The sequence below is a fragment of the Legionella sp. genome (assembly GCF_047605385.1).
GTDB lineage: Bacteria > Pseudomonadota > Gammaproteobacteria > Legionellales > Legionellaceae > Legionella.
The window spans coordinates 1-57,671 of the sequence record NZ_JASGFU010000009.1 but is presented as its reverse complement, the minus strand read 5'-3'; the positions used below and the strand labels follow the sequence as shown (position 1 = coordinate 57,671).

Sequence of the window (57,671 nt, the reverse complement as noted above, 5' to 3'; positions counted from 1 at the left end):
ACATGTATTCCATAAACAAAATGGAAAGCGTATCGGAGAATGGTGTGATTAATGATAATAAACAATTAAAACCAATTGATACTCCTGTATATGGCTATTGGTCTGCAATCTGGCGTTCTTTTTTTTCGCGTAGTCTTTACGTGGATGTTGGTAAACGCTGGAAAGGTTTAGGCGTTCTCTATCTTTTACTGGTTATTGCTTTATTTTCCATTCCGTTCTTTTTTAGGATGACAGCGAGTTTAAATCAATCCTTTAGAGAGCAAATTATTGATCCTTTATCTAAAATTCCTGTATTTTATATTCAAAATGGGGAAGTTGTGTTTGATAAACCTATGCCCTACGTTATCAGTAATGATAAAAATCAAAAGGTAGTCATTATTGATACCACTGGAAAAGTGAATAATTTTTCTGATGAAAATCCTTATTTGAGTATCTTAATTAATAAAGATAAAATTTCTTTTAAGGTGCCTAATCCTCAACTTTTTAACATTGGTTTGCAAACACCATCGGCAACTAAAGGAAAAGTAATAGTTCAACCTTTTGATAAAAATACTAACTATGTATTTAATGGTAAACAACTGGTGGAACAAAATTCTATTACTGGGTTGAGATATGCTTCGCAAGTAATGCTTTACCCAATTATTGTGGGAATTTTCTTCTCAATCTTTATAGTTTGCTTTTTTGTACTTGCGCTGATGGGGCAAACGTTTTCAACGATTTTCTTTTCTTTTAAAATAAATTTTGCCACCTCGGCCCGTTTACTTATCGTTGCCGGCACTCCTATGCTTTTATTATTAATCATCATACTCACTTTGAATCGTGTATTCCAAGGCTCAGGAGTGATTTTATTCTTTTTACTCATTGCCTATTACAGCTATGCTCTTTATGGGCTTAGAGCTGAAAGCCTCTCTGTTGCGCGTATATGAACGAACTAATTCATTTCGCTCATGGGAATGGTTTTCCAGCATTATGCTACACGCAAATGTTAGATGGTCTACGGCAAAAAAATTTCGATTGCTGCTATATTGATAGAATTGGTCATGATCCTGCATTTCCAGTGAGTGAAAATTGGTATAATTTAGTGCTGGAAGTTATTGCTAGTGTTAAACGCCAGGCCAGAAGTCCGGTGATTGCGCTCGGACATTCTTTAGGTGGAGCACTTAGTTTATTAGCAGCCATTGAACAACCCGAACTTTTTAAGGCAGTGATTATGCTGGATTCTCCTTTATTAGGGCCATTTAAATCCAGTATGGTGCGATTAGCAAAAGCTTTAGGAATTATTGACAGAGTAACTCCTGCATTCAGAACTCGCGGTCGACGCGAATTTTGGAAAAATCATGAACAAGTTATGGCTTATTTAAAAAGTCGAAGTTTATTTAAAACCTTCTGTGAACAGTCCCTCAATGACTATATTAATTATGGTTTAGAACATCTGGATGATGGCTATTATCTTCGTTTTGATCGACATATTGAATACCAAATTTATCGTACAATCCCTCATATCATTCCTAAATATGAAGGTAAATTATTAATCCCAGCGGCATTAATTTATGGTGACAAAAGTAATGTGGTTGGTAAAATGGATGTACGCTATATGAAGAAAAATTTTAATATAGCCTATTTTAAAATCAGTGGCACTCATTTATTTCCAATGGAGCATCCACAGGCTGTGGTAAAACAGATTATAGACGTGTTGGCAACACTAAATACGAAATAGTAAGAGGGATGATTCTGTTAGATTTACACATTTTTATGTGTACTATAACGATACAGAAAGCCTACAAGAACCGAGTTTGTATATAATTAAGGAGAATAATGTGCTACACCTTATTTTAGTAATCCTTGCTTTGGGAGCTGCAGGGATACTGTTGACACGACAAGCAGCAATTTCTGTTTGGGCTATTAGTTTTGCGCTCTTTAGCGCGTTAATTTTTTATTTTGATTCTCCAAGTTTTATTACTAAAACTCTATTAAGCTTTATCGAACTCATGTTCATTATTGGCGCAATTACGCCTTTACGACGTGAGCTTTTATCAATACATTTATTCAAAACAGTAAGTAAAGCTATGCCTACAATGTCCTCTACTGAGCGTGAAGCTTTAGAAGCAGGTACTGTCAGTTGGGAAGGTGATTTATTTACTGGCACTCCAGATTTTTTCTTATTACGTAATACGCCTACGGTTAAATTGACTGCTGAAGAGCAAGCTTTTATGGATGGCCCTGTAAATACTTTATGTGCCATGCTCGATGATTGGGATATCACCCATAATCGTACTGATTTGCCACCTGAGGTTTGGCAATTTATTAAAGACAATCGTTTCTTAGGGATGATTATTCCTAAGCAATATGGTGGTTTGGAATTTTCTGCAACTGCGCAAATGTCTATTTTAGTAAAAATCTATGGACGTTCAATTACTGCAGCGACCACTGTGTCTGTACCTAATTCTCTAGGACCAGCTGAATTACTTTTGAAGTATGGTACTGAAGAACAAAAAAACTATTATTTACCTCGTTTGGCAGATGGTCGTGAAATTCCTTGCTTCGCATTAACTGGACCTAATGCTGGTTCTGATGCTGCATCCATTCCTGACTGTGGCGTTGTATATCGTAGTCAATTTAATGGTAAAGAGGTTATTGGTATTCGTTTAAATTGGAACAAACGTTATATTACTTTATGTCCAGTTGCGACCGTAGTAGGGTTGGCATTCAGAATGTTTGACCCTGAGAATTTATTAGGGAAAGGAGAATATATTGGGATTACCTGTGCTTTAATTCCTACGGATACTAAAGGTGTGATCAAAGGACGTCGCCATTTTCCATTAAACACCGGATTCTTAAATGGTCCTACGCAAGGTAAAGACGTATTTATTCCTCTAGATTATATTATCGGGGGCGCGGCAATGGCCGGTTACGGTTGGCGTATGTTGATGGAGTGCTTGAGTGCCGGGCGTGCGATTTCTTTACCTTCCAGTGCCAATGGAGGAGCGCAAACTGCAGCATTGGTTTCTGGTGCTTATGCGCGTATTCGTAAACAATTTAATCAATCCATTAGCAAGTTTGAGGGAATTGAAGAGCCTTTAGCACGTATTGCTGCAAATACTTATATTATCGATTCTGCTTTAACAATGGCGGCGGCGGCAATTGACTATGGCGCTAGACCTTCAGTAGCGGGGGCAATATTAAAATATCATACTACTGAACGTGCAAGGCAGGTGTCATTAGATGCCATGGATATTCATGGGGGTAAAGGTATTTGTCTTGGCCCTAATAATTATCTGGGTAGAGGTTTTGAGTCGATTCCAATCGCAATTACTGTAGAGGGTGCAAATATTTTAACGCGTAGTTTGATTATTTTTGGTCAGGGCGCTATTCGTTGTCATCCTTATGTATTTAAGGAATTGGAAAGTATTAGAAAAAATGACCTAATTGAATTTGATAAGGCATTTTTTGCTCATGCTGGGTTGATCCTTGCGAATTTTACGAAGTCTTTAATTTTTGCTTGGACTGATGGCTATCTTTCTAAAGCTCCAGACAGTAGTGTGAGACATTATTATCAATTATTGCATAAATACAGTAGTAATTTTGCCTTCCTTGCTGATTTTTCAATGACCTTGATCGGCGGTGATTTAAAACGTAAAGAAAAATTATCAGCACGTTTAGGAGATATGCTGAGTACTCTATATCTTGCTTCGGCTGTATTGAAGCGTTTTTATGATGATGGAGAGCTTAAAGCCGATTTACCTATAGTGAAATGGAGCTGTCAATCTTTATTACATGAATGTGAAATGGCAATGCAAGGAGTGATTCACAATTTTCCACAACGTTGGGCGCGCGTTTTCTTATATTTAGTGCTTAAGCCTTTTGGAAGTCGTCGTGATAAACCAAGTGATCAATTGGGTCATAAAGTAGCAAGAATTTTGACTGCGCCCAATGAGACACGCTCTCGCCTGACACATCTTGTTTATAAGATTGCGGGTGATACTTGCCCTGTGGGTCGACTTGAAGAAGCGTTTTATAAGATTTGTGCGGTAGAAGATTTAGAGAAAAAAGTAACTCGTGCAGTCAAAGATGATGTATTAAAGTCACTTACTTTACTAGAACAAATTGAAGAAGCATTCGTTTGTGGTTTATTGACTAGAGATGAAGCGCAACAGTTAAAAGAAGCTGAGTTAGCACGTCAAGATGTTATTCGCGTTGATGATTTTAACGATGATGAATTGCGACGCCCTATTATGGTAAAGGAAACAAAAGAAAAGAAACCTTGTGCAACAGATCTGGAGCATGAAACGATGATTGAAAAATCTGAGTCTGAAGTACCTTATCACTAGCAGAATAAATTTTGAAGTAAATTTAATAGCCTTGCCCTTGAATTAGTTGAGCATTTTTTTCAAGGGCGGGGGAAAAGTACCTCGGTAGTTACTTAAAGCACTGTATCATCAAACCTGATGGCCCCTTATTCATATATTTGAATACATTTTTCAATTTTAGCTTTAGCCCAAGAGGATAAGCAGAGTATCCGGTTGTACGCTATGTCGGCAACAATTATGCGAGATGATTAATGTTCATGAGTAGTTCAGGTTTGTTAGTGCTTCGATTAGTGTATAAACTAAATTTGATAGGAGGGTAGGCGCGGCTCTCTACGAAATGGAGTAAATAGATTTAGTCCGCTAATCCTATGAATAAAGACGATTTTATGGAATAATTATTAGCTAATTACGATAATATTTGTCTAATTGTATGAAAATAAAAGCAATTTACTTAACAATCTCTATTTTTTTTCCTTCTACTTTATTTGCTAGTACTGCAACTTGTTCCTTATTAGACGGAATTAATGTATACACTGCAAAGCGAATTTTAAATATTTGTAAACACGGCACGGTTATTAAAACTTTTAAAGTAGCTCTTGGCTACAAAGGAGTCGGTAAAAAACAAGAGGGTGATAATAAAACTCCAATTGGTTTGTATAGGTTAGCTCATCCAAGAAAATCCACTCAATTTAAAGTCTTTATTCCAATTCTCTATCCAACTTCAAAGCAATTAGCTGCAGGATATACAGGTAGAGATATAGGAATCCATGGGCCAACTCAGTTATCAAGTTGGTTTAGTTGGTTAAACAACTTGCCGAACTCTACGCGAGGATGCATTGCTGTTGGCAAAAATAATCATATCGAGTATGTGGCTAATTGGGTAAAAGACAATCCTGGAGCTAAGGTTTTAATTATTTAAATATTATTATACACTAGCCGGAGTATAAGAAATTCCTACTGCCAAAACCATATTTCTATTATTTAACCCCGCTGAATCATTGCCTTCATACTCAACTATTCTTAAATCATGATCAATAATAGTTGTTGCTGTTTTCTTATTAGGAAAGTAGTTAAATGCTCCTTCAGCAAAGAGTTTAATTTGCGGTCTGAGATAATAACCTGCATTTATGGTCATATTATAAAATTGGAAGTCATCCGCACCTTCTTTGAACGTTAAAGCTCTTGTGTAATGTTGATCAACATCACGTGCATCTACCCAATTACTGAATTTGAAGACCCCATTAAATTCAAATGAATTGACAAAATATTTACTTGCGATACCAATATAGGGTGAACTAAAGGTTTGTTTATAACCAATTCCTTTTTCAGTGCTGGGGAAACAACCAATGGATTCACCATTGTTATACATATAACAACCACCAATTGCTACATAGCTGAAACGTGTACGCTGATATCCGAAAATTCCTGCTAATGCTGTATTGTCATGTTGAAGAAACCATGCTTTAAGGTTTAAGTCAAATTCATTAGCTTGATTTAAGTCAGTGTCTTCATGATGTGACCAATCACTCCAATGATATTGTCCGGGAACAAGCCAATCATAATCATCCATCACTACATTGCCTGTGCTCACAATAGTCCAACCTTGCACGTTTGCGTCCAGCCAGGAAAAAATTTTATAATTTAGCTCGCCTTTAATCACTGGCTCACCATTTATCTTCCAATTAAGCTGGCTTATTTTGTCTCCGGTGAAGCTGTCATAGACAAATTCTTTTGACTTACCTGATAAATAGCCAATGGAGCCATTGTATGAAAAGCGACCAGAAGTAAATAGATCTGTTGCTGCTTGGTTTGTTGAAGAGAGAAATGATAAGATCATCAGACTTACGGTAATTTTGCTTATTTGTACCATTATTTAGCCCCTATATATTATTTTTTATCGGGAGTAGAGCGTCAGTTTATTAAACCGGCGAAATGATAACAATTAGTGCATGTTTATTCAATGAATGCGGTGAATAGAGGTCTTCGATGAAATAAATATTACTGAGGTGTTACTCATTGCAATCTGAAACAACGATATAACAATCACGATCCTTACATTGTGTCTTAGCTCTATGTTCTGCTAGAGCCTTGGTTTCACCTATACCTATACCCTTATGTTCCTTAGATAGTGCATAAGCTGCACATTGTTGATAGATGATAACGACATTACATTTTTCTCCACCTGCATCAACACAAAATTTCTCAGCATATTTTTCTGCTTGTTCTTTATTTGCACCACCACCTACGCCATAAGCACAATCTGTATTATGGCTTGCAGTATCTACAGCTATTGCTCCCCAATTTTCTCCAGCTTCTTGTTCTTTTTTAGCAGGAGCTTCTGAAACAAGTTGTTTTGTATCAGCAATTGATTTAATCCTTTTCAAGGAATCTTCTGCATATAGTGTGCTATTAATGCCGAGCAAAAAAAATAATAGGATAACTAATAAAGAATTTTTTATTGTTTTAAAGTTCATTCAAGTTCCTTTTGATGAGAATTAATTGAATTCTTTGCAAGTAAATGTAGCATTAAAATGAAATTATAATATGGCAGGAGAAAATACAAAAAGCCTAATAGAAAGAAGAGTGAGGAATAAACTGCAAACAGTTTTCTCAACGAGTATCAGGCTTCTTCGGCAATGTCATCAGGCATGGTGATGTTCAATTCTAATACAGAATTATCACCCATCCGCTCCAGGTTCACGCTGACCTGATCACGAGTTACATGAACATATTTGGCAATAACTGCCAAAATTTCTTCTTGCAATTGTGGCAAGTAATCCGGAGTGTTACGCTGAGAACGCTCATGAGAAATAATAATCTGTAAGCGTTCTTTAGCAACTGAAGCTGACGCAGTTCTTCTACGTAAGTAATTAAATATACTCATACCGTTACTTCCTCCTTGTTCTTACCGAATAGGCGACGTAACAATCCTTTACGATCGTTCGTAATAAAGCGCATCGGTCTTTCTTCTCCAAGAAAACGGGCAATTGCGTCTTGATAGGCAATACCTGCATCGCTGGTTTCATCAAGCACCACAGGAACTCCTGTGTTAGACGCTTTAAGTACTGATTTAGATTCCGGGATTACACCAATTAATGGAATCGCTAAAATTTCTTTCACATCATTAACTGACAACATATCACCGCGCTCTACACGCTCAGGATCATAACGAGTTAATAATAAATGTTCTTGTACTGGCGCAGATTTTTCAATAGCTCTTTTAGTTTTGCTAGAAAGAATACCAAGAATACGGTCTGAGTCGCGAACTGAAGACACTTCTGGATTGGTAACTACAATAGCATGATCGGCAAAATACATTGCCATTAATGCTCCTGTTTCGATGCCTGCAGGCGAATCGCAGATGATAAAGTCAAATTCTTTTGCCAGTTCATTCAGAATACGTTCAACACCTTCAAGAGTTAGGGCATCCTTATCACGTGTTTGCGATGCAGGAAGAATATATAGATTCTGCAGACGTTTATCTTTAATTAACGCTTGATTAAGACTGGCTTCATTATTGATTACGTTGACAAAGTCGTAAACTACACGACGTTCACAACCCATAATGATATCGAGGTTACGTAACCCAATATCAAAATCAATCACTACCGTCTTATGTCCCAGAAGAGCAAGACCTGAAGATATAGCTGCTGAAGAAGTAGTTTTTCCTACTCCGCCTTTACCAGATGTAATAACAATTATTTTAGCCAACGCTGAACCCTTCCCATTTGTTGATTCAACACAATATTTAACCAACAGTGTACACGTTATTGAATATTTAATTCAAGTATTATCCGTTTTATTCATTGAAAGGTGCTTTATAAAGAACAGCCTGTGTGGTGGATGAGCTTTTACCGGAAATGCCCATTGCAGAGCGAATCAAACTGTAAATTTTATTGGCATTATTTTGTGCTGCAACAATAATTCTTGTACCGGCAGCATCACCCGCACGATAAACATTTTTTAGTTGATAGCGCTCAATGGCACTTACTATAGGAATTTTATCTGTATTTTCAAAACCTAAAGCACAAATGATTAGATCTACCTCATCAATCTGAAGAAGTTCGATCTGATTTGGATCTACAGGTTTATGCTCGCGTGGCAATACATCAAAAAGTGAAGATAATGTGGAATCTTTAAGGATCTGCTCCGCGTATTTAAATCGCGATTGCTTCATCTGTAAAGTCAATTTGTCAGTATTACGATGAGTATTAATTTTTACTGGTTCTACTAAAAAATATTCAGTGCCATGCACCAATTCAATTTCTGTTTTTTTTAATAGATTCTCATCAGTAGGAGCGAGTGACGGCATAGGATAGGCATCCATAATGCCGCGTTGGCTGTGTTGATAGCCTCTTACTAATATATTAAGTTCATTTAAATGATTTTGTTCTTGGTTGAAATAACGAGTGAGCCAACGGATGACGTCTTGGGCTGTATCGCCACCACCAACTACCACAATTTTTTTATTACGCGGATCCATTATTCCCAGATGTTTTTGGATTAACGCCTCTTTATCGTTATTACTAATTGCGGGATTTTTATTCAAGAGTTTCGCAATCATATTTGCTGCACGAAGAAAATCAGTCGCTTGAATTAGTTTTTGTCGTCCTTGTTCATTCAATTCAGTAATAACTGACTCCGAGAAGAATTTAGGTTTTCCTGAACCAATACATAAGGCAATAAATTGATGTTCATTGTGACTATTGGCAATAATTTGTTTGCTAGCGTTTATGAGATAATCACCATTTTGCTCATTATAGATTACTTTGCTATTGAGATGTAATTCCAATCCCATAGCCTGTAAATATTGAAAATCTTCATTCAGATATTGTTTATCGAATTTATGTGCAGGTATTCCATCTGCCAATAATCCTCCTGGTTTATCGGATTGTTCATACATGCGCACCTGCACACCATCTAGCAATGCTTTATAAGCCATTTGCATGCCTGCGGGGCCTGAACCAATAATGATTAATTCTTTATTAATGCGTTGTTTTGGAGCAGGAATTGCAAAAGGAGGCTTAAATTGCTGCATCACTTGTTCATAAAGTTCTTTCTTATGAAGATCACCACCAAAAACATGAGCTATTTCAGCTTTATCCCAGTTTTTTTTACCATCAAACCATCTTAAAGCGCGTCCTATGAGATAAAGATCATATTCAATATCTTTTATGTGCACATGTTCACCAATAAGTTTATCTTCACGCTGGGCAACAGCGGCGTTGAGGTTGGGAATTGTTTCGGTACATGCATCTTGACAAGGAGCTGGGCAGGCGGCACCTGTGTAAGCAATAAAAGGTGACTCATGAATTTGCACCGCAAAAGCTTGACGTAAATAATTCCATTGGCTTGTACTTAGGATATCTGCCTCATTAATAGTTCCTATTTTTTTCAGAAGGTTATTAATTGTATTGATCCCTTTACCACTGGGGCAGCCACTATTTATTTTTTCATCACCAGCACACGACTGAGAGCGGCATCCTGAACATCCTTGGGCGTTTTGTGCTAGTTCGTGCACATAGGCTTGTATATTTCTTAAAGGATGTAAAATTTGGTGATCGGGCACACCACAAATATCTTTTAAGCGTTCCCTTATAGGATTAATCGGTTTAGGTTCAAGTGTTCGTTTTAAAGCAATTAAGGGAATTCTGTATTCAATACCAGAGGAATGAGAATGTACTTTCTGTAATAATTCTTTGGTTTCAGGAGAAAAAATGAGCGATGTTTCATCCTTTATTAATTCGTAAAATTCCTGCAGCTCAGTTTTGCTTGCAGATGGCGTATTCAGTATTTTTTGTGTTAACCACACTTCCATCCCTCGGGTTAAAAGCGCATTACGTAGGCGGTAGGTTTGTATGATGTCGAGTATCTGATGCCAGTGGGTAATTTTATCCATTTCAACAGGAATCAATACTTTAAAATCATTCAGGTTGAAGTGTTTGCTAATTTTTGCTGCTAAAGTTGAGTGGGTTTTTTCCTTATGTTCATTCAATAAAGCTTGAATGGCCTGTTGATAAGGAAGTCGTTCTTGTGAAGTGACAATGCGTACAAATGTTGAAGTGTTTAAACTGTTATCGCGATCGTAGGCAAAAATAATTCCCCCCAATGCTCCTGTCCCTAATCCTCTGCCGGCTTTACCTAAAAGCAGAGCAGTACCTGAAGTCATATACTCAAAGGCAAAGTCACCGACTTCTTCAACTACTACTTCTGCACCTTTTAATAAAATCGCAAACCGATGACCGACCCTGCCATTAATATAGGCTTTCCCTCCACTGGCACCGTATAGAATCGCATTGCCGGCAATGGTATGAGTATTGCTTTGCATTGAGGCAGAGCACAGGATCAATTCACCACTGGTCATGCTTTTGGCACAGCCATCTTGGACGGTACCCACATGTTTTAGGATTAGAGTATTAACAAAGCCATAACTTTGCCCTGCGTTTCCTGTGGTATTGATGGTGATTTTACAGTTAGGATTATTTTGCAAATAATCCAATGTTGCGCCGACAATACGTGCCCCGAAACAGCGATCTTGTGGGCATAAATGAATAGGAGCGCAATCAATGTCTTTTACTTGATGTTGAAGTTTGCTTTGGATTGATTTGAGTAACTCATCTTCTTTGTTACGTGTTAAAGTCTGCTGTCGAGCATGCCAAACTTGTGCTTTTTTTTGTTTTGTAAGTAGTGGGGGTAAATTGCCGCGATCAAGAATTGCCGAAAAATCATAAAAAGCACGTAATTTGGGAGTAATTAAGTGTAATAGATCAGTTCGACTTCGTAATTCATGAAGGTTTTGATAACCCAGTTCTATTAAACGCTCCTGAATTGCTGCGGCTAAATTCACAAAATAACGTTCGGTATTGATTTGATCGCCTTTAAATAAATGGCCATCAGTGGCTACACCAGGCTGGCAACTGAGATTGCAGGTACGTTGCATCTTACATCCTAGAGTGAGCATGGCCGTGCTACCTACTTCAAAAAGATCGGCACCCAAGATGGCTGCAATCAATATATCTTCGGCAGTTTTAAAGCCACCGCTTACTCGTAATTGCACAAAGTCTCTTAATTGTAGTTGCCGTAAGGCTCTATCAACTTCAGCCAATCCTAACTCTCCAGGAAATCCCGCGTGTTTGATGCTGGATTGTTGTGCTGCTCCAGTTCCACCGGAGTTTGCTGCAATATTAATGACATCAGCACCAGCTTTGGCAACACCTACTGCAATAGCACCTATTCCTTGGGAAGCTACTAATTTTACTGCGACTTTAACTTTGGGATTTACTGTTTTAATGTCATAGATTAGTTGCGCTAAATCTTCAATGGAATAAATATCATGGTGTGGTGGTGGGCTAATAAAACCAAGGTGAGGCATTCCACCCCGTTGTGCGGCAAAACGGATGGATACTTTGTTGCCAGGTAATTCACCCCCTTCACCTGGTTTTGCTCCTTGGGCAATTTTGATTTCAATTTCTTCTGCATGCAGCATTTGTTCTGCACTAACGCCAAAGCGACCGGAAGCAAATTGCTTGCTGCGTGTTGAACTGATGGATTGACGTAGATCTTGTAATGCTTCACCCCCTTCACCTGAAGCTGATTTAGCACCTACAGCATTGATCCCTCGGGTCAGTGTTTCGTGAGCTCCTAACCGATGTGGCGTTTTTGGATCTGCAACTGTTAATGCTCCTTGACTCATGCTTCCGGAATAGAGCAAATTGCGAATTTCTTCTGTACTTTGTAACTGAGAAAGGTCATTGAGTGTCTGGCGATCTGACTTAATTATAAAATAATCGCGTAATGTAGTAGGATTTTCGCGGCGATAATTTTCCGCAATTTGCGATAATTTTTTAAAGGCGGCTGAAGGTTTAAAACAAGCTAAATAATCAACAGGATAAAAGCCCTCCGCATTCTTAAAGCGTGGATCAAGAAAGCCTTGTTCTGCTGAATAAGCATGTGGGTCAGTAATAAAATCCGAATAGCCTTTGGCATGCAACAGAAGGTATATTTGATATAAGGTAGCGCGTACATTTTCTTCATTCATCCACACTGTAAACGCATTGATAATTGCCGGACCAAATCCATGTTTGATTCCTTCTTTTTCTGGCATGTAATAACCCGATCGAGGCAAGAGCGCAAATTCATGCTGGGTATTATGAGCTTGTTGGTATCGGATTAAAGCCGCTTCCATAATTTGTTCTAAACCAATTCCTTTTAAGGGGGAATAAATTTTGGCAAAAATGTTCGATAAAGAGAGATGATTATGTGGTTTTTGTTCCGTATGGCTTAAATCTAAACCTAAAGCGCCAACTAGTGAGCTATTAATGTAATTATTGACATCAGTAATACCCATTTTACCCATAGTTTTTAACAAGCATTTTTGTAAGGCTTCACGGTAATTTTCACAATAGAACTCAATATCTTTAGGAAAGAGTTCTTTGATCTTGGCATAAGCACCACGTGGGTATAAGGCTTTAGCACCAAGAGCTAATAAAGTAGAGGCCTGGTGGGGGCCATGAATTTGGTATGAATCAATGACAATAGAAACGTTAAAATCAAGATGATGCTTTTCAAGATATTTCCTTACAGCAGCCACAGCGATTAAGTCTGGGAGTGCTGCTCGTTTTGCCCCAGCATTTTTATCACTCAATATTAAAAGGGTGATTTGCTTTTGATGAACTGCTTTGGCAACTTGCTGTAATATTCCAGGTAGCGCTTGTGTTAATTGCGTGGCATCAAAACTAAGATCAATAACTTGCGAATGAATCGGACATTGTTCCAGATGCTTTAGTTGAGCAATTTTTAAAATTGGGGAATCAAGCTCTATAAATGGTGTATTAATTGTTGGATGTAAATTGCCGCCAATAAAGATTTTAAGGGAAAAACGTTCACGTTCTTTAATTGAATCCAAAGGTGGTGCAGAGACCTGAGCAAAAAGTTGATGGAAAAAATAGGAGCAATGTGGTGGCATGGAATAAGTATACAATACATTAGTATCATCTCCCATGGCTCCAGTGCGCTCATAACCATTTTCTGCCATAAAGCGCACGACCTGATCTTCTGCCTCAAAATCCCAACCAGAGGCATATAAAATCCGCTGTAATGTTGGGCCTGTAGGTGTTTGCAGGTAATCTTCCAGTGGCAAACGTAACTCCTCATTGGCAAAATGCAGCATCTTTTTTTGAAATTGTTCTTGGAAATAATTTGGAGTGTTTTGGTGGTATCTCTTTGCAATCCTTTGCAAAATTTCCCGGGTTTGTAACAATTCCCCTTGAGGTGTGAGCATTAACATCCCTCCGGGTTCAAGATGTCCTTTTTGTATGACTTGCTGTTGATCAATAAAATCATCAGAAGCGCAGTGTAAGTGCCTATTCCCTTGCTCATCTTCAACTAAAGCCCAACGAGATGGGCGAAGTCCCATATTGTCTAATTTGGCAATGAAATAGCCAGAAGCTCCTGCAACCATAAATGCTGGTCCATTATAAGGAGTACGCTCTAAAGACCAATAACGCAACATGGCTTTGATTTCGGCAGGATATTCCTCAATATCCGGAGCCATTAGGCGAATGATTGCTTCTTCTAAAGGAATTTGTTTAAGCATTATTTGATTTGCTACATCGATATCAAATTGCATGGAGTCTGAAAGTTTATTATTCGGATAAATACCGTTAGAACCATAGGCATGTAATTCATGAGCCATCTGGTGTGCATTACTTAAGGCTGAGTTCAATTCACCATTATGGGAAATAAAATAAGGACAAGGTTGGGCATTGGACCATTGACAACTGGTATTAGTAGCAAAACGGGTATGATGGTCACAAGCGTAGGCACAAAAATCATGATCTTGTAAGTCTTGATATACTTCACTAAATAAAGGGGCAGGAATCATTCCTTTATAAACAATTTTTTCACTGCTTAAGCTTACTATTTGTAGAGAAGTTTGTTCTTTATGCTCTTGATTATAGATGTTTTGACTTAATTCGATGAGTTTGGATTCTTGAAGCAGTTTGGGTTTAGTTGTTGCCGTCAAAATAATTGCTTGCCAAATGGCAGGTTTTTTTGCTTGAGCGCTTGCGGATAAAACAGAACAGTTCATTGCCTTTTCCAAGGAACGCCAGGCAATGATTTTTAATCCTAGTATTTGCGCACAAGACTCTATAAGTACTTTTGCTTGTTGTTCAGATTCTTTAGGCATGAAAAATTGCCCTAGAGCATAATGTTTTTCTTTAAGAATTAAATGGGAAGGTAATTCGTTACCAATAAACTCTCTACGCTTTAGTAATTTATTAAAAAATTGCGTGGGCAATCCATATAAACGAATTCCTGAACCGTCACTTTCTTGCGTTGCAAGGTTATATCCTGCGCGATAACTCAATCCAGCTAAAATTTTAAGCCCTTCTTCAACCAGGGAGTGTGAGGAGATAAAGCCGCCTTTTGGGGAAAAATGAACCAATAATCCCACACCGCAAGCTGAGTGGGAATCTCGTGGGGATAAATCGATGAATGATTCGTTTGTTTGAGCTATCACTAAACAAACTCCTGCCGCAGTGGAATAGCAAATCATTTTGAGTATAGTATATGCTTGCAATTTCGTTAGCAAGAGCTCTTTGTATTTGAACAGATCTTATAGAAATCATTAATGTTAAAGAAAATTTCAACTATGGGTGCTAGTAACATCCTGATTATTTTCTTACCTTCAGTGGTTGAAAAAGTCGAAATTTACCAAGCCCTCTTATTTTTTACAAATCCTCCATTTAAATAACTTATACTTACATAGCGTTTGTGGTATACTATTTGGTTAATTTAACTACTTTAATGAGATTAAAATGCCTCTAAATATTGTGCAGCAATCATTAACGTTTGATGATGTTCTTCTTGTTCCTGCACATTCTTTAATTCTTCCTAAAGATGTGTCCTTAAAAACTAAATTAACAAGAACAATTAATTTGAATATGCCTTTAGTCTCTGCAGCAATGGATACGGTGACTGAAGCACGTTTAGCCATTGCGTTGGCGCAAGAAGGTGGTATCGGTATTATTCATAAAAACATGACCATTTCCGCGCAAGCAGATGCAGTGCGTAAGGTGAAGAAATTTGAGAGTGGTATGGTTAAAGATCCAGTAACGGTAACTCCTGATATTACTGTGAAAGAATTACTGGATGTGATGAAAAATCATAATTTTTCGGGGGTTCCTGTGGTTGAGGGGACAAACCTTGTAGGTATTGTTACCAGTCGCGATATTCGTTTTGAAACTAATTTATCCTTGCCTGTTGCCCAAGTAATGACGCCTAAAGAGCGTTTAGTCACCGTAATGGAAGGGGCAAGCCGTGAAGAAATTCGTAGTTTGTTGCATAAGCATCGTATTGAAAAATTATTGGTGGTTAATAAATTGTTTGAGTTACGTGGTTTGATCACGGTTAAAGACATTCAAAAAGCTAAAGAAAATCCATACGCATGTAAAGACGATGCGGAACAACTACGTGTTGGAGCTGCAGTAGGTGTAGGTGAGGGGACTGATGAACGTATTTCTGCATTAGTCGATGCAGGAGTTGATGTAATTGTTGTTGATACTGCGCATGGTCACTCACAAGGAGTAATTGATCGGGTAAAATGGATTAAAAAACATTTTTCCGAGGTGCAAGTAATTGGTGGGAATATTGCAACTGCTACTGCCGCGCTTGATTTATACAAGGCAGGAGCCGATGCGGTTAAAGTAGGTATTGGTCCTGGGTCGATTTGCACCACTCGGATTGTTACCGGAGTAGGAGTACCACAAATTAGCGCAATTGCTAATGTAGCTCACGCATTAAAAGGTAAAATCCCACTCATTGCAGATGGTGGAATTCGTTTTTCAGGAGATGTGTGTAAAGCTTTGGCTGCTGGAGCTGATACCGTCATGTTAGGTAGTATGTTTGCTGGAACGGAAGAGTCCCCTGGTGAAATTGAATTATATCAAGGTACTACTTATAAGAATTATCGTGGTATGGGCTCTATAGGTGCTATGGCTTCAGCTCAGGGTTCAAGTGATCGCTATTTTCAGGATGTTTCACAAGGCTCTGAAAAATTGGTTCCTGAAGGCATTGAAGGACGCGTGCCTTATAAAGGTTTAGTACAAAACATTATTCACCAGATTCTTGGCGGTTTGCGTTCGTGTATGGGATATACGGGATGCGAAACCATCGAACAATTACATACCAAAACTGAATTCGTACACGTTACTAATGCGGGAATGCGTGAGTCACATGTTCATGACGTCAGCATTACCAAACAAGCTCCGAATTATCAGGTAGACAATTAATGAATGATTTAAAACAACATCCTGTACTTATTCTTGATTTTGGTTCGCAATACACGCAATTAATTGCACGGCGGGTGCGAGAGTTAGGAGTGTATTGTGAAATTCATCCTCATGATATTGATAAAGTACAATTCATCCAATTACAGCCTTGTGGTGTGATTTTATCGGGTGGTCCTGCAACAGTCACGCATCATGCGGATCCACGTGCACCAGAATGGATTTTTTCTATAGGTATACCTGTATTGGGTATTTGCTATGGTATGCAAACTATGGCAGTACAATTGGGAGGGGAAGTTCAATCTTCTGCTGTGCGTGAATTTGGTTATGCGGAATTAAAATTGCATGAACATAGCCAACTCTTGATGCAAATTGAAGATCGTACTACTGCCAATGGTGAAGCCTTACTGGATGTATGGATGAGTCATGGTGATAAAGTAACGCAATTACCTCCTGGTTTTAGCGTAATTTGTGAAACTCAAAATGCTCCAATTGCCGGTATGGCCGATGAACGTCGTCATATGTATGGCTTGCAATTTCACCCCGAGGTAACGCATACCTTACAAGGTCAACGTATTTTACAACGTTTTGTGGTTGATATTTGTAACGCAGCAACTGATTGGACTTCTGAGCTCATCATTGATGAGGCAATGCATACTATTAGGAAACAAGTTGGTCAGGAAAAGGTCTTGCTTGGCTTATCTGGTGGTGTTGACTCTTCAGTAGTGGCTGCTTTATTGCATAAAGCTATTGGTGAGCAATTAGTTTGTGTCTTTGTGGACACAGGTTTATTGCGTCTTAATGAAGCAGACGAAGTAATGAATATGTTTGCGCAGCATATGGGACTTAATGTCATTGCTGTTAATGCAGAAGAAAAATTTTTGCAGGCATTAGCAGGTATTAGTTGCCCAGAAGAAAAAAGAAAAATTATTGGTCGTACTTTTATTGATGTATTTGATGAAGAGGCTCATAGAATTGCAGGAGTTTCCTGGCTTGCACAAGGAACTATTTATCCTGATGTTATTGAGTCTGCGGCAACCAGTACCAATGGTGCTTCAGTAGTGATTAAATCACATCATAACGTTGGTGGATTACCAGAAACATTAAAGTTAAAACTTTTAGAACCAATTCGCGAATTATTTAAGGATGAAGTGCGTAAGATTGGCCTTGAATTGGGCTTACCTCATGACATGGTTTACCGTCATCCATTTCCTGGCCCGGGTTTAGGAGTGCGTATTTTAGCGGAAGTTAAAAAAGAATATGCCGATATTTTACGTAAAGCCGATGCTATTTTTATTGAAGAATTACATAAGGCTGGAATTTATCATAAAATAAGTCAGGCTTTTGCCGTATTTTTACCTGTTAAAAGTGTGGGGGTCATGGGCGATGGCCGTAAATATGAATATGTAATTTGTTTACGTGCAGTTGAAACTATTGATTTTATGACGGCGCATTGGTCACATTTACCTTGGGAATTTTTGGGATTAGTGTCTAATCGTATTATCAACGAAGTGAAAGGCGTTTCACGTGTGACTTATGATATATCGGGAAAACCACCTGCAACTATTGAGTGGGAATAATGAATGATCACTATTGGATGCAAAAAGCGTACGAACAGGCTCTTTTCGCGCAAAGCGAAGGAGAGGTGCCTGTTGGCGCTGTGCTTGTAAGTAAGGACAATCAATTATTAGCCAGTGCCAGAAATGCCATAGAGAAGAACCAAGATCCTTCAGAGCATGCTGAAGTACGTGTCATTAGACAGGCGGCACAATCATTAAAAAATCACCGTTTGTTAGATACCACACTGTATGCTACTCTTGAACCGTGCCCTATGTGTGCTGGACTCATTGTTCACGCACGTATACAACGCCTAGTTTTTGCTACTCGGGATTTTAAAACTGGAGCAGCGGGCTCAGTATATAATTTATTACAAGGTTATCCTTTAAATCATAAGATCCAAATTGATGAGGGCATGATGCAAGCCGAATGTGCTCATTTGTTATCTGATTTTTTTAAAGAACGACGACGTAGTGGTTTTTAAGAAGACACGCTTTGAGGTAAACATGACTTTTTTTCCAGAGACAGGATTTTCCTATTTAAGTAATGATGCATTAATGAAAATTAGCTATGTTAATAAGGAATTTAATCAACGGGCTATTAGAACTTTATTTTCACGCTCATCAAAGGAAGCGGTCTTCTATCAAGCACAATTAATTGCAAAAATAATACGACACAATACTCCAAAAAAACTTATTAACCCCCCTCGAGAATGGATAAATAATCCTACATTGGATATATCAGATAGAATTAATGGAATTTATTTTTTAGCAGCACAGAGCTCTATTCAATTAGAGCGAAATGAAATTGACTTTGAAGAATTAGATCATTATGAGCATATTAAAATTGCAATTGCAGGCTTACCTCAATCTAAAATTCAAAGTATTCAAGACCAAGCATTCCTTCGTAATAAGAAATATCTAAAATTAAGCTTATTAGCTGGAAATGATCTCAGTAAGCTTAGTGACGCTCAAAAATCTATAATCTATGAGCATTTAATGGAAGAACTTGGTAGTCCTTCTAGTCTCGCTCTTGAATATTATGATGTTCTTTTAAAATTATCTGCAGAACCTGAAACTAAAACTATAAGAGATGTTTATTACAACAGTCATCATTTAAATTTAGAAAAACAAAGTTTGCTCCGTTACGTTCCTAGACTACAGCTTCTTCTGCCATATATTGAACCTGAACGAGCAAAGAAAACTCTAGATAAAATTAAGTCTATGTTACCCAAGATGACTTTTCGTATAGATGAACTTTCTGAAATTTCTAAACTTTGGACACAGCTTCACATTATTTGCCAACTGAATTTTTCAGAATTTATAGTCAATTTCTTTAAAAAAAACAAAAGATTAGTGGATGATAAGTTAACTGATTCTATAACCGATTCTTTGGAAGTTCAGGATGTATTATTGTTGTTATGGAATTTTGATACTCCAGTTGATATCGATGTTGAATATTTTTTGGATAGGTTCGACAAAGATCCGGTCACCTTTCGAATGGCTTTATATTGCATTGGCAGTTTTTTACCTAAATTTAATTCACAAGAAATTAATATCACTTACAACAAGATTTTTGCTTATTTAACAGAACACGTAAATATGATTTCTAATTCCGATTTTCTTTATATATTAAAAAAATTTATTCCTTATTTTATGCCGGAGCAAAATCAAAGTCTTTTTAAAAATCATATAGAGTTATGTGTTGTAGATTCTTTTAATTATAAAAGAGTCACTGAAATTTTGTGTTTACTGGAACCTTATTTAGATACTTCAGAACGTGAAAAAGTTTTTAAAATGGTATCTGATATTCCAACTTCGTTTGATGCTGAAGTTCATCTTGCCTATTTAAAGGCATTAACCGCTTTAGTCCCTTACTTAACTGAAAGTCAGGTAAATACTTTAATGGAAAATAAACTTATTGTTATTGACAATTCTACTCAAATAGCAACATGGAGATATCGTGGTGGTTATAGTCTTGAGGTAGAGGCAATGAATTTAATTAGTCTCTTAATTACGCGAAATAAATATGATATTACGCACGTGGAACTTCTTGATATTTATCCAATAAAACTTTTAAAAGAAATGAATGAGTGGGTAAAGAAAATTGATGAGCCAATTTATAATCACGGGCCTCGTTCTAATTTCTAATAGATTGCAGTGGCTTTCTGCTCTGTACATGATAAAAAATGTAACCTGTGTAGAGCAATTTATTAAGAGAGTTGCTGAATTAATTTCTGGCGTAATAATTCTTTTTCTTCATTACTAAGCATTTTATTTTGTGAATTAGTAATATAAAACATATCTTCAGCACGTTCACCCGCAGTAACGATTTTGGCATTATGCAAATGAATATTTAAACTCAAAAATACTCTGCTAATTGTGGCTAATAATCCTGGACGGTCACTAGTGATTAAAAATAAACGAGTCTGGTTATTAAGCAAGTCGTCCTGATAGTTGATTTGTGTGAGTACATTAAAATGAGCTAAAGCTCGTGAGCGGCGTTTTTGTGAAATTTCAGGGATGGTTTTTTGCGTCAGATGTTTTATCAGTGCATGCTGAATGTCCGTGGAGCGTTTTTGATCAAAAAATGCTTGGTTTTGCTCATTCAAAATAATGTAAGTGTCCAAATCAAACTGATTATTGCTCGTAAGAATCATTGCTTCTTGAATGGTTACATGATGATTATTTAACACGGCTGTGGTGATCATAAAGCGCGTGTCTTGATGGGGCATGTAGATGAATATTTCTGTTCCTCCTTGGCTATGATGCGGCATAATCATGATTAATGGAAATTGTGTACAGTTAATAATAGCTTTAGTATGTCTGGCAATTACTTCTGGGGATTCATGCAGAAAATAGCGATCTTTAAATTGATCCCAAAGTGCTTTAATGGTAGCAGCAGCAATCGGTTCTGCTTTTAAAATCAACAAAGCATCATCTTTCTTGTTTTCGATTAAGGCTTTTTCATCCATTAACTCCTGTTCTTTATGCAATACATGCTTAGTGGCACGATATAACTCTTTGAGCAGAGAATCTTTCCAGGCATTCCATAAATGTGGATTGGTGCCGCAAATATCTGCTACCGTAAGCAAATACAGATAATCCAAATAGTGAGGAGCAGGTAAAAGTTGACAGAAATTTTTTATGGTGTTGGGATCATAAATGTCTTGCCGCTGTGCGGTTTGCGACATGAGTAAATGATGCCGTACCAGCCAAATGAGTAAATCAGTCTCTTCTTTATCTAAATGATGGTCATGGGCAAAATGTTCTGCTTCAATAGCTCCTAATTCAGAATGATCTCCGCCACGACCTTTGGCAATATCATGAAATAAGGCACTTAGATAGAGAATTTCTGGTTTTTTCAATGTATGCATGATTTGTGCGCATAAAAGAAATTGTTGTGAGAATGGCTCTTGCTGGAAGCGTGCTATATTACGGATAACAAATAAAGTATGCTGGTCCACAGTAAATACATGAAATAGATCATATTGCATTTGACCTGTGACTTGAGCAAAGCATTCAATATAATGCGCCAAGACCCCGTAACGGTTCATGTATTGTAAGGCTTCGTAAGGGCTTTGTTGGGTTTTTAGTAATTCCATAAACAATGTTGTTGTTTCACAAGCGTTTTTAAAACGTTTATTGATGAGGTAGAGAGATTCTCTAATCAGACGGATAGTATTGGCACGTACTCCTTCAATATCAGAGCGTCTGGCAATCCATAAAAATAATTTAATCAAGGCTTGTGGATGTTGGCGAAATACCCGCGTATTTCGCACTTCAATATAGGCATTGGATAATTGAAATTCATTATCTAAACGCACAATTTGTTGTTTGGGAGATTGTGCAATGGTTTCATCAAACCATTGGAGTAACATTTCATTAAGTTCACGATTACTTTTAATTATCTTAAAATAATCTTTCATGAATTGTTCAATGGCTAATGAGTATGGTTTATCTTGATAACCAAAAAATTGAGCGAGTTTGATTTGGTAGGCAAAAGAAAGTCGCTCTTCTGCTTTTTCTGCTAAACAATGTAGAGCAAAGCGTACCCGCCAGAGAAAATTTTGACAATGCATGAGTTTTTCGTATTCTTTATCAGTAATAAAGCCATAATTAATACCATCAGCCAGTTTTTTGATGCCAAAGTGACGTTTGCCAATACTGAGCAAAATTTGTAAATCACGTAAGCCCCCTTGGCCGTATTTGACATTAGGTTCAAGATTATATGCTGTCTCACCGTATTTTATATCGCGCTTTTTTTGCTCTTGTAATTTGGCGATAAAATAATCTTTACTGGTCCACATGTGTAGAGGGTACGTTTGATAGTGTAATTCTTCCATCAGGGCGCTACGACCACAAAGTAGATGCATGTCCATAATGCTGGAAATTACCGACACATTTTGACTGGCGAGGGTGGCACAAGAAGACACTGTAGTGATTTGATGGCTAATTTCCAAGCCAATGTCCCAACAATCCTGAATAAACGTTTGTGCACTTTGTAATTTTTCTTGTGAGATATTTTGAGTGTGAAGGAGTAATAAATCAATATCTGAATAAAGTAGAAGTTCGCGTCGTCCATAACTTCCCAAGGCAATAAGACAAAAATTATCTCCTTGGTCCAGCTTGTTTTTCATGAAGAGTTTAATGACTTGCTCATCAATAAAGGCCACAAGCTGATGTATGATGTGACTAATGTTGGTTTTTTGATCAAATTCTTGCCGCAGTTTTTCTTTAAACTGCTTTATCATCCCTTTGGTGAATTGGTTATCGTTCTTCATCGCGTAGAGTCAAAATTTCTACACCGTTATCAGTAACTAATAAAGTATGTTCCCATTGTGCAGAGAGGCTATGATCTTTAGTAACTACTGTCCACTGATCAGGTAACAATCGCGTATGGTATTTGCCGATATTGACCATCGGTTCAATAGTGAACGTCATGCCTGGCTCTAATTTCATGCCAGTGCCAGGAACCCCATAATGCAGTACTTGTGGATCTTCATGGAACACACGACCAATGCCATGACCGCAATAATCACGAACCACAGAGCAGCGATTTTTTTCTGCATGCTGCGCAATGGCATATCCAATATCACCTAATTGTACGCCAGGTTTTACCATGTCAATACCAATGAATAAACAATCATGAGCAACTTGCACTACATGTTTACCCTTGACTGTAGGCGTGCCAATCATAAACATTTTACTGGTATCCCCATGATAGCTATCTTTAATGACGGTGATGTCAATATTGATAATATCCCCATTTTTCAATGTTTTTTTACCTGGAATACCATGGCAGACAACGTGATTTACTGACGTACAGATCGATTTAGGGAAACCATTATAGTTTAAGGGGGCAGGAATAGCTTTTTGTACATTGACGATATAATCATGACAAATGGTATCTAGCTTTTCAGTACTGACACCTTCTTGCACATACGGCTCTATCATTTCTAGAACCTCTCCAGCAAGTTTACCAGCAACACGCATTTTTTCTATTTCTTCAGGTGTTTTTATAGTGACGGCCATGTGTAAATCCTAAATTATTGGTGAAGAGATGTTAGCATAACTGATGGTTGATCAACAGTATTTGATAAGATGCTGCATTTAAAGACAGCCTAAATGCTAAATTTACAGAAGTGAATTTCTATTTATTATAGATGAATAAAGAGTAAAAATGATCTTTTTCGATGAGTTATATTTTAGAAGCAAGGAATTTGGTATTATGGTGGTTATATGCTCCGTCTTGTCATAACCGTGCAAACCGTAACCTAGATGATTGAGTACTTATGAATAAGAATAATTATGAATGGGCAGTAGTCGGAGCTGGTCCAGCAGGTATTGCCGCAGTGGGAAAATTATTAGATGCAGGTATTCTTCCAAAGCATATTTTATGGATTGACCCTTATTTTGGTGTTGGCGACTTAGGACGTTTATGGGGCAATGTATCAAGTAATACCAAGGTCAAATTATTTAGTGATTTTTTAATGGCAGTACATGCATTCAACTATAAAGACGCACCCAAGGATTTTGCACTTAATCATTTACCCGCATACGAAACTTGTACTTTGAGTTATATTGTTGAGCCATTACAGTGGGTTTCTGAGCAATTGCAGCAAAAAGTTTGCGTGGTGAAAAGCAGCGTTACACATATGTTTTTATCCGATCGCCACTGGATCTTAATTGCTGAAGATAAACATTTTCCTGCAAAAAATGTTATTTTAGCTACTGGTGCCTTGCCTTCATCGCTGAATTATCCTGGTCAAAATGTGATTCCTTTTGAAATTGCTATCGATAAGGAAAAACTTTCTGAAGTAATTAATCATAATTATACCTATGGAGTTTTTGGTTCTTCACACTCTGCCATTATCATTGTGCGTTATTTAGTGGAGCTAGGAGTTAAAAAAGTAATTAATTTTTATCGCTCTCCTTGCCGTTATGCAATTGAGATGGGTGATTGGATTCTTTTTGATAATACAGGTTTAAAAGGACAAACTGCTGCTTGGGCGCACGAATATATTGATGGTGTATTGCCTAATAATCTGATGCGCTATAATACTTCAGAGCCGAATATCGCTCGTTTCTTACCGGAGTGTGATCAAGTAATCTATGCCGTTGGTTTTCAAAAGCGGAACAACATCGTTATTGGTGATTATGAAGATACTCACCATAATCCACATGTAGGTATCATTGGTCCTGGATTATTTGGTTTAGGTATTGCTTATCCAGAACAAAAAACAGATCCATTTGGTAATGTTGAAGATCAGGTTGGCTTATGGAAGTTTATGGCATATCTCAATAAAGTGATGCCAGTGTGGTTTAAATATCCAACCTGAATTAATGCCAGTAAAATTTAAACTCCTTTTTTTCTGGTGGCTTACGAGAAAAAATTGTCGTCATATCTTTAAAAAAATTGTAAACTATGCGCAAAATTTGAGGAGAATGATTGTATTTAGGTTTTTTCGCACCACCTACTGGTCTAGTGAGGTCATTACATTTTTAAGCAGTCTTTTCTTGACTATGACATGCAATACTGCATTTTGGGCTGAGCTTTTGCAGGGACGAGAACTTATGACCCTGCATTCTTGGTTAGTTATTTTATGCACAGGAATGGTACTTACTGGCATGCAATGGTTTTTGTTATTGCTGGTTATTAATCGTTGGACATTTAGAGGTGTGATGATTTGCTTATTTTTGATTACCTCAATTGCGGTGTATTTCATCAATGTGTTTCACATCTATATTGACTCTACAATGATGACCAATGTATTTAGTACTGATTATCATGAGAGCAAGGAACTACTTCAATGGCGTATTTTTCCTTATTTTTTCTTTTTAGGGTTAATTCCTGCCTGGTTCATATGGAATATGCGCATTTATAAACGTAGTTTGACTTCATATTGGTCGGGGCGATTAAGTGCTATCTTTTTATCATTAGTTTTGTTTTTCACTGGTGTCTGGGCTGTTTTCAATGATTTGGCGCCAAGACAACGAGAGCACAAAGAAATCGTTTATCTGATTACACCTTTAAATATTTTTTCTTCTTCAATCAAATCTCTTTGGAAAAATCATTATGATAGAACCTTGTATCATAAAACGATGTTGGGAAAGGTATATCAAGATTTGCGTCCAGTAAATAGCAAACCGAGAGCGATTGTTTTAGTCATTGGCGAAACGGTGCGGGCTGTAGACTGGGGACTAAATGGCTACAGTCGTCAAACCACACCTGAATTGGCAAAGCACCAACTCATTAATTTTAAAGATGTGAGTAGTTGCGGTACGGCTACGGCGATTTCACTACCCTGTATGTTTTCATCTTACGGTTTTCATGATTATAACGAGCAAAAAATTAATCAAACGGAAACGCTTTTGCATCTGTTGAATCGCGCGAAGATTTCGGTATTATGGCTAGATAATCAATCAGGATGTAAAGGGATTTGTTATGGCCTTCCTCATGAGCGCTTAAACCGTAAAAATCAATGTAAAGATAATCAGTGTTTTGATGAGGTTTTGATTAATCATTTAAAGGAAAAGATTGAGGCAAAATCGGGTGATCAACTCATTGTTTTACATATGTTAGGCAATCATGGCCCTGCATATTATGAACGTTATCCAGAACAATTTAAACGTTGGCAGCCTACTTGTGATACGGCAGATTTGGCAAGCTGCTCGCAAGATACGATTGTGAATACTTATGATAATGCTCTTTTATACACAGACAGTATCCTTGGTCGTGCTATTGATGAATTGAGTACGATCCGTACACATGATACAGCTTTAATCTATCTTTCTGATCATGGTGAGTCGTTGGGAGAGCATGGCCTGTTTTTACATGGTTTACCTTATTTTATAGCTCCGGATGAACAAAAAAAGATTCCAATGATCTTTTGGGTGTCTTCTGGTTTGTCGCAGCAGTTGAAATTACAAAAGCGTTGTTTGCAGGAAAAGCAAAATAATACGATTTCGCATGATTATTTGTTTTCAACAGTTTTATCTTTATTTGATGTCTCAAATAAAGCTTATGATGAACGCTATGATCTACTTCATTCCTGCCGGACTACTGAAGTTTTGATTGATAATTCCAAAACTTCGGCAGTGCCAAACAACAAATAGTAACCCCAAGAATACACAAGGTTCCACCTGAAATTAATGCTGAACCAATACCGAAATGCGCTGCTATAAATCCTGCCCTTGTATCACCTAATTTGGGGCCACTTAAATAACTAATCATTTCAATTCCTGCTAAGCGGCCACGTAGTTCAATTGGAATGGTATTATTCCATAAGGTAACACGGAATATTCCACTAATTGCATCAAATGCACCTGCAAGTGCCAAGAAAAACAAGAGTAACCATAACGAGCTGGACAAGCCAAAACCTACCACTGCAGCACCCCATAAAGCAGCAGCCACAGCAATTGCTCTACCATCATGAGTAATGTTGCTCGTCCATTCGCTAAAGCAAGAAATAAAAAGAGAACCAACAGCAGGTGCTGCATAAAGCAATCCTAAAGTTTTTGCTCCTCCTAGTGAATGGGCTATAGCTGGAAATAAAGCATTGGGCATTGCAAAGATCATGGCAAAAAAATCCACTAAATAGCTGCCGATTAACTCCTGACGACTGAATGCAAAATTCACTCCTTGTTTGAGTGAGTCAAGAATAGATGGATGCTCATGTGCCTTTGGTTTTGGAATATGCTCTATGATCATTAGGGTGATTAATGAAAGAAAAAAGGTTCCTAAATCGACGATAAAGGTAATCATCACACCAAAATGGGCAATCAAGATTCCCGCTAAAGCAGGGGCAATGATCATGCAAAAACTGTACTTGAATGAAACAAGAGCACCAACGCTTTTATAATCTTGTGCATTGACTATTTGCTGCGTAATGCTGTCATAGGCAGGGCGGTGTAAGCCTGTAATTGCCGACATAGCTGCTGAGGTTATAAAAATCAGTGTGAGTGATGCATTATGATGAGATGCGTTAAAGGCGAGCAAGGCGCAACCGCAAGTTAATAATAATTCACTAATAATTAATAATAAACGACGGTTATAACGATCCGCAAAAACGCCACCAATCAAAGCAGTAATGAGTAGTGGTAATAATTGTACCAAACTGAGCAAGCCCACCATGAAGGTTGATTGTGTCAGTTGATAGATTTGATAAGGTAAAGCAACACTGCTAATCATAGTGCCAACAAAAGAAATAAATTGCCCCATGTAGAGTAATCTGAAATTGCGATTATTTGTGAGTAAAGATAGTTTTGAGGACTGGCTCATAGATTCATATCCAATAGGGGTGCATTACTTAAAGTCAATTCATTCTAAGCTTTTTTCCATGGCCAGGACAAGAAGTTCTCCGCATATTTATTGTCTATAATTTGATTATGAATGGCTGTTATGGTGTACTGTGCTTATGACTAACGATATTTATGGCCTTCTAAATATTGTTCGAACAGATAACTTTGCAGAAGTAGAACGAGCATACTTAAGCAAGGTGCAATCTTTTTCTGCTGCAATTGCCGATACTCCCTCTGTGGATAATAAAATTTACCTTGAAGATTTAAAAATTGCCTGGAAAAAAGTGAATGGCCCAGAAAAACTTCACTATTTTTTTATTAACAATCATTTCTTACTGGATTTTCCTAAGCCTGAAGAAATTTCTTTAGGTGAGGAGATTAATGTAATTTATATTCCTGTCTTTCTTGAGGAAGGTAAAAATTCTGAAGAGATTGTCGACACAGTGCTTAAAATGGAGCGTTTAACAGATGCTGTTAATTTTCAAGAGGTTTTTAATTATGAACGATTGGCACAAGTACTCACTAATAAAAGTAAACTATCTCCTCTATTAGTAGGAATTACTGTAGCTGAAGCAGAGCGTATCTATGAGTTACATGTGCAATTGCAATTTGCAGTAATTGCAGAGGTCTCTATTTTACCTCATCAGCTTTCCAACGAGCGCTATTGCGAACGTGATATTTATTCAGAAGATGAGGGCAGGACTGCTCCTTATTTTTGTTTGGCCAAAGGATGTGTATTTCAAACATCAGATATTATTTCGGTGTGCCCTATAGAACTTTATGAATATCATGAGGATCAAAATAATACAGATCTTCGATGGTTATGGCCTAAAGTAGGGGGAAAGTACATTGCAATTAAGAATCCTGAAGCTGATTTTCCTCTGCAGTTTGCTTCTTTTGGTTCGCAAGAATGGTTGCCATTGACTGATTTAAATCAAAATAAGCAAATAAAAAAGTTAAAACAGGCTGTTGCGGCAATAAAAAAATATAGTCAGGAGTTAGCATCAGAAAAAGATAAATATAAAAAGGATAGTAAGCTGTCACATCATGAAGTATTGGCTATGAGTCATTTATCTCAAGAATTAGATGAAGAACTGCAATTATTTATTCGTGATACAAACTCAACTAAACTTACATTGCCTGCTTTTTCCGGTGCTTTAGTATATTTTAAAGACAATTTAAATGCCCGCTTAGATAAATATGACGCAGAGTATCATAGCCAAGACAAAAAAGTAGTGCCTAATATTTTAATCGCATTAACCGGTGTAGGGCTTTTGGCCTTACTGCCAAAATTAGCTTATAGCTACTATACTACGGGCAAAGCTGAAGGTTTTTTTACTCAGACCGAAGCAAGACAGAAGTTAGAGTACATTAGGCATACCCTTAATGATTTATCACTTAATGAGTTTATAAAAAATAAAGAGCATAGAGATTAGGGTCTTTCTATATTTAATTTTTTAAGAATGCCTCAAAATACAAGTCAAAAAACTTGTTTCTAAATTTGTAAGTAGGATCAATCTGATTTTTCAATTTAAAAAACTCTCCTGCTCGTGGATAAGCAGTTAGAAATTGTTTGTTAGATGCTAAAATCTGATAGGGAAGATAGTAAGTTCCCCTTTCATCTAGAGCCGCATCGATGAGCTGACTAGTCCACATTTTGACTTTTTGCTTATCGATCTCAGTGACACCTTGTTTGTAGTAGATTACAAAAGAAAACACTTCTGTCCTCGCCCATCCTAAATAGGAGTCAGGATCAGGTAAGGCATGACGAATGGAAATATTTATTACATTGACTTGATTCTTCTTTAGAATGCTTCTCATTGTGTTAACGAATGAATCAAAATTTTCAATGGGTATAAAATATTCTTGTAGCACATAGGTTGATTTCTTACGTGAAGTTGGTTCTATACTATTCACATCATAACTCGCTTCGTAATTACGCCACTCAATCACTTCACCTAAATTTTTATACCAGTCATAAATGTATTGTCTGAAGTATTTTCCACTCTGGCTAGAGGCAATCCAATTTAAAAGATATTCTTGATATAAAGTAGGTCTATTTTGCGGAGCTAATCGTTCATGGATAGTAACCAATTTGTCAGTTTTGCTCCAAGTGACTGCAGTAACGTGTTGATAATCAGGTGGATATAAATCTGCGTTATGGAAGATAGCATCTTTTGAATAGCGGATATGTTGAAAAAAATAGTCCTTATAAGTGTTGATATTCATCTTGTCAGCAAAGCGAATTACAGGAGTATTAATATCTAAATTTAAGGTAGCCTCAACAATTACGCCTAACCCACCATACCCGCCGATTGCACCAAAAAATACATCGGAGTTTTGGGTGGGATTGGCTTCTATAATAGTGCCATCAGCCAGGACTATTTTTATAGATTCAACGGAACGAATGATGGCCCCTTCATTGACATACCGACCATGAGCATTAACACTAAGAGATCCGCCGACAGTAAAATTAGAAAAAGATTGCATTATTTTAAGAGAAAGTCCTTGTGAATCAATGGCTTCTTGAATTTTTCTCCATGTTATACCAGCCTCTACAGTAATTTGTTTTTTTTGCTTATCTAATTTAATAATTTTATTTAATTTTCGCATATCAAGAAAAAGACAATTCTCGGTGGCAATTTGACCCCCTTGACTATATTGGCCACCTCCAATCGATATAGGACCATTATGATTGGCAATTAATTGACTTATTTCTTCTATAGATTGAGGAATAGCAATTTGATTTACTATTATGGGATTTAATTGGGTAATATCATTTACTGTTTCAGATTTACTCATTAAAGGGATAATTAAAAGTATTAAAAGAATAATGAAATAGTTATTTATTGTTTTCATCTTTGCTCACTTTATAAAGTATAATGTTCAAATAATTCGTCGTTATTTTGAATTAACGCCTGCGAAAATTTCAAATAATATGTGCAATTATAATGAATGTTCATATTTTATACAATAAGGTTCTGTTCTATCCTTAGTTCCAAAACATATATTAACCAAAGCATTAAGGTACAACTAATAGTTATTAAACTTTAGATTTTATGTGGAGAATGATGATGTTAAAAGATGTTATCGCTTTGAGCGCAAAATTGTGTAAGCAACCTATAAAAGCAAAATTAAAATATGCAACATGTAAAAATTTTGTTGGCGAAGTTATCGATGGTTATGATCCACAGGCTATTGATTTTGCTATGATGAGTCCTATATCGGCAAAAAGTTTATGTAAAGTACAAAACTATCTACTGGAAACATACGGTTATGGCTTATTGATTTACGATGCTTATAGACCCAAACGTGCGGTTAAGCACTTTATGTTTTGGTCTACACAAGAACCAAAAAATGACTATGAATTACAGCGAAAAGCAAAACATTATCCTAATGTTGAAAAAAGTAAATTTTTTGAACTTGGCTATGTTGCTGAAGATTCAGGTCATTGCTATGGTAACACGGTTGATCTTGTCTTAATTGATTGTAAAACAGGTAAAAAAGTACCCATGGGATCTTGTTATGATTATATGGATGTGAATTCTCACGTAACAGCAACACCTGAGATGATCGGAAAAGAAGCCCATGAAAATCGAAAGATTTTGTCAGAAGCCATGGTAAAATTTGGTTTTCATACTTATGATGAAGAGTATTGGCACTTTAGCCATGGAGGCAAAGAGGGAAGAGAAATAAATTCACCTATGGATCTACCGATTACTATACAGATGAAAGGGCTAGGAGTTTAGATTTATCCCATGAACTATCGACTGAAACAGAAGAGGTATGAAAATATAATGGGAAAGTATAAAAATTGAGCATAAATGGCAATATTTAATCTAAATAGTGTTTAAAAGGATTAAAAATGGCCATAAAAAATGAAACTGAATTAGAATTTATCTTCGATAACAATAAAATAAGACTATGCAAGAGCTTTTATACGATTTTAGCTGTAAAGCGCATTAGAGAATTTGTTTTTGTTTAATAATCCTTGCAACAAACTGCTTGCACCAATACGAAACCAATGTTTATCAATTGTTTTTTGAGTTATTAATTCTGCCAATCGGGCATATTGCAATGCTTGTTTTGGAGTTCTTATGCCTCCTGATACTTTAAGGCCACAGATGTTTTGAGTATCATTAATCGCACTTAAAATGGCAAAAGCAGCATTTAAAGAAGCACCTTGAGGAATTTTACCTGTTGAGGTTTTTAAGAAATCACAACCTAGCTCGATTAATTGTGTACTGACTTCATAAATTGTTTCTATTTGTGTAAATACGCCAGTTTCTAAAATAATTTTTAATGTCACATGATGTTGTTTACATAATTCACTTATCATTTGGCAGTGATTTAAGGCTTTTTGTTGATTTCCTGCAAGATAAAGGGAATAGGGAAGTACATAATCGAGCTCTGTTGCTTTAAGCAACAGAGCTTGCTCTATGGCCGTTAATGATGCGGTGAGATCTTCATTTCCATGAGGAAAATTAATTACCGTAGCTAATTGGATATCTTTTAAATCGTGAAACTCAACAAGTTGCTGAGTGTAGACACAAATTGCAGCTACTTGATTATGGTTGGCATCCTGCTTTAATTGTTTTAACTCTTTTTCTGTTGCTTGTTCATCCAACAAAGTTAGATCGATGCACTGTATCAACTGCTCAGCAGTAACCATGGGCATTGGTTCACTGTTAAGCAGTGTTTCTAATACTCGATGCAAAGAGGAGCTAGTACTCACTTTAATCCTGTAATGTATTCTTTAAGAATGCGATTTAATTTTTGCGCGGCATTTTCTGCGGTAGTAACTACTGAATCATGGCTGTGTGCGGTTTTAGTTAAACCGGTTGCATAATTAGTAATCATGGCAATTACTGCAACCTGCAGACCACAGTGGTTTGCTACTAAAACCTCAGGAACAGTAGACATTCCTACAGCATCCGCTCCCCAGATTTTAAATGCTTTGATTTCTGCAGCAGTTTCATAATGAGGACCTAACACAGAAATATATATACCTTCAGTTAGTTTTATTGCGTTTTTATCCGCGATATGCAGTAGTCGCTGACGCATTGTTTTATTGTAAGCATTATCGATAGGATAAAATCTTGGGCCAAATTCATCGTCATTAGGTCCAATCAATGGATTACTCGGTTGTAAGTTAATATGATCTGAGATTAACATTAATTCACCAGGCCCTATATCTTCCCTTAATGAACCAGACGCATTGGTAGCAATAAATTGAGTACATCCCAATAATTTTAAGGTTCTAACATAGGTTTTTACGGTTTCATAATTTTCTAAGCCTTCATAGGTATGCGCTCTGCCTTGCAAACAAACAACACCTATATTATTTAAGTAGCCTAATATTAAATTACCACCATGTCCTTGCACAGTAACTTTAGGAAATCCTGGCAAGTTTTCGTAGCTAATATGTACAGAATCTTGTAATTCGTCAGCAAATTGACCTAATCCAGAACCTAAAACAATACCTACTGCTGGATTAAAAGAAGGATGTAGTTTTTTTATGTAGTTTGCAGCTAAATGGGGAGCACTCTGCCTTATTGTAGTATTCGTCATACAAATTATCCTGGTTAGGGTTTAACGTCAAAATCAAAGGCTAGCGGCAACAGCTCTTTAATCGAAAGGCTGTGTAAGATGGAATCTTTATTGCACAAATGCACCATTGTTCCAGAGATCGCGAACTCATGTATTCTTTGTCTGCAGGCGCCGCATGGTGAGCATAGTTTATTTGTTCCCGCTAATATGACTATATTTTTGATACGACATTCGCCGGCAGTAACCATTGCTGAAATAGCAGAGGTTTCTGCACATACTGTTAACCCATAAGAACTATTTTCGATATTGACACCGGTGTAAAAATTACCTGCTTCTGACTCAATACAGCAAGCGACATTAAACCTAGAGTAGGGTGCATATGAATTAGCCAATAGACTATGTGCTTTAGGAATCATATTCGCGATTATTGAATCCATTTAAATCTCTTCGCTAGTTACTATAAAAAGAGATGGATTGTAAACTAGAATCCTTGTTATTACTATTATATTCGATGAGATAAGTCAGAATCACTTGAGGTGCTGATACGTGATGATGACTCGCTATTTATTGTAGGAATCGCAGATTTTGTGCAGATAGGTTCTTTAAATAATCCATTATTATGCTGTGGCTCAAGCATATGTGTAGGTTCATTAGCAATGTATACCCCTAATTTTTTACTCATAATTCCATGGCTGCTAGGACCGCTGCTTGGTTTATGATCACCAAAAGTTGCGTTGAGCCATTTTTCGCAGGCATATAAACCTATTCCTCCACAACATAAGAGTGAAAAAACAGTAATAGATAATGTGGCTGGAGGAAATGCAATCGTAAATATTGCTGTCATTGCGGTAACTAAGCTGATGCCGGTCATACCTAATGAGTACAAGTAGTAAGATTTTTGACGGGCATAGGAAAAGTTCTCGTCATTAAAGGGAGGATTATTTAATTTATGGTATTCACCAATAGTCCAAAATGCATTCCCTATAACAAAAAAACAGATTGCAGGAATAAATATGAGCGGTTCAAAAACTGCTGCGATGCTTAATGCAGTAGCGATAAAACCAAGGAATGATGAAAGAAGAAATTGTTCTTTGATTTTTGCAAAGCCATACCAATGATCTTTTAGTTTTTCATGACCTGGTTTGAAGTAATTTGAGAGAAACCAAAAAGTATAACCTGCTAAATATAGGCCATTCGGGATAAATCCAAATGTGGCAGATAAGGCAGCAAAAGGAAGATATTTTAGCTTTGACAGAGTAAAACCGGCGGCAAAGAAAACACCGCTCGCTCGATCAAAATAATTTTCGCTAATCATATAAAAATATTTTACCATTAAAACTATTTTAAGAAATATTGTATCTTAATTATACAGATATATCCAGTATTCTTAATATACTTTATTTGTTTTTATATTAACTTCATTGTTATTTTTATGATTTATGGTATTTTTCAGGATAATCCGTACTAATAAACCCCTATCTTTATTATTTTGCGCGATAATCTCCCCTAAATGAAGCTGAACTGCACGAAAGGCTATTGCCAGACCTAGACCATAACCGCCTGTTTTCTTTTCTCGTGAAGTATCTACGCGGTAAAAGGGATTAAAGATTTTTTCTAATTGCTCTTTAGGGACACCTGGCCCTTTATCATTAATATCAATGAACACATATTCTTTTGTTGCATCATAATACAATGAAACCAGTACTTGTTCTGAAATGGGTGAATAATGGAGGGCATTTCGGACTATATTTTCAATTGCTCGGTATATTAAGCGTTGATCAATTAATAATTGGCAAGGTTCTATGGTGCTTGCCTTTACCCGTGTTGTATTACCAGACTCATAATTTGCATCCTTAATGACCTCATGAAGTAGTGTTGGCATGTCTGTAAAACTAAGATGTAAATCAGTAGTTGATTTATCCAAACGAGCAAAATCTAAAATTTCACTGATGAGGTAATTTAAACGAGAACATTCGAGTTCCATGCGCTCAAATTCGGTTTTAGCTCCATTTTTTGTTTTATTTCTACCTAACTCAATGGCAATTTGTAGGCGTGCAAGTGGTGAACGTAATTCATGGGAAATATCTTGTAATAAACGCTCTTTAGAATTGATTATCGCTTCTAATTGCTCAGCCATGCGGTCAAACTCATCGCTTAACTCAGCTATCTCATCCTTACGATGGCCTCGTAATTGCCCTACACGAGTATTGAGATTACCTGTAGCAATTGATTTTGCTGCCATACGTAGTGAGCGTAGAGGGCGAGTAAGATATAAGGAGAGCAAATAACAAATTAAACCACTAATAAATACTGCAAAAATGAGGCGTATTGCTAGACCGGCCCAAGGGATGCCAACAAAATGGGATAATGGTTTTTCACTTACAGCTGCTAGTCGATAAAATTTGCCTGAAGTTGAAAGAATTTCATGACTGACGATAAGTTTTCCAGACTTTAGAATCCCTTCACTTAATTGATCTTTTAACAAATTTTCAGCTACTTTCTTAACATTATCAGGAGGGGCCTCTGTACCAATAATCTCACCGGTACTGGATAATAAGTACATGGTCATATGTCTGGAAATGCCAATTTTATTGAGCCATTTCAGCAATGCTGTATGTTCTCCAGATTCAAAAGTAGCAACTGCTGCATTGGCATAGCTATCCATAAATAATTGTTCCTGGGCAGGAAGAGAAGTTTTTTGAGCAACATGGCTAATAACCCACGCAGTGGTAAAGATAATCAGTATCGTTGCTAGCCAAAAAGAGAGAAAAATTTTCCAGTATAAACTACGCATTAAACAGATACCCAAAGCCTCTTACGGTTTTGACAATAGGTTCTCCATGAGGGTTATCTCCCAGTTTATTTCTTAGATTACTGATGTGGACGTCAATACTGCGGTCGTAAGCGGTATATTTTCTACCTAGAGCATATTCTGTTAATTCTTCTTTTGAAAATGCCTGCCCTGGGGATTTAATTAACATTTCTAGGATGTTGAATTCGGCATTGGTAAGTTCTAAATAATTACCATTCATGGTGACATGACGTTTGGAGCAATCAACGATGATATTGTGTCGTTCAATAATGGGTTTTACAGCAGGAATTTTTTGGGTTCGGCGTAAAATCGCGCGCAGACGTGCAACTAATTCGCGTGGATTACAAGGTTTAGGCAAGTAATCATCAGCGCCAATTTCCAAACCCACAATACGATCAATGTCGTCACCACGAGCAGTTAACATTAAAACAGGTGTTTCTAAATGCTCCCTAATGGCTTTTAATACCTCAAAACCATTTAATTTGGGCAACATTACGTCAAGGATAATGGCATCAAAAGGTTGATTTAATGCTTTTTTTACACCATTTTCACCATCATGCACACAAACTACTTGAAAGCTTTCAGCTTCCAAATATTGAGCTAATAAGTCAGTAAGTTCGGTATCATCATCAATTACTAGAATATTGCCAGTCATATATATGCCTTGCTTTTAAAGACTGTTTATATTTTTACTATTCCGAGCCAATATAATTAGGGTCTGTTGACTCACCCAGTTATTTTTTTTCTATGCATTCCATCAGTTTAATTCTACGTGCATCTGCATTAATAATTTTAAATTCTAAAGAGCCTATAGTGATGCTTTCCCCACGGGTGGGTAAATGACCAAAGCTATTCATCACAATGCCACCAATAGTATCATAAGTTTCATCACTAAAATTAGTATGGAGTTGTTCATTAAATTCATCAATAGGAGTATGAGCTTTTACAATATAATGTCCATTCTCATGAGCTTTAATATAGGCATCTTCGTCAATATCAAATTCATCTTCAATATCGCCAATAATTTGCTCAATGATGTCTTCAATAGTAACAAATCCTGAAACTTCGCCATATTCATCAACCACAATGGCCATATGGTTCTTATTGCTACGAAACTCGCTAAGTAAGCTATCAAGCCGCCTGCTTTCAGGCACAAAAGTTACTTGGCGGCAGATATCTAATAAATCATCTGTATTATTAGTTTGATAACGTAGTAAATCTTTGGCATGTAAGATGCCAATCACTTCTTCACCATGTTCATCAAGTACAGGAAATCGTGAATGTCCTGTCTGAGTGACTGTTTTTATAATATCGCTTAGATGCTCATTTTCTTTAATACAAACCATTTGGTTTTTAGGTAACATAATGTCACGAACGCGCATCTTTGAGAAAAGAATAGCTCCTTCAATCATGGCTAATGTTTCTGAGTTAATAAGGGAGCGTATTTGTGCATCTCTTAATAAACTAACCAGTTCTTCTTGATTTTGTGGCTCACCTTGTAGAAAGTACTTTAATTTAGCAAGCCACGAACTATTTTCTTCCTCTTTACCCAAGTTGATTACCCTCTGCGTCATACGGATTAGCATAACCTAATTCAGATAACAATTTGATTTCTACTGCCTGCATTACAACAGCATCTTCATCTTTAATATGATCATACCCTAATAAATGGAGAATTCCATGGATTAATATTAAGGACCAATGCGCGTTCAAAGCCTTATTTAACTCCTGGCTTTCTGTAACCACGACTTCAGGACAAATAACAACATCACCTAAAAAGGGGCATTCAAGTTCTATTTCCTCTGGAAGCTCGCTAGGAAAGGCCAATACATTCGTTGGTTTATCCTGTTTTCTGTAAGTGCGATTTAAATGAGTGATTTCTTCAGTATCAACAAAGCGTACAGTGAGTTCAGCATCTTGTTGATGATTGCGTAAAGCTAAAGAAGCTAAACGAGTAATTTCCTCTTCTTGTATAGCAAGAGGTGAGTTAGTTGCATTTTGAATATCAATATAATAAGTCATAAGTATTTCTTTTTCCCAAATGGTTCATGCTCATAACAGTCAACTATTTTTGATACTAGTGGATGTCTTACTACTTCACGACTAGTAAATTTATGAATACTGATCTCGGGTATGTTTTTAAATAATCCTACTGCATTGGCTAACCCTGAATCAATACCCCGCGGAAGGTCAACTTGGGTCATATCACCGGTGATCACGGTTTTTGAACCAAAACCCATGCGTGTTAAAAACATTTTCATTTGCATCATTGTAGTATTTTGCGCTTCATCAAGAATGATAAATGATTCATTTAAAGTACGGCCGCGCATAAATGCCAAAGGCAATACTTCAATAATGTCACTTTGAATTAATTTTTGTGTTTCTTTAAAACCAATCATTTCATACAAAGCATCATAAATAGGCCTTAAATAGGGCAATACTTTTTCAACTAAATCCCCAGGTAGAAATCCAAGTTTTTCTCCTGCTTCCACAGCAGGTCTTACAAAAATGAGCCGTTGTACTTCACCTTTTTCAAAGCATTGAATTGCTTTAGAAACCGCAAGATAGGTTTTTCCTGTTCCTGCTGGGCCTACAGCAAAAATGATATCATGTTTATCAATTGCATCAAGAAAAGCGGCTTGCTTATCATTTCGTGCGGCGATTAATTTTCGGGATAGCTTGACGTGGTGGGTCATTGCTTTTTGATCTTCCTCAACCATGGACATAACAACAAAAATTTGAATTACTTAGGTATATAAATATAGTGCAGAAAGACTATCTTTTGCAAGCGCTGCAGGGGCATAGTCTTGGAATATCACATGCATGTGAATACTCTATTTTGTTATTCTTAGTTTTACAAAAATTTAATAGTTTCCATATTATTACGTTTGCTGCTACTCTTAAACACTATTAAAATCAAGCCATTGTCATTCTCAAAAATAATTATAAAGGAGGCTCAATGAAGCAGAAATCGAATTTAAGTGGTCGGGATGTATATGTTGTTGATGGAAACCGTACTCCATATCTTAAAGCCAAAGGATTAGGCCCTTTTAGTGGATCTGATTTGGCAGTTGCTGCAGGAATGGCTTTATTAAATCGCCAACCGATTTCACCTTCGGATTTAGATGGAGTAATTATTGGCAGTGCAATGCCTGGTCCTGATGAGGCAAATATCGCACGTGTGGTGGCTTTACGTCTAGGGTGTGGCGATGAAGTTCCTGCATTTACGGTAATGCGTAATTGTGCTTCAGGGATGCAGGCCATAGACAACGCTGCTTTAGAAATCAGCAGTGGTCGTAGTGACCTGATTCTTGCTGGAGGCACTGAAGCAATGAGCCATGCTCCCTTATTATTTAATGAAAAAATGGTTTCCTGGTTAGCTAATTGGTATGGTGCAAAGAGCGTTGGCCAAAAATTCGCTCTCATGACTAAATTTCGTCCTACATATCTGGTGCCTGTCATTGCCTTGCTTCGTGGTCTAACCGATCCTATTGTTGGTTTGAATATGGGACAAACTGCCGAAAAAATTGCTTATCGTTTCAATATTACTCGCCAGCAAATGGATGAGTTTGCATTACAAAGCCATTTAAGATTGGCAAAAGCGTACGCAGAAAATAGCATGTCAGAAGTAACTCCTATCATTGATAGTAAAGGCCATATTCATGCACAAGATGATGGTATGCGCCCTGATTCAACTTTAGAAAAACTAGCCAAATTAAAACCCTATTTTGATAAAAAATACGGTATGGTAACTGCTGGAAATAGTTCGCAAGTGACTGACGGTGCCTGTTTATTATTGTTAGCAAGTGCCGAAGCCATTAAGAAATATGGTTTGAAAATAATAGGCCGTATTGTCGATTCACAATGGGCCGCGCTTGACCCTTCTCAAATGGGACTTGGGCCAGTGCATGCCGCAACTCCCATCATGCAGCGCCATGGTTTACAACCTAATGATTTTGATTGTTGGGAAATCAATGAGGCATTTGCAGCACAAGTGCTTGGTTGTCTTGCGGCATGGAATGATGATGAGTATTGTAAAACCCAATTTGGGCTCGATAAAGCGTTAGGTGCGCCGGCAATAGATAAATTAAATCGTGACGGTGGCGCTATCGCAATAGGGCACCCTGTTGGCTCAAGCGGGGCGCGTATAGTCCTTCATGTGTTGAAATCACTAGAGCAAAGAAATGAGTCGCGAGGAATGGCCTCTATTTGCATTGGTGGGGGGCAAGGGGGAGCGATGTATTTAGAACGTGTGACTGAGGTAAAAGGACATGAGTAATTACAAAAATTGGAATTTAAAAAGAGATCACGATAATATTTTATGGTTAGGTCTTGATCGCAAAGATACCAGTGTTAATAGCATAAATGAAGAAATTTTAGATGAGCTCAATAGCTTTCTTCATGAAATTGCTCAAGACAAAAATGCTATTGGCCTCGTCATTTATTCTGTAAAAGCTAAAGGTTTTATCGCTGGAGCGGATGTTAGTTTATTTTCTAAATTTGAAACACCTGTACAAGCAGTAGATTTTCTACGTAAAGGACAAGCGGTGTATGCACGTTTGCAGACATTAGGTATTCCAACCGTGGCGATGATTGATGGTTTTTGCTTAGGTGGTGGCTTTGAGTTAGCTCTATCTTGCACCTATCGTATTGCTTCTGATGAGAAAGATACACGTATTGGATTACCTGAAGTATTGTTAGGTATTCACCCAGGTTGGGGTGGAACTGTGCGTTTGCCTCAATTAATTGGTGGTTTTAATGCTTTATCACAAGTCATGTTAACCGGTAGTGGTCTTGTTGCTACAAAAGCTAAAGCATTAGGTATGGTTGATGATGTAGTGCCTGTTCGTCAATTAAAACGTGCAGCAGTCTATTTTATTAAAAACAAACCATCACCTCATACGCCTTCATTTATACAAGGCCTTACCAATTCGGCTTGGTTGCGAAAACCACTTGCTGCATTAATGCGTAAGAATATTGCTAAGCGTGTGCGCAAAGAACACTATCCTGCTCCTTATGCCATCGTTGATTTATGGGAAAAAGAAGGTGGCATAGGGGATCGTGCCTATTTAAAAGAAATTGATTCCGTAGAGCATTTAGTGACTCTAGGAAGCACTTCACGAAATTTGATTCGTGCTTTTGAGCTGCGTGAGCGTTTGAAATCTTTTGCAAAAGAGAGTGACTTTAAAGCAACTCAGGTACATGTAATTGGTGCAGGTGTTATGGGCGGGGATATTGCTGCTTGGTGTGCATTGCGTGGTTTGCGTGTGACTTTGCAAGATCAATCCTATGAGCGAATTGCCCCTGCGATTGGACGCGCTTATGCATTGTACAAGAAAAAATTACGTAAGCCACGTTTAATTCAAGCTGCTATGGATAATTTGATTCCTGATCCAGAGGGAAATGGAATTGCGAAGGCAGATGTGATTATTGAGGCAGTTTTTGAAAATCTTGCTGTGAAGCAAGAAATTATGAAAAGTATAGAAAGCAAAGCGAAAAAAGATGCCATCATCGCTACTAATACCTCCAGTATTCCATTGGATGAAATGAGCAGTGTGATGAGTGATCCCACGCGTCTTGTTGGTATTCACTTTTTTAATCCAGTAGCAAAAATGGATTTAGTTGAAATCGTGAGTAGTGCTAAGACGGCAAACAAAATGACGCAAGCATCATGTGCATTTGTAAACCAAATTGGCAAATTGCCATTGCCAGTAAAATCAAGCCCAGGGTTCTTAGTGAATAGAGTATTAATGCCTTATTTAATGGAGTGTGTGCAATTACTTGATGAAGGTTATAGCGCAGAAACCATTGATGAATCTGCTTTAGAGTTTGGTATGTTTATGGGGCCTGTTGAGCTTGCTGATACAGTGGGGATGGATGTGTGTTTGGCCGTAGCAGAAAACTTAACCACTCACTTTGGTGGTACCGTACCACAAAAACTACGTGATATGGTTAAAGCAGGTAAGTTGGGCCGTAAAACTGGGGAAGGTTTTTATCAATATAAAAATGGCAAGCCAATTAAGAAAAGCCCTATAACCGTTAAGGATCAACATATTGCCGATCGCCTAATTCTTAGAATGGTGAATGAGTCTGCTGCTTGTTTACGTGAGAGCGTTGTTGCTGATTCAGACTTGCTTGATGCAGGTATGATTTTCGCTACTGGGTTTGCTCCATTTCGCGGAGGGCCAATGAACTATGCTAAAGATCTTGGCAAGAATAATCTGGAAAAATTATTTAAAGCCATGGAATTGAAGTATGGTGAACGTTTTAAAGTAGATGAAAGTTTGTAATTTTTGAGTATCGAGGATAACTTGGGTTAGCATGTTATTAACCCAAGTTATTTTTGCATTTTTGCAACAGATAAAAGCTAATTATTAATACAATTGCACTACCGATAAGATCCGTAGGATAGTGCCAGCCTAGTAAAACACACGAAGCGATTAAAAAAAGATTGAGTATTGCTAAAAGAACACAAGCAATTTTCCATTCTCTAATTAAATAAACACAGAGCATCGCCCAAATCACATGAAAAGAAGGTAAAGCAATTAGCCCACCATCATTAGTGGTTGGTATAATATGATGGTGAATTTGTTGAAATTTTAAACCGGTAGCTATTTGAGCTGTGGAAAAGTATGCGCCATTAGACATACTGGCAGGAGCTGTTGTTGGAAAGAAATAATAAAAGGAAAAACCTATTAAAGTCGTACACAGCAAAAGAAAATAATACTCGCGTAGCAAATGGAAACGACAGGTCAGTATAACCAACAAAGGAATAATGCTCATTTGATAAGTTAAATTATCATAAATAATACCCAAAAAATTTTTAAATCGGGGGTATAGATTGGTCCAACGAACGATACGGTCCATATCAATATGCACCATTTTTTCAAGCCAAGTAATTTGCTTGTCAATTGGAGTAAAAGGAGTTAATTGTATTGCATTGGTTGCGAAGGCAATCACGGACATAATGCAAAAAAAGTACAGTAACTCTCGACCTATAAGACAAGGTTTACTGTGTTTCGCAAAGATTAACGTTAACCCTAGATAAAACAAAACCAAAATGAGTGCTAGTAAAGGCACATTATCGGGGAAATAGTTATTTCCTCGATAATGATACATCATGCAATTTATAAAAAAAATAAATAGTGAAAAGAATAAAATCAATCCGGAAAGTAATATAATATATCGGGATGGTAGTGAGCGCATTTATTATTAAGAAGTTATTCAGTTGTTTCTAATAATTGTTTTTGCTTAATTGCATGAAAAATTTCTTCACGATGCACGTTTATTGATCTAGGAGCTTCTACGCCAAATTTTATGTTTCCGTGCTCTTGCGTTTTGAATGCTAAAATTTTAACAATAGTATTATCTATGTTAATCATTAAAGGTTCTTCAAAGTGAAGTGAAACAATATCCATCTAAAACCCTCTTTCTTTTTATTATAAACGCTTTGAATATCAAAGATATTGGCGAACGTTACCTTAATTTATAGACGCTTGTCACTAATAATTTGCATGAATTTGATAAAAAAAAATTAATTTTAGTTGAATCATACTGTCGACAGAAATAATTACGTTTTATCATTGTCATGAGAGGTTAAAAGAGTTACAATTAGCAGCTTTTTTTAAACCTTGCCTTACCGACTTTCATTATACAGCGGAAGGCTTAATCCATAAGGAGAAACTATGAGACATTATGAAATTATGTTTCTTGTGCACCCTGATCAAAGCGAGCAAGTGCCAGCAATGGTTGAGCGCTATGAAGGGATCATTACCAAGCATAACGGTAAAATTCACCGTAAAGAAGACATAGGCCGTCGTCAGTTGGCTTATTCAATGAATGATGTGCATAAAGCTCACTATATTCTGATGAATATTGAGTCCTCTCTTGAAGCGCTTGAAGAAATTAAAAATGCATTTAAATATAATGATGCAATTTTAAGAAATTTAATTACTCTGAAAAAGCACGCGATTACAACTGAATCAGTGTTAATGAAGAAAGAAAAAGAAGTCAGAACAGCCTAATAGGAGTGTATAAATGTCCGCTTATTTTCGTAGAAAAAAAATGCGCAACTTTAATGCTGAAGGTAGCGCTGAGATTGATTACAAAGACGTAAACTTTTTAAAAAATTATATTTCTGAATCTGGAAAAATTGTACCTAGCCGTATTACTGGTACGCCAGCAAGTTTCCAAAGAGCATTAGCTAAGGCAATTAAGCATGCTCGATTTTTAGGTTTATTGCCTTATTGTGATAGCCACGGTTAGTAAATGATGCGTACGGGTGACTTTATAACAAGACATTGTAAAGTTTTGCTTGAGAATAAACAGCGAGCAATCATTTATGCTGTCCTCTTTTCTATTTTACCATTTGCATCATGGCTTTCTGTGGCTTTGATGAGTTTGGTTACTTTAAGAAAAGGTGCTCGTTCAGGTTTTGACGTTTTGTTGCCAGCGCTCGTGATTCATTCTGTGCCGTTAATGATGTTACTACCAATATCCGGTGCATTAATAAATACTGCAATCGCCTATTTTCCTTGTTATTTCGCAGCGCTAGTTTTGCGAAAAACAGAAAGATGGCAGTTTGCTTTAGGTGTTTTTTTTATACAAGCCTTGATAGGATGTTTATTGATTCAGCAATTTGCCCCTGAATTTATTCTCGCTCAGTTTGAGCAATTCAAATCAGTGTTGATACAATATCAGGAATTTGTTGATAGTGGCATGGATAGCATAGGTTCGGTTAATTTGGCACAATTGTTTTTTGGAATCCAGATATTAAGTGCAATTGTTTCTGGAACAATTTCCTTAATGTTTGCCCGTTCAATCCAAGCGAAGTTGTTTGTGTCAGGTGGGTTTAAAAATGAACTTTTAGCATTCCGTTGCGGCAGGCTTTCCGTATTAGTACTTATAGGAGCTTCCTTAGGTAGTTATTATGAAATGCCTCTAACCATAAATATTCTTCCTATAGTGCTAAGCTATTTCTTAGCATCAGGATTTGGTTTGGCTTATTTTATTTGTGCGCGTAAAAGTCAGGTTAGAGTATTTATTTTATTATTTTTACTCATCTTATTAAAACCGACTTTTATATTATTTGCCTACATCATTTTAGGGGCAGCAGACAGTTTATTTAATTTTAGAGCGTATCTCCCAGAACGGGTGAGAGAGTTAATTTAAGGGGTTATATAAGATGGAAGTGATCTTATTAGAAAAAGTGAGAAACTTAGGAAATCTGGGTGATAAAGTAATTGTTAAAGCAGGCTATGGTCGTAATTACTTGATTCCACAAAATAAAGCTGTGTTCGCGACACCTCCAAATATTGAGATGTTTGAAGAGCATCGTGCCGAACTTGAAAAGAAAGCACAACAATCTTTCGCCACAGCAGAACAACGTGCTGCCAAGTTAAACGACATTACTTTAGTGATTAGTGCAATGGCAAGTGACGAAGGGAAACTGTACGGTTCTGTTGGTATCAATGAAATTAAAGATGCATTGATTGAGAAAGGGGTTGACGTTAGCAAACGTGAAATCGTTATGCCAGAAGGCTCTTTACACTCAATTGGTAACTTTGTTATTGAAGTCCATGTTCATAGTGATATTATTGCTAATCTTCAAGTTGAGATTGTTCCGGCTAAATAAGTTATAGTCGCTTATATGATTTGAACCCGTATTAGGTTTCTAATACGGGTTTTCTTTTTAAGATTGAGTTAGAGCTCTGTCTTTTCCATAGGCGTGCTCTTTCGCGAGGACAGCACAGCAATACTATTATATGTTAAGAATTTTAATAGTTTATTAAGTATATAAATATTGAATTTAAACATAAGTTAATATAAAGTAATTAAAATTCATTAACTTTTAAATCAAATGAACAAAAAAATTCTTTTAACAATCTTATGTTTTTATCATACATTTTCTTTTGCGGATGCAGTGCAGTTGCATGGTGATACAGCGCAGCAAATTCAACAAGTTTATACAACTCTGCAAACGCAAATTAATAACACAAGAACGAATCAGCAGCAGCAATTCGATAAACTTAATGCTGAATTTCAAACGCAAATGAAGCAATTAAATGATCGAGTGCAAAAACAGATACAGGATTTAAATACACAACTTCAAACTCAATCAAAAACGTTACAGGCCAATTTTCAACAACAAATTAGTCAGTTACAGCAGCAAATGTTAAAAAAATAATTTTATGCTGAAAGTAAGGTCAGAACATATGAAAAAGTCCGCTGTGACCTTACTTCACTATCATTGTCTAGTATTCGTCAGTGTTAATCTTTACGCTATGACTAATCTCTTGAATGGCATCAACAGTTAATTCTCCATGAGTTTTCCAAAACACAAATGTTCCTTTAGTGATTCGTGAGTAACAGCCCAGTGTTAATACATGAAGTACATTTTCCAAAAATTTTATTCCTATAGAAGACCGTTGAATAGTTAGAAGCTCAGCAGGGGTCATATTTCCATACATGGAATTTTCTTTATTCAAAAAATCATCTATCTAATTAATTTTTGATCAGAATTCATTGTCTTGTTGTCTAATGTTGCCTTTAGTCTTTGGCAAGGGAAATCGGAATTTTATTTTTTTCGTATCCCATCCCCACTCCAAAAAATATTTTAGCGATAATAATCGGCGGTTAATCGTTGGAGGCCTGAGACCTTCATCTATCAAATACTGTTTGTACTGGCGCGCATCGGTGGGCGTAATGTTAAGCAGTTTCATTTCTACACCATTGATTGATTCAAACCAAATGGCAAATTGGATTAAATCGCTTCGATAACTTGTCAAGGTGGCAGGCGATTTATCAGTCGATTTTTGATAGGAGATATAGTTTTCAATATAGGTATTTTTAGTCATTAATAATTATACGATTAGATTTTGAAGAGATAATCTACCACAGTAGGACTAATTATACGATGGGTTGATAGCAAACTAAGCGTAGAATGAGTGTTATACGATTAGTTTTGCAAGAAGCACGCTCGATTAATTAATTACATTTTATGCGATTAGTTTAAGCACGAGATATAAATAATTGACGCCTTATATAATATGGTTTATTGGTCGTTTAACAGGTGAAAATATGCGCGATTTATTTAGAGATAATTTTTTTGATTTAGGTCGATATGATTAAATTAAGGACTATTTAGAGTAGTCTATGTCGCTTTTGCCCCATTCCTGTAATTAAAGCCTATTTTTCATATAAAGCAATTAGAGTATAGAAGGTCTTTGGTAAGTTTTTGTGAGCAATTTATATCTTATAAAATAAACAGTTTATAAAACGATAAAAATGAAAAAATAGTGTTGAGAATTGCCCAGATATAGGCTGGATACTGGCCTTTGTATCCACTGTAATAAGAATAAAGAGCAATGAAAGCACCACCAGTAAAAAATAACCATTGATTATCATCGGCAAAACCTAAAGAAAGCAATGCAATGCCGCAGATCCCCAAAAATAAAATAAGGCTTTTGTCTTTATTCAATATCAGATAAAAAATTAACAGTTGTAAACATAAAAGAATAGGTAAGGCTATTTGAATATAAGGACCATGGCCCAAGATAATAGCTGTATGGCCTGCGATGAGAATAAGTTCAAGAGCTACATAATAAAGAAGACGGTAATGGATTGCCACTGCTAATAATGCTGTAGCACCGATAATGTAATATGGTTGTGGGGGCCATTGTGTTGTTCCGTATAGCACAATGAGAGCCCCTATGATTCCTAAGACTATATATTTATTTTCATAAATATTAAGCACAGATCACCATTTGAGATAAATTCCTTTAGCTACTGATTCTTGAATTATTCCACTTTGTGATTTGTTGAAGCTAACCCAATAATTACCCATGTTACTTAATGCGAAGCGAGCACGTGGATATTGGCATACATCTAAAACATCACGGCAATCTACTGGAGAGGTACCTTCTCCAATATGTTTATAGCAACGGAAATTTAAATTCTTAATGTCAGAAGCAAAAGCTCCCCAGTTCATTGAATCCAAGGTTGCATGCAATGGCGGACTCATGAATGCTTCTTCAGACGCTTGATGTTCTAATTCAATACGCGAATCTGAATGATTTTGTATTAAATAATAAGCTTGTTTACCAGTATCATTTAATATTAGATAGTTTTGGCTGTATGCAAAACCTGTAACTTCACATCCTCGTGGGAATGAGTTTAATGCATGTGCACTGCTGATTAAAAGTGCGGAGCACACAATGGATGTATGAATACGATTAAACCGTGACATAATTACCTCAATAAGTAAAATTGGCGTGCTATTTTAATCATAAAAAAATCAAAGTCCATGGGCTACAAAATAAAAAAGAAAGATTATTCTTTATTTGCAGCAATTTTTGCTCGAATCATTGGGTAATAAGTCCTGTAAAAACTTAAATATAGATACATGCCCACATATGCCATTGATAAGGAAAGCCAGACATTATTCGTTTCTGGGTAATTAATCAGTAGACAAATTGAACTAATACCATAAATAATAGAGCAACAATGCATCAGTATCTTTAATGTATGTGAATCAGTTAGATAATCCAGCCGAGAAGGATATACATATTTAACCGGTACAAAAATCAAAACAGAAAGTATGCTTAATATAATAGCATTTGCAGTTGCTGAAGTATTAAACAGAATCATGTAGAAAATAGTAATGTTCCAATAGCAAGGGAATCCTTTAAAAAAATGATCTGCTGTTTTGGCATCTGCTTGGCAAAATTGATACGATGAGGTGATTGTAATCGCAGAAATAATAAAAATAGACCAACCAGATGGAAGCATGTTTGGCTTTACTAATAAGAAAAAGCAAGGTGTAATCACGTAATTGACATAGTCAACAATATTATCTAGTAAAGCACCATCAATTTTTGGGAGTACTTCTTTAATGCGAACCAGACGGGCAAGACTGCCATCTACCGCATCAATAAACACAGTAATCGCCATAAGCCATAGCGCGAAAATATACTCATGCTGGTATATTTTCTCTAGAGTAAAAACACCAATACAGGCAGCACTCGCAGTAAATATATGCACCGACCATGCTGCAAGATACTGTAACGGTTGAAAATGAGGTTTGCTTAAGTTCATTAATTATCCTAGTGTTAATGGCTATTAAATATAATTAACGTATTGATTAATGGCTATTCTTTATCATAGAACATAGGGAGTACCTAGTAAAAATATAAAAATAGTATCAATAATCAAAAGTAGTGCGCAAGAAAAGTTGATAATTTTAATAAAATATAAATTTCGCATGGTGAATTAAATGAAAATTCAAACAATAAATCCAGCAACTGAACAAGTAATTCAAAGTTATGAGTACCTCAATGAATCTGAGGCTAGTAAAAAAATTGAAGAAGGGCACCAGGCCTTTGTGAAATGGAAGCATAGTTCTTTTGCTAAAAGAAAAAAATTAATGCAGAATTTGGCTCATCTTCTTAAAGAAACAAAAGAAGAATTATCCTTTCTTATGGCAAAGGAAATGGGAAAACCTATTACTGCAGGGAAGGCGGAAATCGATAAATGTGCTTGGGTTTGTGAACACTATGCGGAATATGCCGAGTCCTATCTGCAGTCACGAATGATTCAAACTGAAATGAAAAAGGCTACAGTTTGTCATCTCCCCTTGGGAGTTGTCTTTGCAATTATGCCTTGGAATTTTCCATTTTGGCAGGTATTTCGTTTTGCTGCTCCGACCATAATGGCTGGAAATGCTGCAATTTTGAAACATGCGCCTATCTCTTTTGGGACCGGTAATCGCATTGAAGAATTATTTAAAGAAGCAGGTTTTCCGAATTATTTGTTTCAGCATCTAATCATTGATAATGAGGGAGCTGCTCAAGTTATTGCCCATCCACGAGTTGTTGCTGTGACGCTTACGGGGAGTGAACGAGCGGGTACCGCAGTAGCCTCACAAGCAGGAAAGTTTTTGAAAAAATCCATGCTTGAGCTTGGTGGTAGTGATCCCTACCTTATACTAGACGATGCCGATTTAGATTTAGCTGCACAATGCATTGTCAATTCTCGTTTAAATAATTCTGGACAAGTATGTATTGCTGCTAAGCGTATTATTGTATTAGCCTCGGTCGCCAATCAGTTAATTGATAAGGTAAAAGAGCTTATTTCTTCCTTTAAAATGGGTAATCCTTTAGACTCAACTACAAATCTTGGACCACTTGCTCGTGCTGATTTGAGAGAAACTGTGCATAAACAAGTAGAAAAATCACTTAAACAAGGTGCTAAATTATTGCTAGGTGGTATAATTCCTTCTGGCCAAGGTTTTTTTTATCCGCCAACATTACTCACCCAGGTAAAACCCGGCATGCCGGCCTTTGATGAAGAGTTATTTGGTCCTGTTATTGCGATCATTAATGCTAATGATGAACAGGAAGCCATAACCTATGCAAATCAAAGCCAATATGGTTTGGGCGCAGCAGTGTTTACACAGGACTTGGAAAAAGGGGAGCGGATTGCTACTTACGAAATAGACTCCGGTGTTTGTTTTGTGAATGCATTCGTTGCTTCTGATCCACGGTTACCTTTTGGTGGAATAAAGCATTCAGGTTATGGCCGTGAATTATCAAAAGAAGGCATATTAGAATTTGTGAATACTAAAACTGTAGCTATTAGTGATTCAAATAAATAGATACAGGCAATAACTGGTTGTAGAAAAGCAAAATTGACGGGGTAAGCAATGTCATATAAATTTGAAGAGGGTAAATGGGTATTAATCGACGCCATTGCCGATAGAATAAAAAAATCTATGGAAGGCGAGCAAGCTAAATATTGTGCCGAATTTGCCAAGCAATTATATGGAACTGTCGCCATGGAAGATTTAAGTGCATGGGAGATAGATGATCTGTACGGGGCAGTAGTTAATTTTTGGTCTCTAATCAGCGAACGTGCTCCGCATGAAACAAAAATTAGAATTTATAATCCAGATTTTGAACGACATGGTTGGCAAACCACACATACTGTCATTGAAGTAATTTGTGATGACATGCCATTTTTGGTTGATTCTCTTCGGTTGGTAATTCATCGAATGGGCCTTTCTTCCCATTTAACTATTCACATGGGCGGTATTCGCGTTAAGCGTGATAAAAATAATCGTGTTTGTGAGCTCTTACCCCGTGATCAAGTGAGTGAATCTAAAGATATTATTCATGAAGCTCCTGTGTTTATAGAAATCGATCGCCAAACCGATCCTAAAATTCTTGAAGAATTGCATAAAGGCTGTGAGCACGCAATTAAAGATAATACGGTTGTTTTTGACGATTGGGATAAAATGCGTGCTGAAGTGAGAGAGGCAATTGTTGAAATCGACAAAATTGCATCAGTGCTTGATGCCAGTGAAGTAGAGGAAACTAAAGCATTTTTAAATTGGATTGAAGATCATCATTTCACATTCCTAGGTATAAGAGATTATGAATTGGTAGAAAAAGGAAAGGAAACCTTATTGCAAGCAATTCCTGAAACGGGTTTAGGACTTTTACGTGAAAGCGTAACTAAATCAATGACTCGTAGTATTTCTGCAATGGCTCCTGAAGCGCGTGAATTTACATTATCGCCCCGTATTTTAATCATGTCCAAAACGAATACCTTAGCCAGTGTGCATCGTGATGCATACACGGATTACATTGGTATTAAACGCTTTAATTCCGAAGGTAAGGTAATTGGTGAGCGTCGCATCATCGGTTTATATACTTCCGCTGCTTATCATACCAACCCCAAACAAATTCCATTTTTACGCCGAAAAGTAGCATTAATTATGGAAAATTCCCGTTTAAATCCGCGCAGCCATTCAGGAAAGGTTTTATTAAATATCTTAGAAACCTTACCACGTGATGATTTAATTCAAGGAACAGAAGAAGAGTTATTAGAAATTGCAATGGGTATTTTCTACATGCAAGACAGAAAACGTATTCGTTTGTTTGCACGTATGGATGTGTACCGCCGCTTTGTATCTTGCTTGGTATATGTGCCTAAAGAGCGTGTCAATACTGAGTTAAGAATGGCAATGAAAAAGATTTTTGAAGAGAGTTTCAATGCGGTAGACATCACATATACAACTCAGTTTACTGAATCGGTTTTGGCGCGTATTCACTTTATTATTAAGTTAGATCCAGAAAATTGTCCTGAATATGATCTTAAAGAAATTGAAATGAGATTAATTGAAGCTGGTCGCTCTTGGACTGATGACTTACAATATCATTTGTATGAAGCTTATGGTGAAGAGCAAGCAAATGGCTTATTTGCACGTTATCGCGGTGTATTTCCAGTAGCTTATTGTGATACTTTTAGTGCAAGAACAGCAGTTTATGATATTCGTCATATTGAGATGTTAGGCCCAAAAGAGCCTTTGGGAATTAATTTCTACAAACCGCTTGATGAGTCAGATAATAATTTCAGATTAAAAGTGTATCAACATAATACAACTATTCCATTATCTGATGTACTACCTATCCTGGAAAATCTTGGCTTACGCGCGATTAGTGAGCGTCCTTATCCGCTTAAGTTTGAGGATGGGTCTGTAACTTGGGTTAACGACTTTGCAATGCAGTATACTCGTGAGTTTGAATTTGAATTAGATGATATTAAAGAGCTTTTTCAAAACGCTTTTGCTCGCGTTTGGTTTGGCGATGCAGAAAATGACGGGTTTAATCAGCTCGTATTAGCTGCGGGATTGGATTGGCGTGAAGTTGCTATTTTACGTACCTATGCCAAGTATTTTAAGCAAATTGGTTTTATCTTTAGCCAGGAATATATGGAAAAGGCTTTAAATAACAATATTCATATTGCCAAAAAATTAGTACAACTTTTTGAAATCCGTTGTAATCCTGCTGAAGATCTTCATCGTGAAGAGCATTTTATTTCTCTTTCCGAAGAAGTCCTGGCAGATCTTGATCAAGTCGCAAATTTAGATGAAGATAAGATCATCAGACAATATATTCATGCCATTACTGCTACATTACGTACAAACTTTTATCAAGTTGATAAGAGCGGTAATCTAAAGAATTATATTTCAATTAAGCTAAACAGTAAAATAATTCCCGGCTTGCCTAAGCCTTACCCTATGTTTGAAATTTTTGTGTATTCTCCACGATTTGAAGGGGTGCATTTACGCTGTGGTAAAGTGGCGCGTGGAGGCTTACGCTGGTCTGATCGTCGTGAAGATTTTCGTACTGAAATCCTTGGGTTGATGAAAGCACAACAAGTGAAAAATTCCGTTATTGTTCCGTCTGGTGCTAAAGGAGGTTTTGTACCTAAAAGGATTGAGCTTAATGCAACACGTGAAGAAGTCATGACCGAAGGTATTAGTTGTTATCAATTATTTATTCGTGCTCTTCTGGATGTTACCGATAATTACGTTGAAGGTCGTATTGTTAAACCAGAAAATGTAGTTTGCTACGATGAAGACGATCCGTACTTAGTAGTTGCTGCGGATAAAGGTACGGCAACTTTCTCTGATTTGGCAAATGCTATTTCTTTAGAATACAACTTTTGGTTGGGAGATGCCTTTGCATCAGGTGGTTCTGTTGGATACGATCACAAGAAGATGGGTATTACTGCCAAAGGTGCTTGGGAATCAGTAAAGCGTCATTTCTATGAATTAGATATAGACATCCAAAACAATGACTTTACTGTTATTGGTATTGGTGACATGGCTGGAGACGTGTTTGGTAATGGTATGTTGTTGTCGAAGCACATTAAATTAATTGGCGCATTCAACCACATACATATTTTTGTTGACCCTAATCCAAATGCAGAATTGTCATTTAAAGAAAGAGAGCGTTTATTCCATTTACCACGTTCTAACTGGACTGATTATGATAAAAAGCTCATTTCTAAAGGAGGAGGCGTATTTAACCGTAATGCTAAATCCATTCCTGTAAGCAAAGAAATGCAAGAAGTATTTGGTATTAAGCAAAATGAAATTGAGCCTAATGAGCTTATTAAAACCATTCTCAAAGCAAAAGTAGATTTGCTGTGGAGTGGAGGGATTGGTACTTATGTAAAAGCCAGTACTGAGTCCAATGCCAGTGTGGGAGATCGTACTAATGATTCAACTCGTGTCAATGCGAAACAATTGTGTTGTAAAGTTATTGGTGAAGGCGGTAACTTAGGATTAACGCAATTAGCTCGTGTTGAGTACAGCCTCAATGGTGGTATGGTTTATACTGACTTTATTGATAATTCTGGCGGGGTAAACTGCTCTGATAAAGAAGTTAATATCAAGATCTTGTTGAACAGTATTGTGGCAGTAGGTGATTTGACACCAAAACAAAGAAACGAATTGCTTGGTGAAATGACAGATGAAGTCAGTAAGTTAGTATTGCGCGACAACTTCTTGCAAACTCGTGCGATTAGTTTATCTGCATCGCAAGCATTACAAGGCCTGGAGTTACAAAGTCGTTATATTAAAGAGCTAGAGCGGACGAGTAAAATCGACCGCGCTTTAGAATTCTTACCAGATGATAAAGCGCTGCAAGAGCGTAAATTAATGGGACAAGGGCTTGGCCGTCCAGGAATTGCAGTATTGATGTGCTACAGTAAGTCAATTTTAAAAGAGCAAATCTTGGCTTCTAATGTACCTGAAGAACGTTATATGGAACAATTTTTAGTCAGTTCGTTCCCAAAACCTTTGCAAGAGCGATTCAGCAAGCAAATGCAAGATCATCCTCTGAAGCGTGAAATTATTGCTACCAAGTTAAGCAATATCATTGTAAATGAAATGGGCTTTACCTTCATTTATCGATTACAAGATGAAACTGGAGCACCTGTTTCTGCAATTGTTCGAGCGTATATGATTACTCGTACTGTTCTAGGTTTGGAGTCAGTTTGGAAGCAAATTGAAGAACTGGGTACTAAGATTAATGCAAAAAGACAAATCGAAATGATGATGTTCTATGTTCGACTTTCACGACGTATTACTCGTTGGTTCTTACGTACCCAACGTCGTTCAGTTGATATTGCTGAGATTGTAAATTTGTATTCACAAGGTGTTAATGAATTGAAAATGTCGATTCCAGCAATTTTAACTGAAGAACGTCGTGTACGGTATGAAGAGCATTATCAGCAATTGATTAACGAGGGCATTCCACCAGGCCTGGCTCATGAATTAACTGTAACTCGCGCTTTATTCTCAGCTACTGATATTGTTGAGATTGCTAATTATCGTAATATGAAAGTATCACAAGTTGCTGAGGTTTATTTCGGTATTGGTGAATATCTGGATCTTGCGTGGATTAGAAAGCAAATTATTCAACATCCTACTGAAAACCATTGGGAATCTTTATCTAGAGAAGCCTTACGGGATGATTTAGATTGGCAACAACGTCAATTGACTGATGGTTTGTTGAATTATGATGGTGAGAACTCTAATGTGAGCGTTCGCCTGACAGCATGGGGAGAGTCTCATACTGCGTTAATTGAGCGTTGGCATCATATTTTATCTGACTTAAAATCCAGCTCAGTGTTGAATTACACTATGTTCTTTGTTGCGATAAGGGAATTATTGGATCTCACACAAACGACAGCACAAGCTTATCCTGAAAAAGAAATAGCTTGATATTCTTATTCCGTATTAGGCAGTAATGCCTAATACAATGTATCTTGAACAAACACACTCACATTGTGCATGTAATTGCGTATTTTATTTTCAGTTAGTTTAATTTTAATGATAAAATACTTCATCATTATGCGATAATAACCCGGTGTAAGTATGGCAAGCAGTAAAGAAGATAAGGCACACTAATAGCAAGAGATGCAGAGAATAAGTTTGGGCACTTACCTTGTGATGCTGGTGGAAATATAATCGCTCACTCCTCCTCTGTAACGGATGTATTAAATTTATTCAAATCTTCCATTACTACCCATAACTTATTCAAACCCTATTTAGAACCAATGAAGGCGAGGTCTTGTGTGGTGCAAGGGGATTTGGCAACATTAAAATTTATCGCTGGACGTAACCTAGAAGCGTTATTCCAAAAGGGAACTATCACCGACCCAAGAGAGCGCACCTTTTATGATGTATCTGCCTGGCAACTCATCCTATTTCTTTGTGATGTGGGCATGAAGCAGCAACTGATGCCTTTAATTCCAGAACAGTTTAAAGCTATAGCTCAAAATCAAACGAAAGAGCTTGGTTTTGGTGGCGCTGATTTAATTAAATTATCCCGAGACCCACACGCGGTGGCTTCTGAGGATTTCAAAGGGATAACTCAATTTAAACAAATCGTTACCCTATATAGTGGTTCAAGAAAAGAAATCACCGTCCCATTACTTGAAAATGTCGATGGGCTTTTTTATTACCAACACGAGAATAAAGAAATTCATTTCTACTATGCGAATCGCGATACCAAAACGATTAGGCCACTCGAGGCAAACATTAAAAATCAGATGAAGAGAAGCAATTATTTGATGCATTTAAAGCATCTTTTGATGCCATGGAGAATAACTCCAGTCGTCGCTCGAGTGATGCTGAGCATCGATTGATAGCAAAACTATTCCATTGTCCACTTCATCGGCAAGGGGTTCACTATGAACACCATGGGATATCTTACCAGGATAGTGGCACTTCATTTAACCTTATAAATGCTTATAGAAAAAATATTAGAATGTATGAGGAAGCAAAACAAAATAATGAATGGAACAAAGCGTACACTGATTGGCGTGAAGGAGTGGGTACTACTTAAGGCGAGGAAATGTGGCTTTTACAGCAAATTTGTGCGGAAGGCTGTCGATTCAGCCCTTTACCCACAGATTTTAAGGAGTTTAAGCGGGGAATTATCTTTTATAATTGGGCTACCAGCAAGGTGGAGTCTGCTTTCGCTGGTGGGAAACTTGCTGCTGGTCTGGGTTCTGATTTTGCATTAGATAAAAGCCCGCGGTGCGCTGGTCCCTTTGGATGGTTCATCGCGGTGGCGAGGCGGAACGTGCCGTTGGACATCGGCGCAGATTTGGTTGCCGTTTGTCGGCTTGTTGAAGACGCTAAAGCAAATATTATTGAGCCGCAGCAAAAACAAGAACCTGGCTTGCTGCTAAGCAACTCTCATTAGCTCGACCTTTAGATGCTTGGTCGAGGCTATGGAGTAACGTCGTTGCAACATCTACCAAAGATGTGTCCCAACATGCCTCAATAAACCAGGTTAATAATTCATGCTTTGTCTAAGATTTTGCTGTTTGCGTCCACCAGGAGACTCATTGATTCAAGTAATTCATGGCTTGGCGGAGAGAGACTCCAGAGGTAACTATTTGCTTGACTTGTTCAGAGAAAGCCTTAGGGTCAAGCCCTGAACGATCCCGTCAAATTTTTGCACAATCATAATTTTCCCAGTCTAAGGCA

50 protein-coding genes (1 of these 50 running past the window's edge) are annotated in these 57,671 nt (G+C 37.0%); 25 read left to right on the top strand and 25 right to left on the bottom strand.

Annotated features, from left to right (window positions below):
- From QM652_RS03735 to QM652_RS03715, 5 genes are all read left to right on the top strand, one after another.
- Positions 1–52: the final stretch of an ABC transporter ATP-binding protein gene (locus QM652_RS03735; RefSeq protein ID WP_415073013.1), read on the top strand. 1,040 nt of this gene lie to the left of the window's left edge; only the last 52 of its 1,092 coding nucleotides appear in the window; its start codon lies beyond the left edge, outside the window; the stop codon is at positions 50–52.
- Complete coding sequence (locus QM652_RS03730; protein WP_415073011.1) at positions 3–926, top strand: DUF1189 family protein; 924 nt, start codon at positions 3–5, stop codon at positions 924–926. Before QM652_RS03735 ends, QM652_RS03730 begins: the two co-directional genes overlap by 50 nt.
- Positions 923–1,717, top strand: a complete 795-nt coding sequence (locus QM652_RS03725; RefSeq protein WP_415073009.1) for an alpha/beta hydrolase — start codon at positions 923–925, stop codon at positions 1,715–1,717. The genes QM652_RS03730 and QM652_RS03725 overlap by 4 nt, the downstream gene beginning before the upstream one ends.
- 100 nt (positions 1,718–1,817) lie before the next feature.
- Complete coding sequence (locus QM652_RS03720; protein ID WP_415073007.1) at positions 1,818–4,328, top strand: acyl-CoA dehydrogenase; 2,511 nt, start codon at positions 1,818–1,820, stop codon at positions 4,326–4,328.
- Positions 4,329–4,737: 409 nt separating this feature from the next.
- Positions 4,738–5,226, top strand: coding sequence for a L,D-transpeptidase family protein (locus QM652_RS03715; protein ID WP_415073005.1), 489 nt, complete (start codon positions 4,738–4,740; stop codon positions 5,224–5,226).
- A 6-nt stretch (positions 5,227–5,232) separates the two neighbouring features.
- On the opposite strand, the gene QM652_RS03710 is transcribed toward QM652_RS03715, so the two are convergent.
- From QM652_RS03710 to QM652_RS03690, 5 genes are all read right to left on the bottom strand, one after another.
- A complete protein-coding gene (locus QM652_RS03710; RefSeq protein WP_415073003.1) occupies positions 5,233–6,177 on the bottom strand; it encodes an omptin family outer membrane protease in 945 nt (314 codons plus the stop codon).
- 139 nt (positions 6,178–6,316) lie between these two features.
- A complete protein-coding gene (locus QM652_RS03705) occupies positions 6,317–6,781 on the bottom strand; it encodes a DUF4189 domain-containing protein (protein WP_415073001.1) in 465 nt (154 codons plus the stop codon).
- A 146-nt stretch (positions 6,782–6,927) separates the two neighbouring features.
- Positions 6,928–7,191 carry a cell division topological specificity factor MinE gene (minE, locus tag QM652_RS03700; RefSeq protein ID WP_415072999.1) on the bottom strand — a complete coding sequence of 88 codons (264 nt, stop codon included), beginning with the start codon at positions 7,189–7,191 and terminating at the stop codon, positions 6,928–6,930.
- Entirely contained in the window at positions 7,188–8,018 is an 831-nt protein-coding gene (gene minD, locus QM652_RS03695) for a septum site-determining protein MinD (RefSeq protein ID WP_415073023.1), read from the bottom strand. Before minD ends, minE begins: the two co-directional genes overlap by 4 nt.
- 88 nt (positions 8,019–8,106) lie before the next feature.
- Complete coding sequence (locus QM652_RS03690; RefSeq protein ID WP_415072997.1) at positions 8,107–14,829, bottom strand: glutamate synthase-related protein; 6,723 nt, start codon at positions 14,827–14,829, stop codon at positions 8,107–8,109.
- 298 nt (positions 14,830–15,127) lie between these two features.
- Between QM652_RS03690 and guaB the strand changes: the two genes are divergently transcribed.
- The 4 genes from guaB to QM652_RS03670 are packed head-to-tail and all read left to right on the top strand — an operon-like array spanning position 15,128 to position 20,304.
- Positions 15,128–16,600: an IMP dehydrogenase gene (gene guaB, locus QM652_RS03685; RefSeq protein ID WP_415072995.1), complete on the top strand. Its 1,473-nt coding sequence runs from the start codon at positions 15,128–15,130 to the stop codon at positions 16,598–16,600.
- Positions 16,600–18,177 (top strand): glutamine-hydrolyzing GMP synthase, encoded by a 1,578-nt coding sequence (gene guaA, locus QM652_RS03680; RefSeq protein ID WP_415072993.1) that lies wholly within the window; start codon positions 16,600–16,602, stop codon positions 18,175–18,177. Before guaB ends, guaA begins: the two co-directional genes overlap by 1 nt.
- Positions 18,177–18,638 carry a tRNA adenosine(34) deaminase TadA gene (gene tadA / locus QM652_RS03675; RefSeq protein ID WP_415072991.1) on the top strand — a complete coding sequence of 154 codons (462 nt, stop codon included), beginning with the start codon at positions 18,177–18,179 and terminating at the stop codon, positions 18,636–18,638. The genes guaA and tadA overlap by 1 nt, the downstream gene beginning before the upstream one ends.
- Before the next feature lie 22 nt (positions 18,639–18,660).
- Entirely contained in the window at positions 18,661–20,304 is a 1,644-nt protein-coding gene (locus QM652_RS03670) for a hypothetical protein (RefSeq protein ID WP_415072989.1), read from the top strand.
- Between the two features lie 62 nt (positions 20,305–20,366).
- Here the strand turns inward: QM652_RS03670 and glnD are convergent, their stop codons facing one another.
- Both glnD and map read right to left on the bottom strand, forming a co-directional pair.
- Entirely contained in the window at positions 20,367–22,937 is a 2,571-nt protein-coding gene (gene glnD / locus QM652_RS03665) for a [protein-PII] uridylyltransferase (RefSeq protein ID WP_415072987.1), read from the bottom strand.
- Positions 22,924–23,688 carry a type I methionyl aminopeptidase gene (map, locus tag QM652_RS03660; protein WP_415072985.1) on the bottom strand — a complete coding sequence of 255 codons (765 nt, stop codon included), beginning with the start codon at positions 23,686–23,688 and terminating at the stop codon, positions 22,924–22,926. Before map ends, glnD begins: the two co-directional genes overlap by 14 nt.
- 260 nt (positions 23,689–23,948) lie before the next feature.
- Here map and QM652_RS03655 point away from each other — a divergent pair, with 260 nt between their 5' ends.
- Both QM652_RS03655 and QM652_RS03650 read left to right on the top strand, forming a co-directional pair.
- Positions 23,949–24,995: an FAD-dependent oxidoreductase gene (locus QM652_RS03655; protein ID WP_415072983.1), complete on the top strand. Its 1,047-nt coding sequence runs from the start codon at positions 23,949–23,951 to the stop codon at positions 24,993–24,995.
- A 106-nt stretch (positions 24,996–25,101) separates the two neighbouring features.
- Positions 25,102–26,772 carry a phosphoethanolamine transferase gene (locus tag QM652_RS03650; protein WP_415072981.1) on the top strand — a complete coding sequence of 557 codons (1,671 nt, stop codon included), beginning with the start codon at positions 25,102–25,104 and terminating at the stop codon, positions 26,770–26,772.
- On the opposite strand, the gene QM652_RS03645 is transcribed toward QM652_RS03650, so the two are convergent.
- Positions 26,717–27,937, bottom strand: coding sequence for an MFS transporter (locus QM652_RS03645; protein WP_415072979.1), 1,221 nt, complete (start codon positions 27,935–27,937; stop codon positions 26,717–26,719). The two genes, QM652_RS03650 and QM652_RS03645, sit on opposite strands and share 56 nt — an antisense overlap.
- Positions 27,938–28,073: 136 nt before the next feature.
- Here QM652_RS03645 and QM652_RS03640 point away from each other — a divergent pair, with 136 nt between their 5' ends.
- The gene (locus QM652_RS03640) at positions 28,074–29,393 is read left to right on the top strand and encodes a hypothetical protein (protein WP_415072977.1); all 1,320 of its coding nucleotides are present in this window, start codon (positions 28,074–28,076) and stop codon (positions 29,391–29,393) included.
- Positions 29,394–29,406: 13 nt separating this feature from the next.
- On the opposite strand, the gene QM652_RS03635 is transcribed toward QM652_RS03640, so the two are convergent.
- Entirely contained in the window at positions 29,407–30,816 is a 1,410-nt protein-coding gene (locus tag QM652_RS03635; protein ID WP_415072975.1) for an FAD-binding oxidoreductase, read from the bottom strand.
- A gap of 215 nt (positions 30,817–31,031) precedes the next feature.
- Here QM652_RS03635 and QM652_RS03630 point away from each other — a divergent pair, with 215 nt between their 5' ends.
- Complete coding sequence (locus QM652_RS03630) at positions 31,032–31,706, top strand: M15 family metallopeptidase (protein WP_415072973.1); 675 nt, start codon at positions 31,032–31,034, stop codon at positions 31,704–31,706.
- Positions 31,707–31,903: 197 nt separating this feature from the next.
- Here QM652_RS03630 and deoC read toward each other — a convergent pair whose 3' ends face one another.
- The 9 genes from deoC to QM652_RS03585 form a co-directional block, all read right to left on the bottom strand.
- Positions 31,904–32,692 carry a deoxyribose-phosphate aldolase gene (deoC, locus tag QM652_RS03625; RefSeq protein ID WP_415072971.1) on the bottom strand — a complete coding sequence of 263 codons (789 nt, stop codon included), beginning with the start codon at positions 32,690–32,692 and terminating at the stop codon, positions 31,904–31,906.
- Positions 32,689–33,528: a purine-nucleoside phosphorylase gene (locus QM652_RS03620; RefSeq protein WP_415072969.1), complete on the bottom strand. Its 840-nt coding sequence runs from the start codon at positions 33,526–33,528 to the stop codon at positions 32,689–32,691. Before QM652_RS03620 ends, deoC begins: the two co-directional genes overlap by 4 nt.
- A gap of 14 nt (positions 33,529–33,542) precedes the next feature.
- Positions 33,543–33,944 (bottom strand): cytidine deaminase, encoded by a 402-nt coding sequence (gene cdd / locus QM652_RS03615; RefSeq protein ID WP_415072967.1) that lies wholly within the window; start codon positions 33,942–33,944, stop codon positions 33,543–33,545.
- Positions 33,945–34,009: 65 nt separating this feature from the next.
- Positions 34,010–34,822 (bottom strand): hypothetical protein, encoded by an 813-nt coding sequence (locus tag QM652_RS03610; RefSeq protein ID WP_415072965.1) that lies wholly within the window; start codon positions 34,820–34,822, stop codon positions 34,010–34,012.
- A 72-nt stretch (positions 34,823–34,894) separates the two neighbouring features.
- A complete protein-coding gene (cpxA, locus tag QM652_RS03605) occupies positions 34,895–36,301 on the bottom strand; it encodes a two-component system sensor histidine kinase CpxA (protein WP_415072963.1) in 1,407 nt (468 codons plus the stop codon).
- Positions 36,294–36,974 (bottom strand): two-component system response regulator CpxR, encoded by a 681-nt coding sequence (gene cpxR / locus QM652_RS03600; protein WP_415072961.1) that lies wholly within the window; start codon positions 36,972–36,974, stop codon positions 36,294–36,296. The genes cpxA and cpxR overlap by 8 nt, the downstream gene beginning before the upstream one ends.
- A gap of 79 nt (positions 36,975–37,053) precedes the next feature.
- On the bottom strand, positions 37,054–37,893 hold the full coding sequence (locus tag QM652_RS03595) for an HlyC/CorC family transporter (RefSeq protein ID WP_415072959.1): 840 nt from the start codon (positions 37,891–37,893) through the stop codon (positions 37,054–37,056).
- Positions 37,865–38,341, bottom strand: a complete 477-nt coding sequence (gene ybeY, locus QM652_RS03590) for an rRNA maturation RNase YbeY (RefSeq protein ID WP_415072957.1) — start codon at positions 38,339–38,341, stop codon at positions 37,865–37,867. Before ybeY ends, QM652_RS03595 begins: the two co-directional genes overlap by 29 nt.
- Positions 38,338–39,039 (bottom strand): PhoH family protein, encoded by a 702-nt coding sequence (locus tag QM652_RS03585; protein WP_415072955.1) that lies wholly within the window; start codon positions 39,037–39,039, stop codon positions 38,338–38,340. The genes ybeY and QM652_RS03585 overlap by 4 nt, the downstream gene beginning before the upstream one ends.
- 239 nt (positions 39,040–39,278) lie before the next feature.
- Here QM652_RS03585 and QM652_RS03580 point away from each other — a divergent pair, with 239 nt between their 5' ends.
- Positions 39,279–40,598, top strand: a complete 1,320-nt coding sequence (locus tag QM652_RS03580; protein ID WP_415072953.1) for an acetyl-CoA C-acetyltransferase — start codon at positions 39,279–39,281, stop codon at positions 40,596–40,598.
- Positions 40,591–42,609, top strand: a complete 2,019-nt coding sequence (locus QM652_RS03575) for a 3-hydroxyacyl-CoA dehydrogenase NAD-binding domain-containing protein (RefSeq protein WP_415072951.1) — start codon at positions 40,591–40,593, stop codon at positions 42,607–42,609. Before QM652_RS03580 ends, QM652_RS03575 begins: the two co-directional genes overlap by 8 nt.
- Before the next feature lie 37 nt (positions 42,610–42,646).
- Here QM652_RS03575 and QM652_RS03570 read toward each other — a convergent pair whose 3' ends face one another.
- Together QM652_RS03570 and QM652_RS03565 are read right to left on the bottom strand one after the other, a co-directional pair.
- Complete coding sequence (locus tag QM652_RS03570) at positions 42,647–43,525, bottom strand: phosphatase PAP2 family protein (protein ID WP_415072950.1); 879 nt, start codon at positions 43,523–43,525, stop codon at positions 42,647–42,649.
- Between the two features lie 14 nt (positions 43,526–43,539).
- On the bottom strand, positions 43,540–43,737 hold the full coding sequence (locus QM652_RS03565; RefSeq protein WP_415072948.1) for a carbon storage regulator: 198 nt from the start codon (positions 43,735–43,737) through the stop codon (positions 43,540–43,542).
- A gap of 267 nt (positions 43,738–44,004) precedes the next feature.
- Here QM652_RS03565 and rpsF point away from each other — a divergent pair, with 267 nt between their 5' ends.
- The 5 genes from rpsF (at position 44,005) to QM652_RS03540 (ending at position 46,505) form a co-directional block, all read left to right on the top strand.
- Positions 44,005–44,343: a 30S ribosomal protein S6 gene (gene rpsF, locus QM652_RS03560; RefSeq protein ID WP_415072946.1), complete on the top strand. Its 339-nt coding sequence runs from the start codon at positions 44,005–44,007 to the stop codon at positions 44,341–44,343.
- Positions 44,344–44,356: 13 nt separating this feature from the next.
- Positions 44,357–44,584, top strand: a complete 228-nt coding sequence (gene rpsR, locus QM652_RS03555) for a 30S ribosomal protein S18 (protein WP_415072944.1) — start codon at positions 44,357–44,359, stop codon at positions 44,582–44,584.
- A 3-nt stretch (positions 44,585–44,587) separates the two neighbouring features.
- The gene (locus QM652_RS03550; RefSeq protein WP_415072942.1) at positions 44,588–45,490 is read left to right on the top strand and encodes a hypothetical protein; all 903 of its coding nucleotides are present in this window, start codon (positions 44,588–44,590) and stop codon (positions 45,488–45,490) included.
- 13 nt (positions 45,491–45,503) lie between these two features.
- Positions 45,504–45,953: a 50S ribosomal protein L9 gene (gene rplI, locus QM652_RS03545; protein WP_415072940.1), complete on the top strand. Its 450-nt coding sequence runs from the start codon at positions 45,504–45,506 to the stop codon at positions 45,951–45,953.
- Positions 45,954–46,178: 225 nt separating this feature from the next.
- On the top strand, positions 46,179–46,505 hold the full coding sequence (locus QM652_RS03540) for a hypothetical protein (RefSeq protein WP_415072938.1): 327 nt from the start codon (positions 46,179–46,181) through the stop codon (positions 46,503–46,505).
- Between the two features lie 67 nt (positions 46,506–46,572).
- On the opposite strand, the gene QM652_RS03535 is transcribed toward QM652_RS03540, so the two are convergent.
- From QM652_RS03535 to pcsA, 5 genes are all read right to left on the bottom strand, one after another.
- Positions 46,573–46,788 carry a hypothetical protein gene (locus tag QM652_RS03535; RefSeq protein WP_415072936.1) on the bottom strand — a complete coding sequence of 72 codons (216 nt, stop codon included), beginning with the start codon at positions 46,786–46,788 and terminating at the stop codon, positions 46,573–46,575.
- Between the two features lie 45 nt (positions 46,789–46,833).
- The gene (locus QM652_RS03530) at positions 46,834–47,175 is read right to left on the bottom strand and encodes a site-specific integrase (RefSeq protein WP_415072934.1); all 342 of its coding nucleotides are present in this window, start codon (positions 47,173–47,175) and stop codon (positions 46,834–46,836) included.
- A gap of 398 nt (positions 47,176–47,573) precedes the next feature.
- Positions 47,574–48,017, bottom strand: a complete 444-nt coding sequence (locus tag QM652_RS03525; RefSeq protein WP_415072932.1) for a hypothetical protein — start codon at positions 48,015–48,017, stop codon at positions 47,574–47,576.
- Positions 48,018–48,077: 60 nt separating this feature from the next.
- Complete coding sequence (locus QM652_RS03520) at positions 48,078–48,566, bottom strand: enhanced entry protein EnhB (protein WP_415072930.1); 489 nt, start codon at positions 48,564–48,566, stop codon at positions 48,078–48,080.
- Positions 48,567–48,649: 83 nt separating this feature from the next.
- Entirely contained in the window at positions 48,650–49,414 is a 765-nt protein-coding gene (pcsA, locus tag QM652_RS03515) for a phosphatidylcholine synthase (RefSeq protein WP_415072929.1), read from the bottom strand.
- 178 nt (positions 49,415–49,592) lie between these two features.
- On the opposite strand from pcsA, the gene QM652_RS03510 reads away from it, so the two are divergent.
- From QM652_RS03510 to QM652_RS03490, 5 genes are all read left to right on the top strand, one after another.
- Positions 49,593–50,972 (top strand): NAD-dependent succinate-semialdehyde dehydrogenase, encoded by a 1,380-nt coding sequence (locus QM652_RS03510; protein WP_415072928.1) that lies wholly within the window; start codon positions 49,593–49,595, stop codon positions 50,970–50,972.
- Between the two features lie 48 nt (positions 50,973–51,020).
- Positions 51,021–55,895: an NAD-glutamate dehydrogenase gene (locus tag QM652_RS03505; RefSeq protein WP_415072927.1), complete on the top strand. Its 4,875-nt coding sequence runs from the start codon at positions 51,021–51,023 to the stop codon at positions 55,893–55,895.
- A gap of 353 nt (positions 55,896–56,248) precedes the next feature.
- A complete protein-coding gene (locus QM652_RS03500; RefSeq protein WP_415072926.1) occupies positions 56,249–56,821 on the top strand; it encodes a hypothetical protein in 573 nt (190 codons plus the stop codon).
- Positions 56,818–57,021 carry a hypothetical protein gene (locus QM652_RS03495; RefSeq protein WP_415072925.1) on the top strand — a complete coding sequence of 68 codons (204 nt, stop codon included), beginning with the start codon at positions 56,818–56,820 and terminating at the stop codon, positions 57,019–57,021. The genes QM652_RS03500 and QM652_RS03495 overlap by 4 nt, the downstream gene beginning before the upstream one ends.
- 120 nt (positions 57,022–57,141) lie before the next feature.
- Positions 57,142–57,384 (top strand): hypothetical protein, encoded by a 243-nt coding sequence (locus QM652_RS03490; protein WP_415072924.1) that lies wholly within the window; start codon positions 57,142–57,144, stop codon positions 57,382–57,384.
- The last annotated feature ends 287 nt before the right edge of the window (positions 57,385–57,671 follow it).

Excerpts from the sequence above, each read along its gene's own strand:
- QM652_RS03730 (WP_415073011.1), top strand. The coding sequence starts at position 3 with ATGTATTCCATAAACAAAATGGAAAGCGTATCGGAGAATGGTGTGATT.
- QM652_RS03725 (WP_415073009.1), top strand. The coding sequence starts at position 923 with ATGAACGAACTAATTCATTTCGCTCATGGGAATGGTTTTCCAGCATTA.
- QM652_RS03715 (WP_415073005.1), top strand. The coding sequence starts at position 4,738 with ATGAAAATAAAAGCAATTTACTTAACAATCTCTATTTTTTTTCCTTCT.
- QM652_RS03710 (WP_415073003.1), bottom strand. The coding sequence starts at position 6,177 with ATGGTACAAATAAGCAAAATTACCGTAAGTCTGATGATCTTATCATTT.
- QM652_RS03705 (WP_415073001.1), bottom strand. The coding sequence starts at position 6,781 with ATGAACTTTAAAACAATAAAAAATTCTTTATTAGTTATCCTATTATTT.
- minE (WP_415072999.1), bottom strand. The coding sequence starts at position 7,191 with ATGAGTATATTTAATTACTTACGTAGAAGAACTGCGTCAGCTTCAGTT.
- guaB (WP_415072995.1), top strand. The coding sequence starts at position 15,128 with ATGCCTCTAAATATTGTGCAGCAATCATTAACGTTTGATGATGTTCTT.
- guaA (WP_415072993.1), top strand. The coding sequence starts at position 16,600 with ATGAATGATTTAAAACAACATCCTGTACTTATTCTTGATTTTGGTTCG.
- tadA (WP_415072991.1), top strand. The coding sequence starts at position 18,177 with ATGAATGATCACTATTGGATGCAAAAAGCGTACGAACAGGCTCTTTTC.
- QM652_RS03670 (WP_415072989.1), top strand. The coding sequence starts at position 18,661 with ATGACTTTTTTTCCAGAGACAGGATTTTCCTATTTAAGTAATGATGCA.
- glnD (WP_415072987.1), bottom strand. The coding sequence starts at position 22,937 with ATGAAGAACGATAACCAATTCACCAAAGGGATGATAAAGCAGTTTAAA.
- map (WP_415072985.1), bottom strand. The coding sequence starts at position 23,688 with ATGGCCGTCACTATAAAAACACCTGAAGAAATAGAAAAAATGCGTGTT.
- QM652_RS03655 (WP_415072983.1), top strand. The coding sequence starts at position 23,949 with ATGAATAAGAATAATTATGAATGGGCAGTAGTCGGAGCTGGTCCAGCA.
- QM652_RS03650 (WP_415072981.1), top strand. The coding sequence starts at position 25,102 with ATGATTGTATTTAGGTTTTTTCGCACCACCTACTGGTCTAGTGAGGTC.
- QM652_RS03645 (WP_415072979.1), bottom strand. The coding sequence starts at position 27,937 with ATGAGCCAGTCCTCAAAACTATCTTTACTCACAAATAATCGCAATTTC.
- QM652_RS03640 (WP_415072977.1), top strand. The coding sequence starts at position 28,074 with ATGACTAACGATATTTATGGCCTTCTAAATATTGTTCGAACAGATAAC.
- QM652_RS03635 (WP_415072975.1), bottom strand. The coding sequence starts at position 30,816 with ATGAAAACAATAAATAACTATTTCATTATTCTTTTAATACTTTTAATT.
- QM652_RS03630 (WP_415072973.1), top strand. The coding sequence starts at position 31,032 with ATGTTAAAAGATGTTATCGCTTTGAGCGCAAAATTGTGTAAGCAACCT.
- QM652_RS03620 (WP_415072969.1), bottom strand. The coding sequence starts at position 33,528 with ATGACGAATACTACAATAAGGCAGAGTGCTCCCCATTTAGCTGCAAAC.
- cdd (WP_415072967.1), bottom strand. The coding sequence starts at position 33,944 with ATGGATTCAATAATCGCGAATATGATTCCTAAAGCACATAGTCTATTG.
- QM652_RS03610 (WP_415072965.1), bottom strand. The coding sequence starts at position 34,822 with ATGATTAGCGAAAATTATTTTGATCGAGCGAGCGGTGTTTTCTTTGCC.
- cpxA (WP_415072963.1), bottom strand. The coding sequence starts at position 36,301 with ATGCGTAGTTTATACTGGAAAATTTTTCTCTCTTTTTGGCTAGCAACG.
- cpxR (WP_415072961.1), bottom strand. The coding sequence starts at position 36,974 with ATGACTGGCAATATTCTAGTAATTGATGATGATACCGAACTTACTGAC.
- QM652_RS03595 (WP_415072959.1), bottom strand. The coding sequence starts at position 37,893 with ATGACGCAGAGGGTAATCAACTTGGGTAAAGAGGAAGAAAATAGTTCG.
- ybeY (WP_415072957.1), bottom strand. The coding sequence starts at position 38,341 with ATGACTTATTATATTGATATTCAAAATGCAACTAACTCACCTCTTGCT.
- QM652_RS03585 (WP_415072955.1), bottom strand. The coding sequence starts at position 39,039 with ATGGTTGAGGAAGATCAAAAAGCAATGACCCACCACGTCAAGCTATCC.
- QM652_RS03580 (WP_415072953.1), top strand. The coding sequence starts at position 39,279 with ATGAAGCAGAAATCGAATTTAAGTGGTCGGGATGTATATGTTGTTGAT.
- QM652_RS03575 (WP_415072951.1), top strand. The coding sequence starts at position 40,591 with ATGAGTAATTACAAAAATTGGAATTTAAAAAGAGATCACGATAATATT.
- QM652_RS03570 (WP_415072950.1), bottom strand. The coding sequence starts at position 43,525 with ATGCGCTCACTACCATCCCGATATATTATATTACTTTCCGGATTGATT.
- QM652_RS03565 (WP_415072948.1), bottom strand. The coding sequence starts at position 43,737 with ATGGATATTGTTTCACTTCACTTTGAAGAACCTTTAATGATTAACATA.
- rpsF (WP_415072946.1), top strand. The coding sequence starts at position 44,005 with ATGAGACATTATGAAATTATGTTTCTTGTGCACCCTGATCAAAGCGAG.
- rpsR (WP_415072944.1), top strand. The coding sequence starts at position 44,357 with ATGTCCGCTTATTTTCGTAGAAAAAAAATGCGCAACTTTAATGCTGAA.
- QM652_RS03550 (WP_415072942.1), top strand. The coding sequence starts at position 44,588 with ATGATGCGTACGGGTGACTTTATAACAAGACATTGTAAAGTTTTGCTT.
- rplI (WP_415072940.1), top strand. The coding sequence starts at position 45,504 with ATGGAAGTGATCTTATTAGAAAAAGTGAGAAACTTAGGAAATCTGGGT.
- QM652_RS03540 (WP_415072938.1), top strand. The coding sequence starts at position 46,179 with ATGAACAAAAAAATTCTTTTAACAATCTTATGTTTTTATCATACATTT.
- QM652_RS03535 (WP_415072936.1), bottom strand. The coding sequence starts at position 46,788 with ATGTATGGAAATATGACCCCTGCTGAGCTTCTAACTATTCAACGGTCT.
- QM652_RS03530 (WP_415072934.1), bottom strand. The coding sequence starts at position 47,175 with ATGACTAAAAATACCTATATTGAAAACTATATCTCCTATCAAAAATCG.
- QM652_RS03520 (WP_415072930.1), bottom strand. The coding sequence starts at position 48,566 with ATGTCACGGTTTAATCGTATTCATACATCCATTGTGTGCTCCGCACTT.
- pcsA (WP_415072929.1), bottom strand. The coding sequence starts at position 49,414 with ATGAACTTAAGCAAACCTCATTTTCAACCGTTACAGTATCTTGCAGCA.
- QM652_RS03510 (WP_415072928.1), top strand. The coding sequence starts at position 49,593 with ATGAAAATTCAAACAATAAATCCAGCAACTGAACAAGTAATTCAAAGT.
- QM652_RS03505 (WP_415072927.1), top strand. The coding sequence starts at position 51,021 with ATGTCATATAAATTTGAAGAGGGTAAATGGGTATTAATCGACGCCATT.